Here is a 57,303-nt window from a genome sequence, read left to right as displayed (position 1 = left end):
GCGGAGAGGGTCGCGCCGGCCGGTCGTGGTGGGCGACGACCGGGCCCTGGTCCGGGCGGTGTCCCTTTTGCACCGGCAGCGGGAACTGGCCGGATGCGGGCTGTCGGTGGTGCCGGTCGGGGGCGCCCTGTCCCTGGCACGTGCCCTGGGAGTGCCGACCGGGGCGGTGGCGGCGGCCCGGGCGGTCCTGGAGGGCGCGGAACGACGGCTCGACCTGCTGGTCGACGAGAGCGACGGGGTCGTGCTCGGCACCTTGGGGATACCGTCGCCGGCCGCTTGGCCAACGGCACCGGAGACCGCCGAGCCCGGGCGTCCCTGGCTGCGGACCTGCCAGTCGCTCGTACGGACCCTGGTGCATGCGCGGCCGCCCCGGGCGCTGCCCACCGCCCCCGGGCCCCGGCCCTCCCGGCTGCGCGTGGAGGTCGACGGGGTGACGCTGGTCGACCTGGACCAGCCGGTGCGGGCGGTGTCGGTGTCGGCGGGCGACTCGGGCGTGGCCGACGTCGAGGTGCGGCCGGTCTCGGTGGGCGCGGAGGCGGCGCCCCTCATGGCCCGCGGCCGGACCGTGACCGTGTCCGGCGGCTCGTTCCGCTACCGCGCGGACTCCATCGTCTCGGGACCGGTACGCAGGCGGACATGGACGGTGTGGGAGGGGGCGTTCGGGCTGACGCTGCCGGTGGCTTGAGGGGCGCGCGCCAGGCGCCGGGTCACCCCGTGCCGAACGTCTCCTCCCGGTGCACCCGCCAGCGCTCCATCATGGCCGCGATCTCGCCCTCGACGAACTCGAAGAACGCGAGCGTCTCGGCCATCCGGCGTCCCGCGGGCGTACCCGCGCCGAGGCTGGTGACGCCGTCCCGCAGTGCCCCTTCCCAGCGCTTGATGACCGCTTCCCGGTTGGTCAGGGCCTCGTACCACTGGTTGCTGTGCACCCGGTAGCGCTCGCGCCGCGAACCGGGCTCGCGCTCGCGGGACACCATGTGCTGCTGCGCCAGATAGCGCACCGCGCCGGACACCGCGGCGGGGCTGATCCGGAGCTGTTCGCCCAGTTCCGCGGAGGTCATCGCGCCCTCGTCGGAGGACAGGAGCGCGGCGAAGATCCGGGCGGGCATGCGCTGCATCCCGGCCTCGACGAGCTGCGCGGCGAAGGACTCGACGAACCTCGTCACCGCCTCCTGGTCCCGCTCGGCCTGCGCTGATTCCGTCATGCGCCCCATCCTATCGGCAATTCACACTCTTCCTTAACTTCACAAATTTCTGAAAGAAGCGTAGGTTCTGGAGCATGACGAAGGCCATCACCGTCTCCGCACTGCACAAGTCGTTCGGCAGGACACACGCCCTCGACGGCCTGGACCTGGAGGTCGAGACCGGCGAGGTCCACGGCTTCCTCGGCCCCAACGGGTCCGGCAAGTCCACCACCATCCGGGTCCTGCTGGGCCTGCTGCGCGCCGACTCCGGCGCGGCGCAGGTGCTGGGCCGCGACCCTTGGGCGGACGCCGTCGAGGTGCACCGCAGGATCGCGTACGTGCCGGGCGATGTGACCTTGTGGCGCAATCTCTCCGGCGGCGAGGTCATCGATCTGTACGGGCGGCTGCGCGGAGGACTCGACAAGGCCCGCCGAGCCGCGCTGATCGAACGCTTCGAGCTGGACCCGACGAAGAAGGGCCGGACGTACTCGAAGGGAAACCGGCAGAAGGTCGCCCTGGTCGCAGCCTTGGCCTCGGACGTCGATCTGCTGATCCTGGACGAGCCGACCTCGGGCCTCGACCCGCTCATGGAGGAGGTCTTCCAGCGCTGTGTGGAGGAGGAACGGCAGCGCGGCCGGACCATCCTGCTCTCCTCGCACATCCTCAGCGAGGTCGAGGAGCTCTGCGACCGGGTGAGCATCATCCGCAAGGGCCGGACGGTCGAGAGCGGCTCGCTCGCCGATCTGCGCCATCTGACGCGGACGAGCGTCACGGCCGAACTGGCCGGTCCGCCCAACGGGCTGGCGCAGCTGCCGGGGGTCCACGACCTCGACATCCAGGGACGGCGCGTCCGGCTCCAGGTCGACACCGACAAACTCGACGCCGTCCTGCGGTCGCTCAGCGAGTCGGGCGTACGGTCGCTGAGGTCGACGCCGCCGACGCTGGAGGAGCTGTTCCTGCGCCACTACCAGGACGAGGCGGCGGCCCGATGACCGCCGTCTTCGCCGTACGGGGCAAAACGGCCCGTCAACTCGCGGGCACCGGAACGCTGGTGCGCTTCGCGCTGCGCCGCGACCGGGTGATGATCCCCGTCTGGGTCGCCGTGAACGCCCTGATGGTGCTCTCCATGCCGAACGCCCTCAAGGGCCTGTACGGCACCCCCGCCGAACGCGCCGACCTGATGCGGCAGATGGCCACCAACTCCTCGCTGCGCGCGATGGTCGGCCCGGTCTTCGACGACTCGCTCGGCGCGCTCACGGCCTGGCGCGTCGGGGTGTACGCGGGTGCGCTCGCGGCCGTGATGAGCCTGCTCGTCGTCGTACGGCACACCAGGGCGGAGGAGGAGAGCGGCCGTCAGGAACTGGTGGCCTCGGGGATGGTGGGCCGCAGGGCGTCCCTGACGGCGGCCCTGCTGACGGCGGCCACCGCCAATGCCGTACTCGCCCTGCTGGTGACGGCCGGGCTGGCGGGACAGGGGACGTCCGGCGCGCTGGCCTTCGGTCTCGGGATCGCGGGCGTCGGCATGGTCTTCGCGACGATGGCGGCGATCGTCGCGCAGCTGACGGAGAGCGCGCGCCTGGCGCGCGGGCTCACGGCGGCGGTCCTGGGCGCCGCCTTCGTGCTGCGCGCGGCGGGCGACTCCGCGACGGACGACGGCTCGTCGCCGCTGACCTGGCTGTCGCCGATCGGCTGGCTGGAGAACCTGCGGGCGTACGCGGACGAGCGGTGGTGGGTGCTGCTGCTGTTCACGACGGCCGTGCTGGTCCAGGGCGCGGTGGCGTACGAGCTCGCGGGGCGGCGGGACGTCGGCATGAGCTTCCTGCCGACCCGGCCCGGACCGGCGACCGGCCGCCTGGGCACGGCGGGGGCGCTGGCCTGGCGGCTGCAGCGCGGCAGCGTGCTGGGCTGGAGCATCGGCTTCTTCCTCGCCGGAGTCGTCTACGGCGGGATGACGGAGGGCGCGGCCGATCTGGTCGGCGACAACGCCAAGGCCCGGGAGATCTTCGAGCGGATGGGCGGGCAGAGCGGCCTCACGGACGCGTTCCTCGCCTCGATGGTGGGGATGCTGGGCCTGATCGCGGCCCTGTACGTGGTGGGGTCCGTGCTGCGGCTGCACGGCGAGGAGACCTCGGGGCGGGCGGAGCCGGTACTGGCGAACGCGGTGGGCCGGCTGCGCTGGGCCGCGGGCCACCTGGTGATCGCCTTCGGCGGAGCCGCACTGATCATGCTCCTCGCGGGCCTGGGCCTCGCGGCCGGCTACGGCAAGGAGGCAGGCCCGATCCTCGGTGCGTGCCTGGTGCAGCTCCCGGCCGTGTGGGTGGTGGGCGGTCTGGCGGTGCTGCTGCACGGGGTGTCCCCGAGGCTGGCGATGGCCGCGTGGGGCGTGGCCGGGGCGGTCCTGCTGATCGGCTGGGTCGGCCCGGCACTGGATGCTCCACAGGCGGTGCTGGACCTCTCCCCGTTCGGCCATCTGCCGAAGCTGCCGGGCGGGGGGATGGAGTGGGGGCCGGTGGCGATCCTCACCTTGCTGGCGGCGGCGCTCGTGGGCACGGGGCTGGCGGGGCTGCGGCGACGGGATCTGACGAGCTGACGGGGGCGTGTCAGTCGACGTACTGCTTGAGTTTCTCGGTGTCGAGTTCGATACCGAGGGGCTCGGGGAGCAGAAGCCTGTCGCCGAAGGGCGCCATGCGGGTCTCGCGGTACCCGACCTCCGGTTCCGGATCGCCGTAGAGCTTGACCATGCAGGCGTCGCGGTCGATCAGCAGGTAGAAGGGGATGCCCGCAGCGCCGTACGCAACGGGCTTCTCCTGCCGGTCGCGCTGATCGGTGTCGGAGTCGTACGACGTGACTTCGAGGACCAGGAGTACACCACTCGGGTCGGCCCACTCCCCGTGCCCGGCAAAGTGCTCCTCGGGCACGATCACAGCGTCAGGACGAGCCCGGCCCTCGCGGTACTTCTCCACGCGCAGCCCCCGACCCTGGTACACGTCCAGGTCAGGCCGGACCTGCATGCACCGTTTGGTCAGCCACACCACGATGGTGTCGTGGTCCCCGTCCGCCACCTTCTTGACCCCGATCCGTCCGTTGATGAACTCGAACCTGACGGCGTCGTCGGTCTCCTTGGCCGCGAATTCGGCGATCCTCTCGAAGTCCTCAACCGACATCTGGGACGTCTGCGACGTGCGCTCTGCCATAACCGTCATGGTGCCTCCCTTCGCAGGCAGGCACCAGCTTGACGAGCCATGGGCGGCCACCGGCCGGAATCGCCCGGGATCAGCCAACGGGTGATCACCCCACCTCGACGCTCAACCCCTCCAACCCCCGGATCACAAAGTTCGGCTTCCGCTCCGGCTCCGCCGCCAGGCTCAGGGTCGGGGCCTTTTCCAGGAGGGCCGTCATCGAGGCCGCCAGCTCGATACGGGCCAGGGGGGCGCCGATGCAGTAGTGGATGCCCGCGCTGAACGAGATGTGCGGGTTGTCCTTGCGGGTCAGGTCCAGTGTGCCGGGGTTCGCGAAGATCTCGGTGTCGTGGTTGGCGGAGCCGAACAGCATCGCGATCTCCGCGCCGCGCGGGACCACCGTGCCGTCGATCTCGATCTCGTCCAGGACCCAGCGCTCGAAGAGCTGGAGCGGGGTGTCGTAACGCATCAGCTCCTCGATGGCGGAGGGGACCAGGGAGTGGTCCGCGCGCAGGGCCGCCAGCTGCTCCGGGTTGCGGAACAACGCCCACCAGCCGTTGACCGTGGCGTTCACCGTGGCCTCGTGACCCGCGTTCAGCAGCAGGACACAGGTCGAGATCATCTCCTGCTCGGTCAGACGGTCGCCCTCGTCGTGCGCCGCGATCAGGCCCGAGATCAGATCGTCGCCGGGTTCCTTGCGTCGCTCGGCGATCAGCTCCCGCAGATACTCCGAGAACTCGACCGACGCCCGCACCGCCCTGCTCGCCGCGTCCTCGGACGGGTTCAGCTCGTACATCCCGCAGATGTCCGCCGACCAGGGCCGCAGCGGGGCCCGGTCCGCCTCCGGGATCCCGAGCATCTCCGCGATGACGGCCACCGGGAGCGGCTCGGCGACATCCCTGAGCAGATCCCCGCCGCCCGCCCCGACGAGCCGGTCCACCAGTTCCCCGGCGAGGCCGGACACATACGGCTTGAGCTGCTCGACCGTGCGCGGGGTGAACGCCTTCGACACCAGCCGCCTGATCCGGGTGTGGTCCGGCGGCTCCAGATCGAGCATCCCGTGGTCGTTGAGGACGTGGAACGGCTCGTGCTCCGGCGGGGGCGCGGTGCGGCCGAAGTCCTCGTGCGTGAAACGGTGCTGGTAGGTACGTCCGAGCCGGCGGTCGCGCAGCAGCGCCGAGACGTCCGCGTGGTGCGGGACCAGCCACTGGTTCGTGGGCTCGAAGTAGTGCACGCGCCCCCGCTCCCGCAGTTCGGCGTAGACGGGGTACGGGTCGGCGAGGAAGGCCGGGTCCCATGGATCAAAGGCTGCCATGAACGGACGCTAGCCCGGCATCCCCGGGTCTGACCAGGGGGTCTCAGCCGACGGGGCCCGGCTCAGCCCGGCGTGACCAGCCGTGCCTCGTAGGCGAACACCGCCGCCTGGGTGCGGTCCCGCAGGCCCAGTTTCACCAGAATCCGGCTCACATGTGTCTTGATCGTCGACTCGGCGACCACCAGCCGCTCGGCTATCTCCGCGTTCGACAGGCCCTGCGCGATCAGCACCAGCACCTCCGTCTCCCGGTCGGTCAGATCGCCGTACGCCTGGGCGGAGGGCATCAGGTGCGGGGTGTCGGAGAGTTTCGAGAACTCCGTGATCAGCCGCTTGGTCACGGACGGGGCGAGCAGCGCCTCACCGGCCGCCACCACCCTTACACCGTCCGCGAGTTGGCGTGCCGAGGCGTCCTTGAGGAGGAAGCCGGAGGCTCCCGCGCGCAGCGCCTGGTACACGTACTCGTCGAGGTCGAAGGTGGTGAGCACCAGCACCTTCGCCGCGCCGTCCGCGGCGACGATCTCCCGGGTCGCCTCGATGCCGTTCAGCTCCGGCATACGGATGTCCATCAGCACCACGTCCGGGGCCAGCTCGCGGACCCGCTCGACCGCCTCCCGCCCGTTGACGGCCTCGCCGACGACCTCGATGTCCGGCATCGCGTTCAGCAGGACCGAGAAGCCCTCGCGCACCATCATCTGATCGTCCGCGATCAGTACGCGGATGGTCATGCGTCACCCTCGCTCACACTGGCGACCGGCAGGAACACCGCCACCTCGTAGCCTCCGTCGGCCGCCGGGCCCGCCGTCATCTCGCCGTTCAGCATGGAGACCCGCTCCCGCATACCGGTGATGCCGTGCCCGGCTCCGGGCGAGGGCTTCACCAAGGACGGCTCGGGCGGCGGACCGTTGACTATGCGCAGGCCCAGGCCCCCGAGGACGTACCCGATCTCGACTCTGGCCCTCGCGCCCGGTGCGTGCCGCAGCGAGTTGCTCAGCGCCTCCTGCACGATGCGGTACGCCGACAGCTCGACGCCCTGCGGCAGTTCGCGCACCGCTCCGATCACCGCCTTCTCGACGTCCAGCCCCGTGTCCCGCACATTGGCCAGCAGCCCGTCCAGGTCCGCGAGCGTGGGCTGCGGGGCGTCCGGGGCCTCGTAGTCCTCGGCGCGCACCACGCCCAGGACCCGGCGCAGCTCGGTCAGTGCCGCCACCGCGTTCTCCCGGATCGTGGCGAAGGCCCGCTCCAGTTCCTCCGGCGGGTTCTCCACCCGGTAGGGGGCGGCCTCCGCCTGGATGGCGACGACCGACATGTGGTGGGCGACCACGTCGTGCAGCTCGCGGGCGATCGTGGTGCGCTCCTCCAGGAGCGTGCGGCGGGAGCGCTCGTGCTCCGTCACCGTCTGCTGGGCCGTCACCTCCTGCTCTGCCTCGCGGCGGATGTGCCGGACGGTGACGGCGAGCAGCAGGAACGCGGAGACGACCAGCATGGGACCGGTGTTGGAGGAGTAGTACCCCGAGCCGAAGGTCTCGGCGGCCGTGCCGTACACCGCGGTCAGGATCCACATCCACACCGCCACCCGGGGCCTTGTGCGCAGGGCGACGACCGTCAGCACGACCAAGTGGGCCGCGAAGCTGCCGGCCCGCCACGGGAAGTCCTCCCAGCTGTATCCGAACACCGCGGTCACCGGGGCCGCGGCGAGGGAGAACCAGAAGGCGCCGACCGGCCGAAGCAGCGTCAGCAGCACCGGGCCCAGCGCAAGGAGGACGCTCAGCATCGAGCCGAGGTCTCCGCCGGCGGACGTCGAGCCGGCGGTGATCGCCGCCATCAGTCCGGCGCCGGCCACCACGGCGTGCGGGGTCCAGACCGCGTACTGCCGGATCCGCGAGGGCAGCCGCCTGGTCAGCGGGCCGTCGACGCGCATCCGCGGAAGCGGGTCGTAGGCGAAGGCTCCGTGGAACAGGTCCTGTCGCAGCCCGCGCAGGGCGTCTGCGGCCAGCCGGAACTCCGGGCTGCGCGGTCTGCTCCCGTCGCCCTTCGGCGCGGTGGGCATCTGCTGGGTCGTCTCGGTCACATACAGAACGGTAGGCGGAGGCAGGCCTCGCGGTCGTCACCAGGGAGAGGGGTACTTCGGGATCCGTCTCAGGTACTACGGGTCCTGACCGGGGCAGCAGCCGGCCGCGCGCTCAGTAGCCCGACGGCCGTACCAGGCCCGACTCGTACGCGAACACCGCCGCCTGGGTCCGGTCCCTGAGACCCAGTTTCACCAGGATGCGGCCCACATGGGTCTTCACGGTCTGCTCGGCCACGACGAGACGCCCGGCGATCTCCGCGTTCGACAGGCCCTGCGCGATCAGCACCAGCACCTCCGTCTCCCGTTCGGTGAGATCGCCCACGCGTTCCTTCAGCGGGGTGCGGGGTCTGCCGTCCATCCGGGAGAACTCGGCGATCAGACGGCGGGTGATGCCCGGCGCGAGCAGTGCGTCGCCGGCCGCCACCACCCGTACCGCCTCGGCCAGTTGGTCCGCCGACGCGTCCTTCAGCAGAAACCCGGAGGCGCCCGCGCGCAGCGCCTCGTACACATACTCGTCGAGGTCGAAGGTGGTCAGGACCAGCACCCTGATGTCGGGCCGCTCACCGGTGATGCGGCGGGTTGCCTCGATTCCGCCGAGCTCCGGCATACGGATGTCCATGAGGACGACGTCCGGGGTGAGTTCGGCGACCTTCGCGACGGCGTCCAGGCCGTCGACCGCCTGGCCGATCACCTCGATGTCGGGCTTGGTGTTGAGCAGCACGGTGAAGCCCTGCCGGACCATCTGCTGGTAGCCGCCAGCGTGGGCGGGTTGAGGTTGGAGACCGCGGTCCCCGGGACGCCGACCATCGACGCCGGGTAGTCCGCCCAGGCGACGAGCACGGCCGTCGTCGCGGCACCGCCGGTGAGCAGGACCCAGCCCGCGCGGCGGCCCTCCAGTTCGCCCCGCGTCCACGCCGCACCCACAGTGAACGGCACCAGCCAGCCGGCCACCACGTTCACCCAGCCGAGCCAGGAAGGCCCGCCGAGGCCGAACCGCACCAGATCCACATGCAGAACGACGGCCAGCGGCCACAACGGGTTGAGCCGGGCCACCAGCGGGGCCGCCGCCGTCAGCGCGGCGAAGACCACGAGGAACCACAGCGGGGACAGGGCCAGCTTGAGGAGGGTGTGCACCGTGATGAACTGCGCGCCCGAGAGAACAAGGGCCACCGAGGCCGCCGTCCACAGCGCCAGCACGGCGGCCACCGGCTTGAACAGACGGGCCAGCCGGGTGCCCAGCCACTGACGGTACGTCATGCCGCGTGCCCGCGCCGACGCGTGGCTCTTCGTCGCCACGTGCCCGCCGACCAGGAAGAACACGGCGAGTGTCTGGAACGCCCAGGAGACGGGGGCCAGCCACGGCATGTGCTGGAGGGGGCTCGCGGCGCGCAGGGCGCCGCCGTCCGCGACCAGGGCGGTCACCAGCCAGTGGCCGAGGACGACGCCGAGGATCGCGAGGGCGCGCAGGGCGTCGACGGCCCGGTCACGCTGCACGGGGGTGGCGGCGTCGATGACGCCCGCCGTCCGTCGTATGCCGGCCCACGCGGTGCGCAGGCTGCTCTCACCCATGGGTGACCTCCGAGGTGTCGCCGAGAACGATCCGGGTCAGGTTGGCCAGGGAGGCCGAGCCCGGTGTGAAGTAGTCGCTGTGGCCGCCGTCGCCCGCCGCGAAGACCTGTGCGCCGAAGGCCGGTGACACCGGATCCGTGCCGAAGCCGACGGTGGTGCCGAAGAGGTCGGTCCTGACATGCGGCACACACGCCACCCAGTCGCCGGCGCCACGGGCCGCCCAGATCCGGGCGGGCGAGTGCAGGGCCGCGGCGGAGTCGGCGCCGGTGCCGGGGCTGCCGATGAAGGCGATGTCGTCGACGTCCAGACCGGGTGCGGCACGGCCGCAGACGACCGAGCCGTACGAGTGGCACAGCAGCGCGACCCGGGCATCCCGGCTGGCGATGCCGTGCAACTGGCGTATGAGAGCGCGCAGGTGCGGGGCGGCCTGTTCGGCGCGGTCCGGAGTGAGGACGGTCGCGCTGACCGTGCCGGGCGTGCGGTAGCCGAGCCAGGCCACGACCGCGGTGCTGGTGCCCGCGGGGGCCATGGGGGTCCCCTCGCTCGAGCGAAGCCGGGAGTGGGGGAGGGTGAGCCTCCGCTGCAGGGCGAGGGCTCCGGCGCGGAAGCGGTCGTAGGTGTCGAGGCTCGTGTCGGAACCCGGGACCAGGACGGCTATGCGTTCGGCGTGGGCGAGGTCGCCGAAGACCTCTGTCGCCCGGCCGGGACCGCGGCCGTCGAAGGCCAGGAACCGGCGGGACGGGTCGGCCATGGAGCGGTCCGCCGCCGCACGATGCGAGTCGCCGTGGGCGGCAGCCATACGGGACGCCTGCGCGGCGTTGGCACGGTTGGCGGCGTACGCCTCGTCCAGCGTGACCGCCGTGACCGGTGCGAGGGACGCCGGGGCCGGGGCGGGGATCTCCGGCCGGGCGGCGGCGGAGAGAGGGGCCACGACGGCGGCGGTGATGAGGACCGCGAGCAGGGCGCGGCGCCATCTGCCGGCCCCGCCCACCCGGGACGCCCGGGACGCTCGGGACGCCCGGCCCGGTCGGCCCGGTCCGCCCGGTCGGCCTGCCCCCATCCGCCTTGTCCGGCCCGCCCCCGCGGCGGTACCCGTGTCGAGCCCCATGGTTGTCTTCCCCCCGGTCCGCCCGGCCATCGGGCTTGCCTGGATGGGAAATTACGGATCCGACGTCGTGGTCCGCGTCACGCCATGGAGCTCACCTGCGCGGTAGCTCTCAGGTATTAGGGGTATGACAGAGGCGGGTAAGGCAGGGGGGACAAGGCAGGCGGGTAGGACAGGGGCGGGTGGGACAGGGGCGGGTGGGACAGCGCCCGCTCACCAGGCCAGTTGAGCGATCTCCTCCGCCACCACCGCGCATGCGTCCGCCGCCGGGTCGATCAGCGGGAAGTGCCCCACGTCCTCCAGGAGCGTCAGGCCGACCACCTCACCCGCCTTCGCCGCCGCCTCGGCATACGCCTCGGCGACCGCATGCGGGACGTCCAGGTCCCTGCGGCCCTGGACGAGGGTGGTCGCGATGCCCGTGGGGAGCAGCAGGGCGGGGTCCGCACAGGGCAAGCGTTCCGCGAACTTCTCGCCGCCGCCCAGGAGTTGGCGTACCGCATCGCCGCAGACGTCCAGCTTGTCGGCGATCTCGAAGTCGGCGATCGGAGCCAGGGCGACCACGCCGCGCAGCGGGGCCGGGCGGTCGGTGCGCCACGGGGCGTCCGGCGGGAGGCAGTGCCGGGCCGCACCCCACAGGGCCAGATGGCCGCCCGCCGAGTGACCGGTGATCACCGTGCGGCGCGGGTCGGCCTGCGGGAGGGCCTCCCGTACGAGGGTGGGGAGCGCGTCCAGCGCGGCGGCGATGTCGTCGAAGGTGTCGGGCCAGCGCCCTGCCTGCGCCGGGCCGGCGCCACCCCTGCGGTACTCGACGTTGGCCACGGCGAAGCCCCGGCGGGCCAGGTAGTCGGCGAACGGAGTGATGTGGCGGCGGTCGTACGGCGCGCGCCAGGCGCCGCCGTGCAGCACGACGACCAGCGGAGCGGACGCGGCGCCCGGGCCGTCCCCACCGCGCGGTGCGTAGAAGTCGATCACCTGGTCCGGGTCGTCGCCGTACGCGGCGCTCGCGTCGGGGTCGACGGCGGGGTGCGAGAAGGCCGACTCCTCTTCAGCGGCGGCTGCTGCTGCGGCGCGGGCGTCGTCGTCCGGCATGCTCCAACCTCTCAGCGACGAAACGTACTTGGCGGACCAGGAGAGAAATTCGGCCGTTGGCGGGGACGGTATCAGGAGGGTGACGGGGGGCGGCACTGGGATGTCACGCTCGGTGAGGGATAAACGGTTCTCTCCGGTTCGTCCGTCGTCGAGTGAGCCCGGGGTCGGTGCGGGGCGGGGGCGGCCCGGCGCTGCGGGGCTGCCGCCGCGCCCCGTCGTGCCGCCCCGGCACGACTGCCCGCTCGCAGCAGCTACAGCTGAGCGGCCACCACCTCCCCCAGCACCCGCGCCGCCCGCTCCACATCCGCGAATCCCACATACAGCGGTGTGAAGCCGAAGCGGAGGACGTCGGGGTGGCGGAAGTCGCCGACCACGCCCCGTTCGATGAGCCGCTTCATCACCTCGCCCGCGTCCTCGCAGCGCAGCGCGACCTGGCTGCCGCGCTCCTCGTGGGCGGCCGGGGTCAGGGACTCCACGCGTCCCGCCGGCACGTACTGCGCGACGCATTCCAGGAAGAAGTCCGTCAGCGCCAGCGACTTGGCGCGTACGGCCTCGACGGTGACGCCGTCCCACACCTGAAGGGCCGCCTCCAGGGCGAGCATGGACAGGATGTCCGGCGTGCCCACCCGGCCCCGCGGCGCGCCCGTCGCCGGTTCGTAGTCGGGGCGCATGCCGAAGGGCTCGACGTGGGAGTTCCAGCCGGGGAGCGGGGAGTCGAAGCGGTCCTGGAGATCACGTCGTACGTACAGGTACGCCGGTGAACCGGGGCCGCCGTTGAGGTACTTGTAGGTGCAGCCGACCGCCAGGTCGACCCCGTGCTCGTCGAGCCCCACCGGCAGGGCGCCCGCGCTGTGGCACAGGTCCCAGACGGCCACCGCGCCCGCCGCGTGCACGGCCGCGGTGAGCGACGGCAGGTCGTGCAGCCGGCCGGTGCGGTAGTCGACGTGGTTGACGAGGACCGCGGCCGTACGGTCGCCGAGGACGCCCGGCACCTCCTCCGGCGTCACCGGGCGCAGCGTGCGGCCCGTCATCCTGGCGGCCGACTCGGCGATGTACCCGTCCGTCGGGAACGTCGTCGCGTCGACGACGATCTCGTCCCGGCCCTCGCCGGCCATGCGCACGGCCGCCACAAGTGCCTTGAAAACGTTGACACTTGTGGAGTCGCCCACCACGATCTGCCCGGGCGCGGCCCCGACCAGCGGGCCGATCCGGTCGCCGATCCGCTCGGGCGCCGTCCACCAGCCGCTCTCGTCCCAGGAGCGGATACGGAGCGAACCCCACTGCCGACGCACGACGTCGTCGACGCGCCCGGGAACGGCCGCGGGCAGCGCACCCAGCGAGTTGCCGTCGAGGTACACGTGTGCGTCTGCGTCGTCGAGGACGAACTCCGCGCGCTTCCCGGCCAGTTCGTCGGCGGCGTCCAGCTTCTTCGCCGTGGCCGCGAGCTCAGACATGGGACCTCGCCGTCCACAGCTCGGGGAACACGTTCTTCTGCGCGCGCTTCTCCAGCCAGGCCACCCCGGCGGAGCCGCCCGTGCCGGCCTTCGCGCCCATCGCGCGGCGGGTGGCGACCAGATGGTCGTTGCGCCAGCGCCACACCAGTTCGGCGACGTCGGTCAGCGCCTCGCCGAGCCGGGCGACCTCGTCGGTGGCGTCGCCGGAATAGACCGCCGTCCACGCGGCCTCGACCTCGTCCGACGGCTCGTGGCGCCGTACGACGTCGCGCTCCAGTACGGCCTCGGGGATCGCGTGTCCGCGCCGGGCGAGCAGCCGCAGCACCTCGTCGTAGAGGCTCGGCTCGTGCAGCGCCTTCTCCAGCTCCGCGTGGACGCGGGGCGCACCGCGGTGCGGGACCAGCATGGACGCGGACTTCTCGCCGAGCAGGAACTCCATACGGCGGTACATCGCGGACTGGAAGCCGGAGCCCTCGCCGAGGGCGGAGCGGTACGCGTTGAACTGGGCCGGGGTGAGCCGGCCGAGCGGCTTCCAGGAGGCGTTCAGTGCCTCCAGTTCCTGTACGGAACGTTTCAGCGCGTCGATCGCGACCGGCACCCGGTCCTCGCGCAGGGCCCGCGCGGCGGTCTCCCACTCGTGGACGATCACGGTGAACCACAGCTCCATCACCTGGGTCGTGACCAGGAAGACCATTTCTCCGGGATCGTCGGAGAGGGTGTGCTGGAGGTGGGTGAGCACGTCCGCCTTGACGTAGTCCTCGTACGGCGTCGTGCCTGCGAAGTCGAGATGCGGGGTCTCGGGCTCGTGAGCCTCGTGGGACATCGCTGTCTCCTGTACATGTACTCCGGGTAGCGGTCCGCCCCTGCCGTTCTCGACACGGGGGCCCCGGTCCCCACGGGCATCCTGCGCATCGTCCGCCCAAAGCGCAAGGCCCGCCTGTCACACCAGGCGGGCCCGGGAACACGAGCGTTCGCTCAGCTCAGCGTCTGGGCGGCCGTCGGCGAGGAGTCCTTCAGGAACTGCGTGCAGCGCTCGTACTCCTCCCGGGGGATGGTTTGGCTTGTGCTATCAGGAGAATGGTGGAAGATGTACCCGAGAGCGTGAGGGGGCACGGTATGACCGAGCAGGAGTGGCTGGACAGCCTCGCGGCCCAGCTGCCGGAGCGGGACCTGCCATGGGTGGTGGAGCTTGCCAGCATCTGCTCCACGGGGTGGGCGGGGGGCAAGCCGCCAACGGGGGAGGCTTGCGAACCCGCCGCGCCAAGCGCCGCTGTCCATGACGGCAGCGATTCGAGGGCGCCAGCGAGTCGAGGAACTTCGTTCTTCATCTAAGCACCGGCTCGATGTCCTCCGGATCGAAGATCGGCCCGTTCGACGCGGGCTTGACGATGACCGCGCGGAAGACCTTGAGGACTGCGGCGCGCTGCTGCTCGATCGTCAGCTTCTCCCACCGCTCCCGTATGTCGATAGGGCCGGCCGAGAAGGTCGCGGCCTCGGCACGTTGCAGGGCTCGCTCCCGGTGCAGCTCCGCGATCTGCTTCTCCAGGTCCTCGGTGAGTGCGATGTAGCGAGCGGCAGACATACGCTTCTCCTGCCACGCCTGCTTGAACTCGGCCATATCCCGTTCAAGGGAGGCCAGTTGCTCGTCCTTGGTCCACTCCGGCGCGCGCTCGCGGACGTTCGCGAGCGCCTTGTCCGAGCTGAGGAACACGGCGTTCCTGATGAGGCGGTCGACCGGTTCGCCTGCTCTGGCCACTCCCCCACATCCCCCATCGTTCTTACCGGGGCAGGCGTACCTGTACTGCGATGACGTTTTCGACTTCCGGTACGACGGGAAGGCCCGCATCTTCGTACCGCACCGCCCGCACCGGGCGATGCCGGAGAGCAGGTACTTCGTGGCGTTGTCCCGTACGGCCCGTCCCTCCGACTCCCGCCGGACCTTCTCCGTCAGCAGGTACCAGTCGTCGGGGGTGATGATCGGCTCCCAGTCGCCGACGACGGGCTCACCGCGTTCGTCCAGGAACAACTCCCCCTGGTGCATCCGGTAGCCGCAGATCCGCGGGTTCATCAGCATCCGCTTGATCTTGGAGTCGTCGAAGAATCCGCCGCTGTGCGACCTGACTCCCTTGTCCCGCCACTCACGCGCGATCGACGCCCAGCGGACGCCGCCCAGGAAGTCCTTCACCGCCTTGCGGAGGTTCTCGGCCTCTTCCGGCACCCGTGTCCGGCGGTCCTCGCGATTCCATCCGTACGGTGCCCGACCACCGGGGAGCTTGCCCTTCGCCGCCAGTTCCAGGTGCTTGCGCTTCGTCCGCTTCGACGTGTCCGCCGAGGACTTGTTGGCGATGGTGACCTTGATCCGCGCGATGAACCGGCCGTTCTCCGTGGACAGGTCGATGTCCGACGCCGAGACAGAATCGAAGACGAGGTGGCGCTTCCGGCGCTCTTCATCCTCGTACTCGTCGATCCACGCCTCCAGTTCGCGCGGCTGGCGCGTGAAGCGGTCGATGTCCCAGGCGACGACCCCGTCGATGCGTCCAGCCTTCAGATCTTCCAGCATCTGTCGGAACTCCGGACGCACCGTCTTGCGCTTGTACGCGGAGAGATCGTTGTCCTCGTAGACCTTGGCGACCTCCCATCCCCGGGCAGCGCAGTGCAGTCGGCAGTCCTCTTCCTGTCGTGCGACGCCCAGCCCTTCGGCCTCATCGTCCTTGCTGATCCGGGTGTAGATGCCCACCTGAATGGCCCCGGAGGACCCCCGTCGTGCCGCCATGTGCCGGATCGTCGCATATCGCAATCAGGTACATCAAGCGCCATTCTCATATCCACCCGGTCCACGGCCAATATTCCGCGGAGGCTTCCCGGATGCCCAGCCTCAAGTGGCAGACTGCTTCCATGACGACGCACAAGAACCTGCTCGGCGGCCCGGACCCGACGTACCTGCCGGAGAATGAAGAGGCGTACCGCCTACTGGGTGAGCAATCCCAGCCCCCGGTCGAGGTCGCGGCGAAGCACCCCACGTTCTCGCTCGCCTGGGCGATGCTCGCCGACGACGCCTTCGAGGCGGGGCGAGTTGTCGAGTCATACGCCTACGCGCGCACCGGCTATCACCGCGGTCTGGACTCGCTGCGCCGCGCCGGCTGGAAGGGGCATGGCCCCATCCCTTGGGACCACCGGGCCAATCGCGGGTTCCTGCGCTGCCTCGCCGCCCTCGCTCGTGCCGCCAGCGAGATCAACGAGAAGGACGAGACGGAGCGTTGCTGGCAGTTCCTCAAGGACAGCAGCGCCGAGGCGTACACCGAGCTGAAGCGGTAACAGGCACCGCAGCGCAAGAATGTGCCGCCGCTCCTCAAGAAGCGGCGGCCCGAAGTGCACGACGATGGCGGCAGCGGTCCCCAGCCCGCTACCCGATCCGCCCCCGGGGCCGCTCCCCCTCCAGCGGTGGTGCCGAAATCGACCCGAAGGTGCGGCACTCCGGGCGGCGGCAGTCCGGGGGCAGTCGTCGTACCGTCGCGAAGGCGAGGACCGAGGCCGCCACCAGGAGTACCGCGCACAGGACCATCGCGCGGCCGAACGCCTCGTCGAAGGCGCTCGGCGAGCGGTACGCCTCCGGGCCCATCCCCGCGAGCAGCGGCAGCGCGGCCACCGCGATCAGGCCCGCCGCGCGGGCCGCCGCGTTGTTGATGCCGCTGGCCAGGCCCGCCCGGGAGGTGTCCACGGAGCCGAGGACGGTGGCGGTCAGCGGCGCGACCAGGATGACCATGCCGAGGCCGAGGATCAGCAGCGCGGGCAGCACATCGCTCACGTAGGAGGCGCCCGGTCCGACCCGCAGCATCAGCAGCATCCCGGCGGCGCACAGCAGGGGGCCGACGGTGAGCGGGATGCGCGGGCCGATGCGCTCGCCGATCTCGCCGGAGCGGGCGGAGAACAGCAGCATCAGGACCGTCGTCGGCAGCAGGGCCGTACCGGCGGCGAGAGCCGACCAGCCGACGGCGACCTGGAGCTGGAGCGCGGCGAGGAAGAAGAAGCCGCCGAAGGCCGCGTACACACCCAGCGTGACCAGGTTGACCGCGGTGAACTGGCGCGACGCGAAGATGTCGAGCGGCATCATCGGGTCGGGCGTGTGCCGCTCCACGTGGACGAAGGCAACGGCGGCGACCAGACCGGCCACCGCGGTGACCGCGACCACCAGCGAACCCTCACGGGCCTCGATCAGCGCGTAGGTCACCAGCGCGAGGGACAGTGCGCCCAGGGTCGCGCCGAGCACGTCGAAGCGGCCGTGGCGGGTGTCGTCCGCCGACTCGGGGACATGGCGTACGGCGATCGGCGCGCACACCAGCGCCAGCGGGACGTTCAGCAGGAAGACCCAGCGCCAGCCCGGCCCGTCCACCAGCCAGCCGCCCAGGAACGGGCCGACCGCCGCGCCGACGCCGCCGAACCCGGACCACAGTCCCACGGCCCGGCCCCGGTCGTCGGGGTGGAAGGACGCCTGGATCAGGGCGAGGGAGCCGGGGGTGAGCAGGGCTCCGCCGACGCCCTGAAGGGCACGGGCGGCGATGAGGACGCCGGCGTTCGGGGCGAGACCGCACAGCAGGGACGCGGCGGCGAACCAGATCACGCCCACGACGAAGACCTTGCGCCGGCCGTAGCGGTCGCCGAGCGACCCGCCGAGGAGGATCAGCCCGGCCAGCGTGACCATGTACGCGTTGACCGTCCACTGCAGAGCGGCGAGGCTCGCGTCGAGGTCACGGCCGATGCGGGGCAGTGCGACGTTGACGACGGTCGAGTCCAGCATGGCCATGCTGGAGCCGAGCACGGTGGTCAGCAGGATCCACTTGCCTTGCGGCGAGGCCAGCCGGACATCGGGCATGCCCCCAGGTATACAGCGAGCCCGGCGCGGTCGCGCCGGGCTCGCTGTCAGCCGGTTACTTGATCTTCGTGCCGGCCGAGCGCAGGTTCTGGGTGGCCTCGAGGACACGCGCGGCCATGGACGCCTCGGCGAGCTTGCCCCAGGTGCGCGGGTCGTAGGTCTTCTTGGAGCCGACCTCGCCGTCGACCTTCAGGACGCCGTCGTAGTTCTTGAACATGTGGTCGGCGACGGGACGCGTGAAGGCGTACTGCGTGTCCGTGTCGATGTTCATCTTCACGACGCCGTTCTCCAGCGCGGTGCGGATCTCGTCCTCCGTGGAGCCGGAGCCGCCGTGGAAGACGAAGTCGAAGGGCTGCGAGCCGGTCGGCTTGCCGTACTTCGCGGCGACGCCCTCGTTCAGCTCCTTGAGCAGGTCGGGGCGCAGGACGACGTTGCCCGGCTTGTACACGCCGTGGACGTTGCCGAAGGAGGCGGCCAGCAGGTAGCGGCCCTTCTCGCCGAGACCGAGCGCCTCGGCCGTGCGCACGGCGTCGTCGACCGTCGTGTACAGGGAGTCGTTGATCTCGTGGGAGACGCCGTCCTCCTCGCCGCCGGTCGGGGTGATCTCCACCTCGAGGATGATCTTGGCGGCGCGGGCGCGCTCCAGGAGCTCCTGGGCGATGGCGAGATTGTCGGCGAGGGTCTCGGCGGAGCCGTCCCACATGTGTGACTGGAAGAGCGGGTTGCGGCCGGCCCTGACGCGCTCCTCGGAGACCGCGAGCAGCGGACGTACATACCCGTCGAGCTTGTCCTTCGGGCAGTGGTCCGTGTGCAGCGCGACGGTGACCGGGTACTTCTCCGCGACGATGTGCGCGAACTCGGCCAGGGCCACGGCACCGGTGACCATGTCCTTGCTGTACTGGCCGCCGAGGAACTCCGCACCACCCGTGGAGATCTGGATGATGCCGTCGCTCTCCGCCTCCGCGAAGCCACGCAGCGCAGCGTGCAGGGTCTGGCTCGAGGTGACGTTGATGGCCGGGTAGGCGAACTTGCCTGCCTTCGCCCGGTCGAGCATCTCGTTGTAGACCTCGGGGGTTGCGATGGGCATCTGTCCGCTCCTTGGGATGTGCGGGTTGACGTTGTGCGTCCTACGGCCCTGACCTAGACCTTGGGGATGACGTCATTGTCGACCCCATCTTTCCAGACTTGGCCGGATGGTCCCCCCATGGTGTCCAACCTGTGGATGACCCGGTCAAGGGTCGACTCGGCGGGACGGCTCAATCGAGCCCCAACTCGTCCTTGGAGTACGCGAAGCGGTACGGCACGCCCGCGCCCGCCTCGATCTTCTCGGCGGCGCCGGTCGCCCGGTCGACGATGGTCGCCACGGCGACCACCTCGGCGCCCGCCTCCCGCACGGCCTCGACGGCGGTGAGCGGCGAGCCACCGGTGGTGGAGGTGTCCTCGACGACCAGGACCCGGCGGCCGCTGATCTCCGGGCCCTCGACCCGCCGCTGCAGTCCGTGGGCCTTGGCGGCCTTCCGTACGACGAAGGCGTCCAGCTTCCGCCCGCGGGCGGCGGCCGCGTGCAGCATCGCGGCGGCCACGGGGTCGGCGCCCATGGTCAGCCCGCCGACCGCGTCGAAGTCGAGATCGGCGGTCAGGTCGAGCAGCACCTGCCCGACCAGCGGGGCGGCCTCTCCGTCGAGGGTGATGCGGCGCAGGTCGACGTAGTAGTCCGCCTCCAGACCCGACGACAGGGTCACCTTGCCGTGCACCACGGCCTTGTCCTTGATCTGCTGCAGCAGCTCGCCACGTACGTCACTCATGCGGCCAGCTTAGATGCGGCGCCAGGTCCAGGTCGTCGTGGCCTCCAGGGGGTCGATCGGGGTGACCAGGCGGGGGTGGGAGTTCAGGCCGTCGGGCGGGCCCGTCTGCGGCTCCACGCAGACCGCGGCCTCCTGCTCGTCGTACACGACCATCCACTGCTCACGGCTGGCCACCTTCAGCTCCAGTTGTCCGGGCCAGGTCAGGGTGACGTCGATGCCGCCGGGCATGCCGAAGCAGTCGTCCCAGGGGCCGGGCTTCGGGTCGACGCGGTGGCCGGTCGGGAGGTGGTCCTCGCCGCGCTCCTCCTGCCAGGCGGCGTCAAACTCCACTCGCACGTCCTCGCCTCCCAGGTTCCGGTTGTACCACGGGTGCCAGCCGATCTGCGCCGGGAAGGAGGTCTCGTACGTCTCCACGGACATCGTGAGCGTCAGGCTGTCCCCGGTCAGGCCGACGACCTGGGTGACCCGGCCCGACCAGGGCCAGGGGTCCACGAGGTCGTACGTGATGACCGCCTCGTCGGCGGTGGCGCGGGCCGTGCGCCAGACGCCGTCGCGGACGGTGCCGTGGATGGCGTGCGGCGGGGAGTTGAGCGGCATCTGGTAGGCGGTCGCGCCGTCGCGGAACCGTCCGTCGCGGATCCGTCCGCACCAGGGGACCATCGGGAAGCAGCCGAACCGCTCCCCCTGCCGCAGGAGTTCGGTGCCGCCGACCCGGAGTCCTCCGATGCGGCCGCCGTTGCCCGGCTGCACGGTCACTTCCGCGTCGCCCGCGGTCAGCGTGATGTCTTCGTTACTCACGGGACGACCCTACTGGGCTGATCGAGAGGGCGTGCGGCGCTCAGCGTCGTCTGCGCAGCATCCGCGCCGCGACGATCGCCGAGACCACGACGGCCGCGGCGGCCGGTGCGGCCCAGCGCAGCGTGGACACGGGGGTGACCGTCTGTGGCGCGGGCACGGGGGCGTAGCGGCCGCGCGGCGGGGCGTGGTCCACCTCCTCCGCGCTGCGACCGATCATCGTCCGCCGCGCGTGCGCCGCCTCGGCGGGGGGTTCGGGGGACTCGGGGAAGTCGTCGGCCGGGAGGGGGGCGGCGGGCTCCGGGGGGTGGTGCGGTTCGGGTTCGGGTGCCGCTTCGGGCTCCGGTGCCGGTTCGGGCTCCGGTGCCGGTTCGGGCTCCGGTGCCGGTTCGGGCTCCGGTGCCGGTTCGGGCTCCGGTGCCGGTTCGGGCTCCGGTGCCGGTTCGGGCTCCGGTGCCGGTTCGGGTTCCGGTGCGGACATCTCCGGCTCCGGCCGCGGCTCCGACTCCGGTCCCGGTTCCTCCGCCGTCGCTCCCAGGTTCTCCGCGAAACGGTTCAGCAGCCTGGCCGCGGCCGAGGCGACCGCGTCGGCCGGCAGTTCCGTGACGCGTCCGTCCGCGGAGGCCGTTCCCTCAAAGGTGAGGGTCGTTCCGCCGTCCGTGTCCCTCAGGCGGAGAGTCAGCGCGAGCCTGGCCGAGCCGGTGCCGCGGGCCTCGGTGGCGTCGCCCTCGACGGCGTACGAACCGTCCTCCTGCCCGGTCACGCGCACGGTGCCTCGATAGGTGACGGAGTGGCTGCCGACGCGGACCTTCAGCCGGCCGCTGAGGGGCTCCGCACGCTCCGCACCGGCGTCCTGCAGGAGCCCGGGGATCGCCCGGGCGACCCGCGCGGGATCTTCGAGCGCCGCGCGCAGCAGGTCGGCCGGAACCGGAACGAACACCTCATGCTCCATGTCCCCGGAGCCTACCCAGTACGGCGTTGGCTGCACCTCCGTCGGTTGAAAGTGACCGTGCGTTCGTGTGGGCGTTGCCGGGGGGCTGCCTCCCCCGGACAAAAAGGCTCAGTACCTCGGATGCACCAACGTCGACACACGCACCCCCTCGATCCTCATCCCCTCCGCCGCCCTCCCGTCCGCCTCCAGTCCTCGCTGGGTCAGAGTTGCCGGGCGGGGGCCGCGGGCGGCGAGTCGCAGGGGTGGACGGGCTCCCGGCGCCGCGAGGACGAAACCCCAGTCGTGGGGCGCGTGGGTCGCACCCGAGGAGCGGTCGGGGCCCGCGGCGAAGCCGGAGGCACGGCCGTCCACGCAGTAGGGGGACGTGCCGAGGCCGGCCGCGCGGACGGTCGTCTCCACCGTCCAGAAGACGCGGGGGCGCAGGGAGACCGGACCCGCCTGCACCACCAGCCGGCCGTCGGGCGCCAGCACCCTCCGCACCAGGCCGTAGAACTCCTGCGAGTACAGCCTGGTGCTCGCGGTGATGCCCGGGTCGGGGAGGTCCGCGATCACCACGTCGTAGGCGGCCCGCGCGGCGTCGCGGAGCCGGCGGAAGGCGTCGGCCGTCCGTACGTGGACGCGCGGGTCGCCGTAGACGTTGCCGTTGAGCCGGGACAGCGCGGGGTCGTGGCGGGCCAGCCGGACCACCGCCGCGTCGAGTTCCACGATGTCGACCCGGTGCACGCCGGGGTACCGCAGCACCTCGCGGGCGGCCAGGCCGTCACCGCCGCCCAGGACGAGCACGCGCGCGTGGGGGCCGTTCATCGCGGGGTGGACCAGGGCCTCGTGGTAGCGGCGCTCGTCGCGGCCGCTGACGCGCAGCCGTCCGTCGAGGAACAGGTTGAGGGGGCGGCCGTGGGTGCCGCCGGTGATGACGACCTCCTGGACGCCGGTCTGGAGTGCCACGCGCACGTCTTTGCCGTAGACGGCGTGCCGTGCGGCGCGTTCGAAGTCGCCGACCAGGGCGGCGGCCGTGGCCAGCAGCGCGAGCACGGCGGCGATGACGGTGAGCAGCGACCAGCGGGCGCGGCGGGTCAGGTCGCCGTGGAAGAGGCCGAGGACGAGCGCCCCGCCCGCCGTGACGTTGACCGCGCCGGTGAGCAGCGCGCCGGTCAGCTGGCCGAGCTGGGGCAGCAGAAGGAAGGGGAAGGCGAGGCCGCCGACCAGGGCGCCGACGTAGTCCGCGGCGAACAGGTCGGCCACCGCGCCGCCCGGGTCCTGCCGGCGGATGCGCTGGATGAGTTCCATCAGCAGCGGGACCTCGGCGCCGATCAGCAGGCCGATGGCGAGGGAGAAGGCGACCAGCAGACAGCGGGGTCCGCTGGCCCACAGGCCGCCCCAGTCGCCGGTCCAGGCGAAGACGGCGTACAGCGCCATCGCGCTGCACCCGCCGACGAGCGCGAGGACCGCCTCGATGGCGCCGAAGCCGGCCGCCGCGCGGGGGCGCAGCCGCTTCGCGGCGAGTGAGCCGACGCCCATCGCGAAGACCATGACGGACAGCACGACGGAGGCCTGGGTGACCGAGTCGCCGATCAAGTACGAGGCGAGGGCGACGAGTTCGAGTTCGTACACGAGCCCGCAGGCCGCGCAGAGGAACACGCAGGCGAGGACGAGGAACCGGGCCGTCTCCGGCCTCACCGGCAGCCGCGCGGGTCCGGCCCAGGGCGGCGGGGTGCCGGGCTGGGCTGGCGCGTGCGGATCGATCACGCTGCGACGGTACGTCACACATACGGCACGCTTCGTCACCCACACGTGTGGAACTGCCGTACGGCCGGGGCACCTTGTTCGATGTGCTCCGGCCTCACACGCCGGACGGGCTGAGACTGCTCACCGGCACCCGCACGCCCACGCGCGTCCGGGTGGCCACCAACTGCCCGTCCTGCGGGTACGCGTGCCAGGTACGCCAGTGCACCTGCCCCTCGTGGTGCTGGGCGAGCAGGGCCGTGAAGGCGTGCGGGCTGCCCGGGAAGACTCCGGCGAGGCCGTTGGGGTGGTCGGAGACCAGGGCCAGCAACTCCTGGGCGCGGTCCGCGAACGAGCCCGGGGAGAGAACCTCCACCCGGGCCGCGAACTCGTACTCCCAGTCGCCGACGCGTTTGGTGACGCCCAGCGGAAGGGGGGCGCTGCTGCCGGAGATGCACGCCACGGTCTCCGAGCGGACGCCCCCTTCCTCCTGCAGAAGTACCTGGTGGGACGCACCGAGGAGTCTCAACTGGAGCTTTGTTCCGGCCAGTTCGAGGTCGAGCGTGGCCAGCGCGGGCAGCGGCTCGCGTCCCAGGGCCCAGGCGAGATCGGCCGCGCGCGTGTCGGTGTAGGAGGTGTTCAGGGTCGTGAGCATGGGTCGGCTCCGAAAGCACGCAAAGAAAAGGGGAGGTGTGGGTCCGGCGCACCCCGGTCGGCTCCGGGGGATCGGCCCGGTCAGCCCGGTCGGGAGGTCAGGAGAAGGGTCCGCTGCACGTCCGCGGGCTGGCTTGGTGTTTTAGAGGGAATCATGAACTGTGGCGCCGCCACAGCGTTTTTACCCAAGTTCGTGGGGTTTCCATCCCTCAGAGGGCCCCACAGCTCAACTGTTCAACTACGGCGTACGCCGGGGCGGTCGGGGCGTGCGCGGAAACAGGCGAGCGCCCCCGGGCCGTGGTCCCCGGCGGGCGCGTGACATGGTGCGGCGGGGCCCGCTCGTCGAGCGGCCCCGCCGGCGCGGATGCGATTCCCCCTGCGGGAGCTCAGCTGCCCCGTGTCAGCTGCCTCCACCGCATCCGCCCCCACCACCGCAGGACGACCCGCCTCCGCAGGACGAGCCGCCACCGCAGGAGTGCCCTCCGGAGTGCCCGCCCGACGAGCCGCACGACGAGCCGCCGTCGCCCCCGCCGGCCCACCAGCTGTCACCGCTCCCCGAGCGGTACGAACGGGCGCCCCGCCCCGCGTGGCTCCCCCTGCGGGCGACGGACACCAGCGCCCCCACGAACAGGACCGCGATCACCGCCAGGATGATGCCGAAGACCATGGCGTCACCCTCCTTCCGATTCACCCGAAGCGGCCCCCCGTGGGCGCCTCGCTTGGTGCGTGCGGGGGAGATGCCCTCCCGGCTCACGGCCCAAAGCAGAGTTGAGGAACTCCAGAGCTTGGGCGCAGGATGGCCCGCATGACCTCCAGCGCCCGCCCCCTGCTCAACCGCCGGCTCGCCGAGTTCGGGACGACGATCTTCGCCGAGATGTCCGCCCTGGCCGTGCGGACCGGGTCGATCAACCTGGGCCAGGGCTTTCCCGACACGGACGGCCCCGAGGAGATCCGGGAGGCGGCGGTCCGGGCGCTGCGCGAGGGGCGCGGCAACCAGTACCCGCCGGGTCCGGGCATCCCCGAGCTGCGCACCGCGATCACCGCGCACCAGCTGCGGCGGTACGGGCTGTCGTACGACCCCGACACCGAGGTGCTGGTCACCGCGGGCGCCACGGAGGCCATCGCCGCCGCCCTGCTGGCCCTGTTGGAGCCCGGGGACGAGGTCATCGCCTTCGAGCCGTACTACGACTCGTACGCGGCCTGCATCGCGATGGCGGGCGGCACGCGCGTACCGGTGACGCTGCGCGCGCACGAGGGCGGTTTCCGCCTCGACCTGGACGAGCTGCGGGACGCCGTCACGGACCGCACCCGCCTCCTGCTCATCAACACTCCCCACAACCCCACCGGCACCGTTCTGACCCGCGAGGAGCTCACGGCGATCGCCGAGCTGGCCGTCGAGCGCGATCTGCTCGTGGTCACGGACGAGGTGTACGAGCACCTGGTCTTCGACGAGGCCGGGCATCTGCCGCTGGCCACGTTCCCGGGGATGCGGGAGCGGACGGTCTCGATCGGCTCGGCCGGGAAGACGTTCTCCTTCACCGGCTGGAAGGTCGGCTGGGTCACGGCCGCCGAGGGCCTGGTCGCGGCGGTGCGCTCGGCGAAGCAGTTCCTGACCTATGTCGCGTCGGGGCCGTTCCAGTACGCGGTCGCCGAGGCGCTGGCCCTGCCCGACTCCTACTTCAGCGCCTTCCGCGAGGACATGCTGGCCAAGCGGGACCTGCTGGCGGCGGGTCTGACGGAGGCGGGCTTCCAAGTGTTCCGGCCCGCTGGCACCTACTTCATCACGACCGACATCCGGCCCCTGGGCGAGAGCGACGGTTTCGCCTTCTGCCGCGCGCTGCCGGACCGGGCCGGCGTCGTGGCCATCCCGAACGCGGTCTTCTACGACCACCGGGAGGCCGGCGCCCCCTACGTGCGGTTCGCGTTCTGCAAGCAGACGGCCGTCCTGGAGGAGGCGGTGCGGCGCCTCAAGGCGCTCGCGGGCTGACCCGGACGGCAAGAGCCCGGTCCTGGCGTTCGACCCGCTGGTCGGCCGCCCGGCCGGGCTCTGGTTCGGTTACGGGGCGTATCCGGTCGCACTCGACCGGGCCCCCTGTCGGCAGGACCGGAGGGAGGACTTACTCCTCGTCGCCCTCGGACTTCTCCGCGTCGTTGACCTCCTGTTCGAGGCCCAGCTGCTCCACGAGCCACTTGTCGAACTCGATCGCGGCCCGCACCCAGCTGACCGTCGACGAAACAAAGTGCTCCAGGCTCACACCCGTGCCGATCAGCATCTGGGCCTCACCGATCAGGCGGACCGTGCCGTCGTCATGGGTGTGGCTGTAGACCTTGGGCCACAGAGTCCGCCGGTTCCAGTCGTCGATGGACTCCAGCAGCTGTGTCTTCTCGTCGATCTGGTGCGGTCGGTCGTAGAACGTCCGCACGGAGAAGACCTGCTGGTCGCCCTCGCCGCGGAACATGAAGTACGTACGGAACTCCTCCCAGGGCGCCGCGAGGTCGCCCTCGTCGTCGACGACGTACTTCAGCTCCATCTGGTCGAGAAGCTGCTTCACGAGGTCCTGATCCGGGATGACGGGGCCCGCCGGTCCTTGGGGCTGCGGCTCGGGCTGGCCCCCGAAGTTCGGAATCGAGGACGGGTCGATGGTCATACTTGGAAACTCCTGCGGTCGTCTGGCTCGTCCGGTCATCACAGAGACCAGACGTACACTCCCACCCTCTCTCTCTTGACCCACGACCGGCAACCTCCTACGCCGTCGCGCTGCGACGGCGTGAAGGATCACCGGCGCGGGTGCGGCGGAGTCACAGCGTCTTGCCGGTCGCCGGGCCCACGAGCAGGCCGTCTGCGAACGCGTCCACGCGGACCGTGTCGCCGTCCTTGACCTCGCCCGCAAGGATCTCCTTGGCGAGGCGGTCGCCGATCGCGGTCTGGACGAGTCGGCGCAGCGGGCGGGCTCCGTAGGCCGGGTCGTTGCCCTCGTCGGCGAGCCAGGCCAGGGCGGCGGGCGTGACCTCCAGGGTCAGCCGCCGCTCGGCGAGCCGCTTGGCGAGCCGGTCGATCTGCAGCCGGGCGATCCGGCTCAGCTCGTCCTTCGACAGGGCCGAGAAGACCACCAGGTCGTCGAGGCGGTTGAGGAACTCCGGCTTGAAGGAGGCGCGGACCACCTCCAGGACCTGTTCCCTCTTCTCCTCCTCGCTGGTGATCGGGTCCACCAGGAACTGGCTGCCCAGGTTGGAGGTCAGCACGAGGATCGTGTTGCGGAAGTCGACGGTGCGGCCCTGACCGTCCGTCAGACGCCCGTCGTCCAGCACCTGGAGGAGGATGTCGAACACCTCGGGGTGGGCCTTCTCCACCTCGTCGAGGAGCACCACGCTGTACGGCCTGCGCCGCACCGCCTCCGTGAGCTGGCCGCCCTCCTCGTAGCCGACATAACCGGGCGGGGCGCCGACCAGACGGGCCACGCTGTGCTTCTCGCCGTACTCCGACATGTCGATGCGGACCATCGCCCGCTCGTCGTCGAAGAGGAAGTCGGCGAGCGCCTTGGCCAGTTCGGTCTTGCCGACGCCGGTGGGGCCGAGAAAGAGGAACGAGCCGGTCGGGCGGTCCGGGTCGGCGATGCCGGCACGGGTGCGCCGTACGGCGTCGGACACGGCCTGGACCGCTTCCTGCTGGCCGATGAGGCGGCGGCCCAGCTCCTCCTCCATGCGCAGCAGCTTCTGCGTCTCGCCCTCCAGCAGCCGGCCGGCGGGGATGCCGGTCCAGGCGGCGACGACGTCCGCGATGTCGTCGGAGCCGACCTCGTCCTTGACCATCGTGTCCTTGGCGGCCTCCTCCTCGGCCTCGGAGGCGGCCTCCAGGTCGCGCTCCAGGGTGGGGATCTCGCCGTAGAGCAGCTTGGAGGCAGTGTCGAAGTCGCCGTCGCGCTGGGCGCGTTCGGCCTGTCCGCGCAGATCGTCGAGCTTCTCCTTCAGCTCGCCGACGCGGTTGAGGGACTGCTTCTCCTTCTCCCAGCGGGCGGTCAGGCCCCGCAACTCCTCCTCCTTGTCGGCGAGATCGCGGCGCAGCTTCTCCAGGCGCTCGCGGGAGGCCGGGTCGGTCTCCTTCTCCAGCGCCAGCTCCTCCATCTTCAACCGGTCGACGACGCGCTGGAGTTCGTCGATCTCGACGGGCGAGGAGTCGATCTCCATACGGAGCCGGGAGGCGGCCTCGTCGACCAGGTCGATGGCCTTGTCGGGCAGGAAGCGGGAGGTGATGTACCGGTCGGAGAGGGTGGCGGCCGCGACCAGCGCGCTGTCCGCGATCTGCACCTTGTGGTGGGCCTCGTAGCGGCCCTTGAGTCCGCGCAGGATCGCGATCGTGTCCTCGACGGTGGGCTCGGCGACCAGCACCTGCTGGAAGCGCCGCTCCAGGGCCGGGTCCTTCTCGATCCGCTCGCGGTACTCGTCGAGGGTGGTCGCGCCGACCATGCGCAGCTCACCGCGGGCCAGCATCGGCTTGAGCATGTTGCCGGCGTCCATGGCGGAGTCGCCGCCGGCGCCCGCGCCCACGACCGTGTGCAGCTCGTCGATGAACGTGATGATCTGCCCGTCGGAGTCCTTGATCTCCGCGAGGACGGTCTTCAGCCGCTCCTCGAACTCACCGCGGTACTTGGCGCCCGCGACCATCGCGCCCAGGTCGAGCGCGACCAGCCGCTTGTCCCTGAGGGACTCGGGCACGTCGCCCTTCACGATCCGCTGGGCGAGCCCCTCGACGACGGCGGTCTTGCCGACGCCGGGCTCGCCGATGAGGACGGGGTTGTTCTTGGTGCGGCGGGACAGCACCTGCACCACCCGCCGGATCTCCTGGTCCCGCCCGATGACCGGGTCGAGCTTGCCGTCCCGCGCGGCGGCGGTGAAGTCCGTGCCGAACTTCTCGAGCGCCTTGTACTGGCCCTCGGGGTCGGGGGTGGTCACCCGGCGCCCTCCCCTGCTCTTCCGGAACGCGTCCAGCAGCTTCTTCGCACTGGCTCCCTGCCCGGAGAGTACGTCGCCGGCCGCGCCGCCCTTCGCGGCGATGCCGATGAGCAGATGCTCGGTGGAGAGGTAGTCGTCGCCCAGGTCCTTGGCGCGCTCGCCGGCGTCCGCGATCACGGCGAGCAGCTCGCGGTTGGGCTGCGGGGGCGCGACCGTGGAGCCGGTCACGCTGGGCAGCCCGGCGAGGGCCTTCTCCGCGCCCGCGCGCACGGCCGCCTGGTCGGCTTCGACCGCGGCCAGCAGGTCGACGATGTTCTCGTTGTCCTGGCCCTGGAGTAGAGCAAGAAGCAGGTGGGCGGGGGTGAGGTCGGGGTGTCCCTCGGACACGGCGCGGTTACCGGCCGCGTTGATCGCGTCCCGGCTCCGGTTGGTCAGCTCGGCGTCCACGTTCGCTTTCTCCTCCTGCCGTCAGCTGTCGGCCATGGCTCCAGCACGTCTCCCAGTGCTGACTCGGTCAACGTACACAAAGTTGAGTCTATTCCACTCAAGGCTGTCGCGCGTATAAGTTCCGTCCATGGCCAAGTACCCGCAGGACCCCGCCGCGCCCGACGCCTCGTACCTCGCTTTCTGGCGGGAGCGGCACCTGTGCACGCTGACGACACCGCGCCCGGACGGCAGCCCGCACGTCGTGCCCGTCGGAGTGACATACGACCCCGGGGCACGGCTTGCTCGGGTGATCGCGGACAAGTCCAGCGCGAAGGTGGGAAACGTACTGGCCGCCGGACCCGACGGCGCGGCGGTCGCCGTGTGCCAGGTGGACGGCCGGCGCTGGGCCACGCTGGAGGGCCGCGCCACCGTCCGGACCGAGCCGGAGCGGATCGCCGAGGCAGAACGCCACTACGCCGAGCGCTACGGCCGGACCCCTACACCCAACCCGTCCCGGGTGGCGATCGAAATCCGGCTGACGCGGGCCATGGGACGCGGGTGACGCGAGTGGGGGACACACCGGTGACCGACTGATTCCAGCCATGCGCCGATCTCCCCGAAACCCGGAGATATCGCAGGAAACTGCAGCGGCGTCACCGTGTTCAGGTCACGGTGACGCCGCTGCGGGGGGAAGTACCTGAGGCGATGTGTTACGACGGGGGAAACGCGTCTGGCCCTGGGGGGGGTGGCAGAGATGGTCGGGAGGACCGGCGCATCCGGCTCCACCAGCTGGTGGTCCCGCTGGTCCAGGTTCACAAAGATCATTCCGTATCGGATGGCGCACCGTACAGGCTGCGGCGCCCCCCGAGGCCGCCGCAGACAGCGGTACGCCCGCACGTCATCTTCCTCGTCCCGTGTGACCACGACCGGCTCACCGAAGACCGTCACCATCAACGAGTCACCGGCGTGGGGGATCGCCGTGACCAGGTCGATGAAGTGCCAGCCCGAGCGGTAGGCCGTGGCCATCTCACGCCGGAAGGAGCGGTCGTCGGGTGGAGTGGTCATGCCGTCGTGTCCTTCGGGGCCGCGATGCTCCAGGACAGATCCCCGGCCTGAACGCTGCTCCAAGAAAGGTCCGGAGGTGCGACGGCCTCACTGCCGGAGTCCTGCACTTGGGCCGGCCCACTGCTCCAGGAGAGGTCCAGGGCACCGTACGCACCGAACACCAACCCAGCGGAGAAGGCGACAGCGAGCACCGAGCGAACCATTCTCTTGCACATAGTCGGCTTCGTCCTCACTTCCGTGGCTACTCTCCCCCGCCGTCACCAAGACGATGGCTCATTCAGCCAGGCGAACACCACAGGGTCGATGCATCATGTTCCTGCACGTTCAGGACCCTGGGGGGTGGAGCTTTGCCATCAAAGAACTCATACCGGACACATCCTCATGCTGAGACTGAGCTGTGCGAAGACGGCAAGCGGCTTTACGCCAGCGCGCTGCGTTTCGGCCGCATCGCGCGGACCGAAGTCGAGCCCGCTCCCTGCCTGATGGAGTTCGCGCTCCTCCACCCCGACCCCGACGACGCGGGCTGGCTGCGTCCGGTTCCCCCGGCGGCGGCACTGGCACAGCGTCTGCACCCCCTGGAGCGGGAGATCCAGGACCGCAGGACCCTCGCGGTCCGACTGACCGACTCCTTCGAGCCGTTCATGGCCATCACTGCCCAGGATCTGCCGACCACGCACGCGATCACCGTGCTGGAGGGGATCAACCGGATCAACTCGGCGATCGAACTCGCCATCGCCGACTGCAAGTCGGAGATCCTCACGGTGCAGCCCGGCGGCGGCCGCAGCGAGCACTCGCTGACCGAGGCGCTGGAGCGGGGCCGCGCCGTCATCGCACGCGGCATCACCATGCGGACCCTGTACCAGCACACCGCCCGGCACAGCCAGGGCACGCTGGCGTACGCCGAGCTCATGGCCGAGGGCAATGTCGAGATACGGACCCTCGAGGAACTCATAGAACGGCTGATGATCTTCGATCGCACCGTCGCCTTCATCCCCGCGCGCGACGACAGCGACGTCGCCCTCGAACTGCGGCACCCGGGCCTCGTCGAGTATCTGGCCAAGGTCTTCGAGCAGTTGTGGGCCCGCGCGGTTCCCCTTCTGGAGGAGGCCCCGTACGCTCCCCCCACGGACGGCATCAGCGGTGTGCAGCGGTCGATAGCCAAGCTCCTGGTCGAGGGGCATGTCGACGAGGCCATCGCCCGGCGCCTCGGCATGAACGTACGCACCTGCCGGGCCCACATCGCCAAGCTCGCGGCCGCCCTGGGCAGCGGCAGCCGGGCCCAACTCGGCTTCCTCATAGCGCAGTCGGGCATCCTGGACCGCGATCACTGACCGGTGAGAGGTGCCTGACGGAAGGAGACACGCGAGTGACCGCGGCGCCGCATGCGGAGCACGGCCCGGAAGCCCTGTGCGCCGCGGGGACGGAGCTGTACGAACGAGCCCTGCGCGAGGGGCGGGTGAGCGGCGCCGACGCCGAAGCGGCGCCCTGCCTGGTCGACTTCGGCCTGCTGCACCCCGCCGTCGCGGACCTCGACAGGCTGGAGCCCGCGTCCCCGGCCCTGGCGCTGCACCGGCTGCTGCGCGCCTTCGAGGAACGCATCGCGGACGAACGTAGGCGCGAACAGCGGCTGGCCGAGACCTTCGAACCCCTTCTGCGGATCGGCCTCGGTCAGACGGCGGGCGCCGGCAGCGACACCCCCGCCATCAGCGTCCTGAGCGGCTTCGACCGGATCAACCTCGCCATCGCCGAGGCCCTGGCCGACGCCTCCGCCGAACTCCTCGCGATCCACCCGTACACCAGCCACACCCGCGCACGGGCCGAGCGGCACGCCGAGGCCCTGGTCCGCGACCAGGACCTGCTCGACCGCGGTGGCCGGATCCGCACGCTGTACCAGCACACGCTGCGCCATGCGCCCTCGGTCCTCGCCCGCTACGAACTGCTGCGCGGCGATGTCGAGGCCCGCACCCTCGACGAGGTCACCGAGCGCCTCCTCGTCGTCGACCGCGCCGTCGCCTTCGTTCCCGGCAGCAAGGACCGCTCCCTCGCCCTGGAGGTCCGCCACCCGGCCCTCGTGGACTACTTCGCCACCACCTTCGACCGGCTGTGGCAGCTGGCCACGCCCATGTACCCGCAGGCGGCGCAGCAGCCCTCCCTGGACGGTGTCACGCACCGCCAGCGCGCCATCGCCGCCCTCCTCGTCGAGGGTCTCACCGACGCCGTCATCGCCGACCGCCTCGGGATGAACATCCGTACCGCCCGCGTCCACATCGCCAAGCTCGCGGCGACGCTGGGCAGTGAGAGCCGGGCCCAGCTCGGCTATCTCATCGCACGGTCCGGGATTCTTGACCGGGAACCCTGAGGGGGTCGACCTCGGCGGCGCGGGGCGGGCCGTCCAGGCCGACCTGTGCGATACGGACGCCCAGCTGGGTGCGGCTGGCGGCGCCCAGGGTCTCCGACAGCCGGGCGATATGGGCGCGGCAGGTGCGCACGCTGATGCCGAGCCGTTCCGCGATCACCGCGTCCTGGTGGCCCTCCGCGAGCAGCGCGGCGATGGACTGTTCGCGGTGCGAGATGCCCTCGATGCCGGTGTCGGGCAGGGGGGCGGTCAGCGGGATCGCCAGCCGCCACAGCCGTTCGAAGACGGTGACCAGATACTCGACGAGCGCCGGGTGACGCAGCTCCAGCGCCAGGGTGCGGTCGGCGTTCGCGGGAATGAAGGCCACCGTGCGGTCGAAGAGGATCAGCCGGTCGATCACCTCGTCGAGGGTGCGCGCCTGGACCGCGCCGCCCATCAGCTCCAGGTAGTTCAGCAGGCCCTGGCCGTGCCGGGCCACATGCGTGTACAGGTCGCGCATCCGCACGCCCCGGGCGCGCAGCGCGAGGGCCCGGTGCAGGCCCTCCGTCAGCTCGTGCTCGGGGCGGATGCCGCCCGGCTGGACGGTGAGGACCTCCGTCGTGCAGGCCTCCGTCGCCTCGTCCATCGCGGCCTGGATCCGGGAGAGGCCGTCGAGGACGCGGATCGCGGAGCCCTCCGCGGGGGCGGTCCGCGGCCTCGGGCCGAGGCCGGCGTACCACTCGAAGGCCGCCACCGCCGAGCCCACCCGCCGCTGGCTCGCGCTGACCTCGTCGTAGACGCCGCGCAGCAGCCGGGTCATGACCTCCTGCGGCGAGGTGGGCACCAGCCAGTCCATGTCGTCCGGGTCCGGGTGCAGCAGGGCCAGCTCCAGCAGGCAGGGCACCGGCTCCGCGTCCCGGCGCGGCACGCGGCCCCGCCGTACGGCCCGGGAATACACGCGATCCCCGGCGTCGCACAGTCGGTCAGCACCATGTGGATGCTCGTCCGTCCCGTGCCCGGCCATGGCCCATTCCACCCCCGCTTCCCGTCTCTCCCCGTCGCCGGTCGTGTCCCTTCGGCTTCGCAACTATGCGCGGCCGTGACCCGCTCCGCAACACGGCTCCCCGGGGTGTGACCGACGGAAACCACCCATACGAACCGTTTCCTCCAGGCCTCCTTCAGCCCGGTTGCAACAAGGTGACGGTGGTGCGCCCGCGTCACTTCGCGGGCGTCTGCAAACGCCGGCGGGAGCCGGTGACCGGCGGTCCGGTCACCGGCTCCCGCCGGCACGTCCTCAACTCGGACCGATCATTTCAGGCCGATCGCCGCGCAGGCGGCCTTGTACTTGTCGGTGCAGATGTCGGACACCTTGTAGATGCCGTCCGCGACGACGGTGCTCTTGATGTTGGCCTTCGTCAGGGCGACCACGGTCACGAGCTGTGCCGGGATGTCCTTGTCGGTGGGGCTGTCGACGCGGTCGCGGGTGAGGGAGTCGAACTTGATGTCCTTGCCCTGGACCTTGGCCACCGCCATCTCGGCGGCCGCCTCGGCCTCCGCGGGGTAGGACTTGTAGACGCTCATGTACTGCTCGCCGCCGACGATGCGCTGCACGGCCAGGAGTTCCGCGTCCTGGCCGGTGATCGGGGGCAGGTCGCTCACGCCCGCGCCTTCGAGGGCCTTGATGATGCCGACGACCATCGCGTCGTTGGCGGAGTAGACCCCGGCGATGTTGTCCTTGCCGATCTTGTCGATCGCCTCGGCCATCTCGGACTGGGCGACGTCCGGGCTCCAGTCCTTGGTGTCGAAGGACGAGGCGATGGTCACCTTGCCCTCCAGCTCGGAGAGCGCACCGGCCTTGAACTGCTTGGCGTTCGGGTCGGTGGGCGAGCCGTTGATCATGACGACCTTGTCGGAGGTGTCGACACCCTCGCCCAGCGACTCGACCAGGGTGCGGCCCTGCACCTGGCCGACGAGTTCGTTGTCGAACGACACGTACGCGTCGATCGGGCCCTCGGCCAGGCGGTCGTAGGCGATGACCGGGACGCCCGCCTCCTTGGCCTTCTTCACGGTGCCCGCGATGGCGTGCGAGTCGACGGCGTCGATCAGGATGACGTCGACCTTGTCGTCGATCATCTTCTGCATCTGGCCGGCCTGCTCGCCCGCGTCGTTGTCGGCGTTGGCGTAGGCGATCTTGCCCTGCTTGTTGGTGAGGGACTCGACCTTCGCCTTGATGATCGGGTAGTCGAAGTCCTCGTACCGCGTGTTCGTCCTCTCCGGCAGCAGCACACCCACGGTGATGTCGTTGCCCTTCGTCGGGCTGGCGTCCGCACTGCCCCCCGATGCACCGAGCGCGCCACAGGCGGCCAGCGACAGGGACAGCGTGGACGCGGCCACGGATATGGCGATACGACGCATGGGGGTGCTGCTCACTTCAGGTGCCTTCCGAAACGTGGACGCAACATTGCGGGCCCGGATGACTGGAAAGCCAACGCGGCCGCGCCCCCCGCGGTCAAGCAATACTACTTAACGAGATGACAACGCCACCCTCCGCTTCAGCTGTAAAGACTTGAAGGAATCGCCCACAAGCGCCCTTTACGGACTCTCCACCACGTGTCGATCATGTAAGGCACAAATTCCGTACACCAACGCGAAAGGCCCGGAGGTTCACCCTCCGGGCCCTTTCCCGCGCTGCGCGTTAGTCCGTCGACTGCTGCCTCTTCGGCCGCCACACGACCAACGCGCTGGTCTGCTGGACCTCCTGGTACGGGACCAGGTCGCGGCGGTAGGACGCGTGCACCGCGGCCTCGCGCTGCTGCATCGCCGCCGCCGCTCCGTCGACGGCCGCCTGGAGTTCGGCGACACGCTGCTGGAGCGCGGCGACCTGGTTCTCCAGTTCGATGATCCGCTTGATGCCGGCCAGGTTGATGCCCTCGTCCTGCGACAACGCCTGCACCTGGCGGAGCAGTTCGATGTCGCGGGCCGAGTAGCGGCGGCCCCGGCCGGCGGTGCGGTCGGGGGAGACCAGGCCCAGCCGGTCGTACTGGCGCAGCGTCTGCGGGTGCAGTCCGGAGAGCTGGGCCGCCACCGAGATGACGTAGACCGGGGTCTCCTCGGTCAGTTCATACGGGTTGCGTCGACGCCCGTCCATCTCGATCAAGCTCCCTTCGCGGCCTGGAACAGCTCCGCCCGCGGGTCCTCACCCGCGGTCGCCTCGCGATACGCCTCCAGTGCGTCACGAGCCTTCCCCGACAGATCCGCCGGAACACTCACCTCCACGGTGACCAGCAGGTCCCCGCGGGTGCCGTCCTTGCGGACCGCGCCCTTGCCCCGGGCGCGCATGGTACGGCCGTTGGGCGTGCCCGGCGGCAGCTTCAGGGTGACCGGCGGTCCGCCCAGGGTCGGCACCCTGACCTCGCCCCCGAGGGCCGCCTCCGTGAACGTCACCGGGACGGTGACGGTCAGGTTGTCGCCCTTGCGGCCGAAGACCGGGTGCGCGTCCACGTGCACGACGACATAGAGGTCGCCCGACGGGCCGCCCCGCTCGCCGGGTGCGCCCTTGCCCCGGAGCCGGATGCGCTGGCCGTCGTTCACCCCGGCCGGGATGCGGACCTGCATGGTCCTCGACGACTTGGCGCGGCCGCTGCCGTTGCAGACCTCGCAGGGGGTCTCGGCCATCAGGCCGCGGCCCTTGCAGTCCGGGCAGGGGTCCGTCAGCGAGAAACCGCCGCCGGAGCCCCGGGCCACCTGGCCGGTGCCGACGCAGGTAGGGCACACCCGCGGGTTGCCGTTCTTGTCCCCGGTGCCCGAACAGGCCTTGCAGGGCTGCTGCGAGGTCATCCGCAGCGGGACCGTCGCTCCCTCGATCGCCTCGGTGAAGCTGAGGGTGACTTCGGTGTCGATGTCCTGGCCGCGCCTGGGCTGCACCCGCTGGGTGCCGGAGCTGCCACGGTTGAACAGGCCCCCGAAGACGTCACCGAGCCCGCCGCCGCCGAAGCCGCCGGCTCCCCCGCCGCCCTGGGCGCCTCCGAAGAGGTCGCCCAGGTCGAAGTTGAACGAGCCGCCGCCCGCGCCCGGCCCCGGGCGGAAGCCGCCGTTGCCGAACAGGGCACGCGCCTCGTCGTACTCCTTGCGCTTCTTGGGGTCACCGAGGACGTCGTTCGCCTCGGAGATCTCCTTGAAGCGCTCCTCGGCCTTGACGTTCCCCTTGTTGGCGTCCGGGTGGTTCTCGCGGGCGAGCTTCCGGTACGCCTTCTTGATCTCGGCCTCGGTGGCGTCCTTGGGGACGCCGAGGACCTTGTAGTAGTCCTTCTCGATGAAGTCCTTGGTGCTCATCCTCGACGTCCCTCCTTTCTCCTCATGTCAAGCTCAGCCCTCGTCCGGGCCACCGCTCTCCTTGTCGTCGCCCGCCTCCGCGGAGTCCGTGGAGTCCGCCTTCACGGTCTGCGCCCCCGGCTGGGGTTCGGCCACGGCCACCCGCGCGGGGCGGATGGTGCGCTCGCCGATCCGGTACCCGGGCTGCAGAATCGCCACGCAGGTCGTCTCCGTGACGTCCGGCGCGTAGCTGTGCATCAGGGCTTCGTGGATCGTCGGGTCGAAGGGCTCGCCCTCCTTGCCGAACTGCTGCAGACCCATCTTCGCCGCGACGGTCTCCAGCGACTCCGCCACGGACTTGAATCCGCCGACGAGTTCGCCGTGGTCCCGTGCGCGGCCGATGTCGTCGAGCACAGGCAGGAGCTCGGTCAGGAGGTTCGCGATGGCGATCTCCCGGACCGTGATCCGGTCGCGTTCGACGCGGCGGCGGTAGTTCTGGTACTCGGCCTGGAGCCGCTGGAGGTCGGCCGTGCGCTCGCCGAGCGCCGTACGGACCTGGTCCAGCTGGGCCGTCAGGCCTGCGGTCTGTGCTGATGCGTCCCCGGCCGGGGCCGCCCCCTCCCCCGCGGAGGGGGAGGCGGCCTGCGGCTCGGCGTCGTCGGGGGTGGCGCCGGAGGGGACGTCGGGCTTCTCCTCGAAGCCCGGGGTCTCCTCCGTCACGCGGCACCGTCCTTGCGCTCGTCGTCCACGATCTCGGCGTCCACGACGTCGTCGTCGGCCCGCGGGGCCTCGGCACCGGCGTCGGCGCCGCCCGCGGCACCCTGTGCGGCCTGGGCGTCGGCGTACATGGCCTGGCCCACCTTCTGGGAGACCGCGGCGACCTTCTCGGTGGCCGTGCGGATCTCGGTGGTGTCCTCGCCCTTGAGCGCGGTCTTCAGCTCCTCGACGGCGGCCTCGACCTCGGTCCTGACCTCGCCGGGGACCTTGTCCTCGTTGTCCTTGAGGAACTTCTCCGTCTGGTAGACGAGTTGCTCGCCCTGGTTGCGGGTCTCGGCGGCCTCGCGGCGGCGGTGGTCCTCCTCCGCGTACTGCTCGGCCTCCTGGCGCATCCGGTCGACCTCGTCCTTCGGCAGCGAGGAGCCGCCGGTGACGGTCATCTTCTGCTCCTTGCCCGTGCCGAGGTCCTTGGCCGTGACGTGCATGATGCCGTTGGCGTCGATGTCGAAGGAGACCTCGATCTGCGGGACACCGCGCGGGGCCGGCGGCAGACCGGTCAGCTCGAACATGCCGAGCTTCTTGTTGTACGCCGCGATCTCGCGCTCGCCCTGGTAGACCTGGATCTGCACGGACGGCTGGTTGTCCTCGGCCGTGGTGAAGATCTCCGAACGCTTCGTCGGGATCGTCGTGTTGCGCTCGATCAGCTTGGTCATGATGCCGCCCTTGGTCTCGATACCGAGGGACAGCGGGGTGACGTCGAGGAGCAGGACGTCCTTGACCTCGCCCTTGAGGACACCGGCCTGGAGCGAGGCGCCGATGGCGACGACCTCATCCGGGTTCACGCCCTTGTTGGCCTCCTTGCCGCCGGTCAGCTCCTTGACGAGCTCGGCGACGGCGGGCATCCGGGTGGAGCCGCCGACGAGGACGACGTGGTCGATCTCGTTGATGGAGACGCCGGCGTCCTTCATGACGTTGAAGAACGGCGTCTTGCAGCGCTCCAGGAGGTCGGCCGTCAGCTGCTGGAACTGAGCCCGGGTCAGCTTCTCGTCCAGGTGCAGCGGGCCCTCGGCGGACGCGGTGATGTAGGGCAGGTTGATCGAGGTCTCGGTGGACGAGGACAGCTCGATCTTGGCCTTCTCGGCGGCCTCGCGGAGGCGCTGGAGGGCCATCTTGTCCTTGCCGAGGTCCACACCGTGACCGCCGGCGAACTGCTTGACCAGGTAGTCGACGACGCGCTGGTCCCAGTCGTCACCACCGAGGTGGTTGTCGCCGTTGGTGGCCTTCACCTCGACGACGCCGTCGCCGATCTCCAGCAGGGACACGTCGAAGGTGCCGCCGCCGAGGTCGAAGACGAGGATGGTCTGGTCGTCCTTGTCGAGGCCGTAGGCCAGGGCGGCCGCCGTCGGCTCGTTGACGATGCGCAGGACGTTGAGGCCCGCGATCTCGCCGGCCTCCTTGGTGGCCTGGCGCTCGGAGTCGTTGAAGTAGGCCGGGACGGTGATCACCGCGTCGGTGACCTTCTCGCCCAGGTAGGACTCGGCGTCCCGCTTCAGCTTCTGCAGGATGAAGGCGGAGATCTGCTGCGGGTTGAAGGGCTTCCCGTCGAGCTCGATCTTCCAGTCGGTGCCCATGTGACGCTTCACGGACCGGATGGTCCGGTCCACGTTGGTCACGGCCTGGCGCTTGGCCACCTCGCCGACGAGCACCTCACCGTTCTTCGCGAAGGCGACGACGGACGGCGTGGTCCTGGCACCCTCGGCGTTGGTGATGACGGTGGGCTCGCCGCCCTCCAGAACGCTGACGACGGAGTTAGTCGTGCCCAGGTCGATGCCGACCGCACGTGCCATGGTTGATTCCTCCAGCAATGACTTGAGTGGAACGGACTCAAGTGTGCATGACGGCCACCGCGCGGTCAACAGAGCTGAGTCCAGGGGACTCAACTCTTATCCTTTCCTTACACGCAACTACCCTCTGACCTGCACAGATGCGGTGTGAGACGCGGTAGGAGCAGGTGCCCGCAGGGGGTGAACCGGCGGTCTGCGCGGCCCGTACACCCTGACCCGCAGCAGTCCCAGTACGACGGCCAGGGCGACCCCCGCCACCCACAGCGGGCCGGTCCCGCCCGTCCAGCCGACATGGCCGAGGACCCCGACGAGTACCCCGCAGAACGCGCCGGCACCGAGCAGGACCGTCGCGCCCCGCGGGGTGAGGCCGATCCGCCGCAGCCGGTGGGCGAGATGGTCGGGACCGCCGCGCAGCAGGGGCCGTCCGGCCAGCCGCCGTGACAGCGCGACGAGGACGAGGTCGGCGCAGGCCGCCGCGGTCAGCGCGAACAGCACGCCCGCGCTGGACGCCACCTCGTGTCCGGCGCGGGTGAGCACGGCGGCCGAGGCGAGCACGAAGCCCACGAACAGGGACCCGCAGGCCCCGAGGGCGATCCGCGCGGGATGCCAGTTGTGCATGAGGAACCCGGTCAGCGCGGCGGCCAGCACACTCAGCATGGCCGCGAGCCCGTCCATCACCTCGGCCGCCGCGCAGGCCCCGACCCCGAAGGCGGTCACGACTCCGACCGCGCCCGCCAGCCCGTCGGCGTGGTCGAGCGACTTGAAGCCGACGGCCACGAGGACGATCCAGGCCACCGCGAGCAGCCCGGCGGGCACCCCGGTCTCGTCGTACGGCACCACACAGGCCGCCGCGACGGCCGTACCGCCGAGCAGGAACCGGGCCTTCACCCGCCGCAGGTCCGCGACCAGCCCGAGCGCGGCGACGGCGGCCCCGGCGGCGAGCAGCGGGCCCATCCCGTCACCGAGCGGCGCGACCCCCAACCAGCTGCCGGCCGCCACCACCAGACAGGTGGCGAGGACGACGGCCGCTCCCCCGAGCAGCGGAACGGGCCGCTGCCGTCGTCGGTCGACCACACCGAGGCGCAGGGCGGGGGCCCTGAGCAGCGCGGTGAGCAGGGCGGCGAAGAGGAGGGCGGTGGTGGCGGCGGCGATCCCGTAGAGCACGGGACCACGCTAAACCGAATGTGATGATATGTGGTGAATTGCACATGAGTCCGCGCGCCGTCGCGATGAGATCACTGAGGGCCGCCTCAGTAGCACAGATCACCGCACGTCTGACTACAGTGCGGCGCAGGATGCGGGTAGTCTCAGAGGACTACATAAGTTACCGCTTAGTAATTTCGCTCGAAGAAAGCCTCGCAGGCCCGAGGAGCCCCCAAATGCAACTCGCCGCGATCATCGTGTCGCTGGTTCTGACCGTGGTCGGCGTTGCGCTGCTCGCACGCGCCATCGGCCAGTTCGTCCGGTACTTCAAGCTCGGCCAGCCGGTGCCCGCAGGCACCCGGACCGACAACCCCTACCAGCGCAGCGTGACGCTGGTGAGGGAGTTCCTCGGCCACACCCGGATGAACCGGTGGGGCATCGTCGGGTTCGCCCACTGGTTCGTGGCGATCGGCTTCCTGACGCTGCCGCCGACGATCATCACCGCTTACGGCCAGCTGTTCGAGGCCGACTGGACGCTGCCGGTCATCGGCGGGTTCCTGCCGTACGAGCTGTACATCGAGTTCATCGCGGCGATGACCACCGTCGGGATCGTCACGCTGATGGCGATCCGCCTGCTGAACCTGCCGTCGCGGCCCGGCCGCAAGTCACGGTTCGCGGGCTCCAAGATGGGCCAGGCGTACTTCGTCGAGTACGTCATCCTCACCATCGGTCTGGCGATCTACGTGCTGCGCGGTCTCGAGGGCACGCTGCACCACGTGGACCACTACGAGGCCGCGTACTTCGCCTCGTACCCGATGATCCTGGCGTTCAAGGGCCTGAGCCTCACCGCGCTCCAGAACCTCGTCTACTTCACCGCGATGATCAAGCTGGGCACCACCATGGTCTGGATGATCACGGTGAGCCTGAACACCAACATGGGTGTGGCCTGGCACCGCTTCCTCGCCTTCCCCAACATCTGGTTCAAGCGCAACGCGACCGGTGAGACGGCCCTGGGCGGCCTCCAACCGATGACGTCGGGCGGCAAGCCGATCGACTTCACCGACCCGGGCGACGACGACGTCTTCGGCGTCTCCCAGGTCGAGCAGTTCTCGTGGAAGGGCCTGCTCGACTTCTCCACCTGCACCGAGTGCGGCCGCTGCCAGTCGCAGTGCCCCGCCTGGAACACCGGCAAGCCGCTCTCCCCGAAGCTGCTGATCATGTCGCTGCGCGACCACGCGCACGCCAAGGCGCCCTACCTGCTCGCCGGCGGCGGCAAGACGATGGAGGGCGACGAGAAGGCCTCCGAGGAGCAGCTGGCTTCGGTGCCCGCTGCGGCCCTGGCCGAGGCCGAGCGCCCGCTGATCGGCACCGCCGAGCCGGTATCTGACAGTGGCTTCGCCACGGGCGGCGTCATCGACCCGGACGTCCTGTGGTCCTGCACCACCTGCGGCGCCTGTGTCGAGCAGTGCCCGGTGGACATCGAGCACATCGACCACATCGTCGACATGCGCCGCTACCAGGTGATGATCGAGTCCGCGTTCCCGTCCGAGGCGGGCACGATGCTCAAGAACCTGGAGAAGAAGGGCAACCCCTGGGGCCTGGCCAAGAAGCAGCGCCTGGAGTGGCTGAAGGAAGTCGACTTCGAGGTGCCGGTCGTCGGCAAGGACATCGAGGACCTCTCCGAGGTCGAGTACCTGTACTGGGTCGGCTGCGCCGGCTCCCTGGAGGACCGCGCCAAGAAGACCACCAAGGCCTTCGCCGAGCTGCTGCACATCGCGGGCGTCAAGTTCGCGATCATGGGCGGCGACGAGAAGTGCACCGGTGACTCCGCCCGCCGCCTCGGCAACGAGCCCCTGTTCCAGGAGCTCGGCATGGAGAACGTGGCCGCGCTGAACATGGCGTTCGGCGAGGAGATGGACGACGAGGGCAACATCACGGCGGAGTCGAGGAAGCCGAAGTCCGCGAAGAAGATCGTCGCGACCTGCCCGCACTGCCTCAACACGCTCGGCAACGAGTACCCGCAGCTCGGCGGCGACTACGAGGTCATCCACCACACCCAGCTGCTCCAGCACCTGGTGGACGAGGGCAAGCTGATCCCGGTCACCCCGGTCGAGGGCATCATCACCTACCACGACCCCTGCTACCTGGGCCGCCACAACAAGATCTACACGCCTCCGCGGGAGATCATCGCCAGCGTCCCGGGCATCCGCAACGAGGAGATGCACCGCCACAAGGAGCGCGGCTTCTGCTGCGGCGCCGGCGGTGCGCGGATGTGGATGGAGGAGCGGATCGGCAAGCGCATCAACAACGAGCGCGTCGACGAAGCCCTCTCCCTCAACCCGGACATCGTCTCCACCGCCTGCCCGTTCTGCCTCGTCATGCTGACCGACTCGGTCAACGGCAAGAAGAACGAGGGCAAGGCCAAGGAGTCGATCCAGGTCGTGGACGTCGCCCAGCTGCTGCTGGAGTCGGTCAAGACCCCGGTCGACGACGAGCCCCCGGCGGGCGCGTCGGAGGCGGAGAGCGAGCCGGAGCCCGAGCCGGTGAAGTAACGCGCCTGCGCGCACCCGAAGGGCAAGAACGCCGCCTCCCCGCATGATGCGGGGAGGCGGCGTTCTTGCCCTTCGGGTGGTCCTCACGGTCTGAACCGGCATGCGCGGCCGCGCCGTTCAGTCGTCCCCGGCCGGTCGGTCCGCGTCGGCGAGCGGCAGCCTCGCGGTGATCGTGGTGCCCCGGCCCTCCTCGGAGTGCACCTGCGTCTCACCGCCGTGGTTCGCCACGATCGTGCGCACGATCGTCAGCCCCAGACCGGTGCCCGGGATGGCCGCGTCGGTGGCGTTGGAGGCACGGAAGAACCGTGTGAACAGCTTCTCCTGTTCCTTCGCCGGGATCCCGATGCCCGTGTCGCTGACGCTCAGCAGCACCTCGCCGTCGTGCCGGTGGGCCCGGACGCTCACCTTCCCGCCCTCCGGGGTGAACTTGACCGCGTTGGACAGCAGGTTCATCAGCACCCGGTCGAGCTGTTCGCCGTCCGCCTCCATGATCAGCGGCCGGTCCGGGCACTCCGTCACCAGGGAGACGGACGCGGCCTTGGCGGCCGGCCTGATCGCATCGGTCGCCGACGACACCAGCTGACGCAGGTCGACCGGAGCCTTGCGGGAGGTGAACGCCCCCGACTCGATCCGGGAGAGGGTGAGCAGGTCCTCGATCAGCGCCCGCAGCCGGTTCGCGTTGCGGTCCACGATGTCCAGCATGTGCACCTGGGGCGGGGTCAGTGACCCGGTGTCCTCGTCCTTCAGCAGCTCGATATAGCCCACGATGCTGGTCAGCGGGGTGCGCAGCTCATGGGAGACGGTGGACAGGAAGTCGCTCTTGGCCTTGTCCAGGGCGCGCAGCTTGTCCACCAGATCCGTCTCCTGCTTGAAGAGCCGGGCGCTGTGCAGGGCCCGTCCGACGCCGCTGGTCATGGACTCCGCGGTCTCGATCTCCACCGGGCGCCAGGGGCGGTCGGCGCTGGTACGGGCCAGGCACACGGTGCCGATCGGTTCCTCTCCCACCCCCATGGGGGCGATCAGCGCGGAGACCAGGCCCAGCGCCGACGCGGCGACGCGGTTCTCCGCCGGAATGCCCGTCTCGCCCCAGGTACCCGGGCCACCCGGCACGGGTGTGGTCTCGGACAGGTACCGGGGCAGGTCGGCGATCTCCCAGGTCGTCCCCCGCCGATAGTGGTCGCGGACCATCTCGGCGGGGGCCCCGGGCAGCGACTGCTGCTCCGCGGCGCTGAGCAGGCCCTCCTTGGCACCCCAGGCCCGGGCCACGGGGAATACGGAGCGGTCTTCACCGGCGAGCGTGATGAAGACGTAGTCGGCGTCCAGGCCCGCCCCGATCCCCACGACCGCGTGGTCGAGCACCTGGTCGACGTCGAGGTTCTCCCGGATCCGGATGCCGGTGTTCCGGGCGATCCCCGACAGCCGGGCGCGCTCCTCCTCGATCGCCCGCAGCCGGTCACGCTCGTCGGCGAGCGCGTTCACCGAGATCGCCACCGCCTTGATCTCCGCCGGTCCCTCCGGCGTGGCGCGCGCGGTGCGGTCACCCGCGGCGAGCCGGTCGAGCGTCGCCTCGACGTTGCGGAGCGGACGCTTCAGGGCACGCGTGGTGCGCACCGAGGTGAAGACGGCCGCGGCCAGGCCCACGACCAGCAGGGCGCCGAGCCCGCCCACGCCGTACCGGATCACCGTGTCGGCGTGGTCCTGCATCCGCTCCTCCGCGGCGGCCAGCTGGACACCCAGCTGGTCGTTGGTCCGCTCGAACGCCCGGAACCGACGCGTGGCCTCGCGGGTGAGGACGGCCGCCCGCTCGCTTCTCGGGACCGCGCGCGTCTGCCGCTCCACGAAGCGGAAGTACGCCGTGAGCTCCCGTTGCTGCGCCGTGAGAAGGCCCTCGTCCGCGACGCCGTACCCACGAAGATCGTCGATGATCGACGGGACGCGGTCCCTGGCCTGGCGGAAGGCGGCGAGCTCCCTCGGGTCGCCGGTGATCAGATAGCCGCGCACCGCACGCTGCGCGCCGACGGCCGTGGAGCGCAGGAGCAGCCCGTCGTCCCCGGCGGGGTCCACATGGTCGATGATCTCGTCGTACTCGTTGTCCAGTCGCTCCGCACCGATCAGCGCGCCGGCACCGCACAGCGCGATCAGGAAGATCAACAGGCCGAACGCGAACCCGAGCCGACGACCGACCGTCCCGCCGCCCCGGCCGAGGATTCCGCTCACGCACGATCACCTCCGCCTTCCTTGACCGGGTCGTCCGTGCCGAATCCGGTACGGGCCATCGCGCCCCACTCCTGGGGCGTGCGGCGCAGCCCGTCCCACATGCCGCGCAGCCGCCACCAGGCGGTCAGCTGCCGGTAGCCGATGTTCTCCGCGACCACCCCGACGAGGGCGCCCCACACGTCCCGCCAGCGCGTGAACCGGTGGAAGGCGTACTCCTCCACCGCCACCGACAGCAGACTCACCACCAGGGCGTAGGCATAGGCGGCGAGCATGAAGCGCCACAGAAAGTCCACGTTCACCGCGCCGATGAGCACGCCCAGGGGCATCAGAACCAGGCCCGCGAGCTCCACCAGCGGGGCCAGCAGTTCGAAGACGACGTAGAAGGGCAGTGCCACAAGTCCGATGCGGCCGTAACGCGGGTTGGCGATCATACGGCGGTGCTTGAGCAGGATCTCCGTCAGTCCGCGGTGCCAGCGCCGTCGCTGGCGGGCCAGGACCTTCAGCTGCGAGGGCGCCTCGCTCCAGGAGATCGGCTCGGTGACGAACGCGATGCGGTAGGTACGGCCCTGGTCGCGCAGATGGGCGTGGAGCCGGATGACCAGTTCGGCGTCCTCTCCGATGCAGTCCGGGTCCATGCCGCCGACCGCCACGAGGGCGTCCCGGCGGAACAGGCCGAAGGCCCCGGCGATGATCAGCAGGCCGCCGACCTTGGACCAGCCGGTGCGGCCGAGGAAGAACGCGCGCAGGTACTCGACGACCTGGATCCGTCCGAGCGTGTCCCTCGGCACGTGCGGCTCGACGACCCGGCCGGCCACGACGGTGCAACCGTTGGCGAGGCCGACCACACCGCCGGTGGCGACCACCCGCAGCGGGTCGTCGGCGAAGGGCTTGGCCACCGCGAGCAGGGCCTGGGAGTCGAGGATCGAGTCGGCATCCACCATGCACACCAGGGGATAGCGCGCCAGGTTGATCCCGACGTTGAGCGCGTCGGCCTTGCCGCCGTTGACCTTGCGGGCCACCACCAGGGGCACCGGACCGCCCCGGGGCATGTGGACCGAGGTGACCGCGCCACGTACCGGAACGTCGTCGGGGATCACGTACTCCACCTCGGCGAGGTCGAAGGCCTCGCCGAGGGCCTCCACGGTGCCGTCGGTGGAGCCGTCGTCGACGACGATGATCTCGAACATCGGATAGCGCAGCAGCAGCATCGCCCGCACCGCCTCGGCGATCCCGGCCGCCTCGTTGTGCGCGGGCATGATCACCGACACCGGCGGGGTGAAGGGACTGGTGGCGGCGTCGTCGTAGCCCGCGAAGGGTGCCCGGCGTCTCCGTCTGACGAACTCTCCGAGCGCGATGAAGATCAGGATCAGATGGCCGGTGTTGATGAAGAGGAAGTAGCTGATGATCACGGTGTCGCAGACCGAGATCAGCGTGTGCGCCGCGCCCAGCAGCGAGTCCCACGGTCCGTCGGCCATCGTGCTCACAGCGCCACCTCCACGCGGACGTCGTGGCGGCCCTGGACCGCGGCCTCGGAAAGGGCCGCCCCGGCCTGGGCGGCCGCCGAACCGCCGCGGACGCCGGCCGCCGCCTCGTGCAGCGCGGCGTGCCCCGCCGGGCCGAGCCGCAGCAGCGAGCGGGCCGCGGCCCCGGCCACATGCCGGTCGGGATCGCCGAGCAGTTCCGCCAGCCGGTCCGTCGCGGAGACGGCTCCCAGATTGCCCAGCGCTCCGGTGCCCACGATGCGCAGGGCGAGCGGCTGACCTGGTGCGACGGCGTCCAGCAGCGGTTGCAGGCCTTCGGGCATGCCCAGTCGGCCCAGCGCGCGGGCCGCTTTGATCCGTACCTCGTTGGAGGGGTCCTCGCGCAGTGCGCGGGCGATCTCGGACGTACGGGAGACCACCCCGGTCACGCCGAGCACCTCGATGGCCACGGCCCTGGCGAGGGGCTCGGGATGTTCCAGCCCGGCCGCGACACTGCGCTGGACCTCGGGCCCCATCGAGACCAGCGCCATGGTGACCGAAGGGGGCGGCACCGTCCGCGATCCGTGCAGGGACTCCAGCAGGTGCGCCACGGACTCCGCACCCCCGCTGCGGCCCAGCGCCCGGGTGGCGACCAGCCGGACCTCGGGGTCGCGGTCGGTCAGCAGACGGCACAGCGCCGGCTCCGCGGCGCGGTGCGAGAGCTGGCCGAGCACCTGTGCGGCACGCCCCCGCCGGGCCGCGCTGTGACTCCTCAGGTCGGCGACGGCGCCCTCGGGGGCCCCGCGCAGCTCGTACAGGCGGATCAATGCCGTGCGGGCGGCACCGGAGACCTTTTCCAGCAGCGCCGTCAGGGACGGTTCCAGGGCGGTCCAGGTCCGCTTGTCGACCGCCGCGAGCCGGTTCAGCAGCTCGCTCTGCTCGTCCTCCTCCGCGCACAGCAGCTCCAGCAGCAGGCCGCGCACCGGTTCCGCGCGCCGTTCGCGTCTGCGCTGCTGGACCCTGCGGACGAAACGGTTGGAGACGATCAGCAGGCTCAGCGCCAGGACGAGGGCCGGCAGGCACAGCAGCGCGCCTCGCACAAACCCTGGCGGTATCACCGCTCCGCCCGGCTGAGCACCGCGGTGACCCGGCTGGACAGCTCCCGTGGGCTGAACGGCTTGATGATGTAGTCGTCGGCGCCCGCCGCGAAGCCCACCTCGACGTCCCCTTCCTGGGACCGGGCGGTGATCATGATGACGGGCAGGGTGGCGGTCTCGGCTGCCGCGCGCAGCTCCCGGCAGACGTCCAGTCCGGACATCCCCGGCATCCGGATGTCGAGCAGCGCCAGGTCCACCGGCTGCTCGCGCGCGGCCTTCAGCGCCGCCATGCCGTCCTCCACGGCGGTGACCTCATGACCGCTCTGGGTCAGTTTGAAGGCCACCAGATCCCGGATGTCCGCGTCGTCGTCGGCCACTAGGACACGCGCCATTTACTCCTCCTCCGGCACGGAACTCCCGGACACGGAGCTCCGGTAGGAGCTCACGAGCCGCGCCACCGACGACTGCCGGAACGGTTTGGCCAGCAGATCGTCCGCCAGGTCCCTCACCTCGTCCTTGTCCAGGACCGTGGACACGACCACGTGGCAGCCGGTCGTGCGCTCGTCCGCCCGCATACGGCGGATGACCTCCCGGCCGTCGATGCCGGGCAGCATCATGTCGACGACCGCGATGTCCGGCGGGTCCGCGAAGGCGAGATCGAGTCCCTCCTCGCCGGTGTGCGCGGCGGCCACGGGGCAGCCCAGCTCACGGAAGTGCCGCGCCAGCAGGGCGCTCACGTCCGGGTCGTCCTCGATGACGAGTACGCGAGGTGGTGACATGACCGTCCTGTCCATGGGGTCGGACCGATAGTCACCAAAATAGGATCACAGGCCCACTTTCACCACATATGCACCATCAGCCCCAGAGGGGACGGCAGAACCGTTCGCCCCGGCCCGGACGGCAGGCGCGACACGGCGGTGACGGCGGGCGCGACACCACGGCGACAGCGGGCGCGGCAGCGCGGCGGCCCTCAAGGTTCATCGAACTCCCGTGCAACCCTGCCCACTTGCCGAAGGTCACATGATCGCGACAACTCGCGGACCGACACCGCCCACCGATCTGGAGACACGGAAGTGAAGCACCCCCTCCGCACCGCCCCGGCCCTCGCCGCGCTGGTCGTCGCGGGCCTGACGCCGCTGGCCCTGCCGGCCGGCCCCGCCTCGGCCGCACCCTCCGGCCTCCAGGGCGACTTCAACGGCGACGGCTACCGCGATGTGGCGATCGGCGCCCCGGCCGCCACGGTCGGCGGCAAGGCATGGGCCGGACAGGTGGCGGTCGTGTACGGCGGCGCCACCGGCCTCGACCCCGCCCGGCACAAGGTCATCAGCCAGAACACCGCCGGCATCCCGGGAGAGGCCGAGAAGGACGACCGGTTCGGCGACCAGGTCGCCGTCGCCGACCTCAACCGGGACGGCTACAGCGACCTCGTCGTCGGCGCACAGCACGAGAAGGCCGGATCCGCCGAGGACGCCGGCACGGTGGTCGTCGTCTGGGGCTCGGCCGCCGGCCTGTCCGGCGGTACGACGGTGAAGAACCCCCAGCCGCTGTACGGGAGTTACTTCGGCCTGAGCATCGCCGCGGCGGACTTCACCGGCGACGGCAAGCCGGACCTGGCGATCTCCGCGCAGAGCAGCGCCGCCGATCCCGCCTACCGGATCCGGCTGGTCCGCGGTCCCTTCACCAGGTCCGGCGCCACGGGGAGCGTCTCCTCCTACTCCCCCGGCATCGACAGGCCGGTCCTGACAGCGGGCCGGGTCAGCGGCGACACCAAGGCCGACCTGGTGGTGACCGGCCAGAAGCCCAACGGCGACCACCTGGCCACGGCCGTCTACTACAAGGGCACGGCGAGCGGCCTGAGCAGGGCGGCGACCCTGCGCCCCGCCGCGACCGCGGCCATCGGGGACCTCGACAAGGACGGCTACGGCGACATCGCCCTCGGCGTCCCCCAGGACCCGGACAGCGAGCCGTCCGCCGCCAAGGGCGGCAGGATCCACGTCATCCACGGCACCGGGTCGGGCCCGAGCGCCACCCGCCGTGTCTCGTACACCCAGAACACCGCGGGCGTCCCGGACTCCTCCGAGTACGGCGACGGGTTCGGCGGAGCGCTGGCGATCGGCGACTTCGACAAGAACGGCTACGGGGACCTCGCGGTCGGCGCCTCCGGCGAGTCCTTCGGCGACGACGCCGACTACATCTCCTCCGCGGGCGCGGTCACCCTCCTGCGCGGCTCGGCGTCGGGCCTCACGACGACCGGGGCGGTGTTCCTGACCCAGGACAGCCCCGGTGTCCCGGGCACCAACGAGTCCGTCGACAACTTCGGGGCCACGCTGCTCGCGTCCGACGTCAACCGCGACGGCCGCGCGGACCTCACGGCGATCGCCGCCCAGGAGAACGACCCCGCGGGCGCCGCATGGTTCCTGCCGGGCGCGGCGCCGACGCTGTACTCGACGACGGCGTCCATCACCTTCGGCCCGACGAAGCTCGGACTGTCGACCGCCCAGGGCGGCGCGTTCGGCACGGACCTGGCGGGCTGACCGGACTCACCGGCCTCACCGGTCTCACCGATCTCTCTGGCCTCACGCGGCCTCATTCACTGGCTTCTTCGGCCCCTCTGGTCTCACCGGTCCCAAAAAATAACCGAACTCACGTACAACCCTTACTCCTCGGCAAAGGTCTCATGATCGCGAGCGCCCCCGTGGACGCCGGGACGACTCCAGGCCTCCACGGGCGGCCCGCATCCCATCGACTGCGGATGCCCCGCCAGGCATCCCCGCATGCCGCAGGAGAACCCGCATGCACGCGCATTTGCGACTCGCCCTCGCGTCGGCCGCCGCCGCCGCGCTGACGGGCGGTCTCCTCACCTTCTCCGCCGCCACGGCGACGGCCGCCGACTCCACGTCGGTCCCGCAGGCCGACTTCAACGGCGACGGCAAGGGCGATGTCGCCTTCTCCGCCGCCGGTGCCTATGTGAACGGCAAGAAGACCGCCGGACAGATCGTCGCCCTCTACGGCACCGCCGCCGGCGTGTCGGACGACACCCCCAGCTCCGCCATCAGCCAGAACTCCGCCGGCGTCCCCGGCACCTCGGAGACCGGCGACGCCTTCGGCTCGGACTCCGCCTACGCCGACTTCAACGGCGACGGCTACGACGACCTCGCGGTCAGCGCCCCGCGCGAGGACTCCGGCAGCGACACCGACGCCGGCCTCGTCACCATCCTGTGGGGTTCGGCATCCGGCCTCCACGGCGGCTCGACCGTCACCGACCCGGCCCCGTCCGCGCACGACCTCTGGGGCAAGAACCTGGCCGCCGGCGACTTCGACGGCGACGGCAAGGCCGACCTCGCCGTCGGCAGCAACGCGGCGACCATCTACGTCCTCAAGGGCGGCTTCAGCTCCTCGGGCACACCGGGCGGCAAGTACACGATCAAGCCCCCGATCCAGGGCACCGACGCGGGCGGCCCGCTGAACCTGACCGCCGGCAACATCAACGGCGGCCAGGAGACCGACCTCGTGGTCGACGGCTACGAGACCGACAGCGTCTACGGCTGGAACCGCAACTACTACATCCCCGGTACCGCGAGCGGCCTGAACATCTCCTCCGCCCAGACCCTCAAGCCCGGCGTGATCACCGCGATCGGCGACATCGACGCCGACGGCTACGGCGACATCGTCAGCGGTGCCTCCTGGAACACCACCACCGAGGACGGCACCCCGATCCCCGACTCGGGCAAGGGCGGCAAGGTCTGGGTCACCCGCGGGTCCGACGGCGGCCCGCTCACCGGCGCCGCCACCGGCATCACCCAGGACACCGCGGGCGTCCCCGGCACCGCCGAGACCAACGACTGGTTCGGCTACGAGCTCGACCTCGGCGACGTCAACGACGACGGGTTCCTCGACCTCGCGATCGGCGTCGCCGGCGAGAACATCGGCCCCGACACCGACACCGGCACGATCACCGTCCTCTACGGCTCGGCGAGCGGCCTCGACACCACGGCCGCCCCCCAGTCCTTCTCCCAGGACACCGCGGGCGTGCCCGGCACCGCCGAGGACAACGACATGTTCGGCCTCGACGTCAAGCTCGACGACGTCACCGGCGACGGCAGGGCCGACCTCGTCGTGGGCTCCGCCGAGAACGCGGGCGACGGCATGGTCACCTATCTGCCCTCCAACGGCACGAAGATCACCACGACCGGCTCGCACTCGGTCGCCCCGCAGCGGACGGGCGTCTCGACGACGGGCACGCCGTACTTCGGCGCGAACTTCGCCGACTGAGCCGTCGTAAAGCGGCCGTCGACGCGCCGTACAAGCGGCCGCCGAGCCGCCGTAGGACCTCGCTCGACCGACAGGCCGGGCCCGCACCGACGGGCCCGGCCGCACCCCTTCACGGAGCACCGACTTGCGCAAGCGCACCCTTCTGCTGGCCGCAACCCTCACCACCGGCCTGCTCACGGTCCTGCCCGCCACCACGGCCACCGCCGCCCCCTCGGGGCTGTCCGGCGATTTCAACGGCGACGGCTACCGGGACGTGGCGATCGGCGCGTCGGGCACGACCGTCGGCACCGCCATGAACGCCGGTGCCGTCGTCGTGCTGTACGGCTCGTCCTCCGGCGTCTCCGCCGCCCGGAGGACGGTGATCACCCAGAACTCCACCGGAGTCCCGGGTACGGCCGAGGAGTTCGACTCCTTCGGCGGCAGCCTCGCCGCCGGCGACCTGGACGGCGACGGCTACTCGGACCTGGTCGTGGGCGCGCCGGGCGAGAGCATCGGCGACCGCGACGGCGTCGGTGCCGCCACGATCATCTGGGGCGGCAAGTCCGGCCTGTCCGGCGGCGCGACCCTGCCCGCACCGTCCGGCCGGCTCGCCGAGTGGGGCGGCTTCTCCTCCGCCATGGCGACCGGCGACTTCAACGGCGACGGCAAGACGGACCTCACCGTCACCGGCCAGACCTACACCGGCCTGTACCGGGGCCCGTTCGCCCGCACCGGTGCCCCGCTGAACCAGACCGACGTCTACGAGGTCGGCACGACGTACGAGGTGTTCGCGGGCGACCTCAACGGCGACAAGCGGGCCGAGCGCGTGTACCCGTACACCCTCGAGAGCGACCACGGCGGCGTCATCGGCTACCTCAGTTACGACCCCGGGAACGAGGACCACCCCGAGTCGGACTACATCGAGACCAAGCTGCCGGGGGCCGACGGCCACCAGGGTGTGGTCGGCGACATCAACGGCGACGGCTACGGCGACCTCGTCCTCGGCGACCACGAGGACCCCCGCTCCGACAAGCCCGTCGGCCACAAGGGCGGCCAGATCAGCGTCTGGTACGGCGGCCCGGACGGCCCCGACCCGGAGCAGACCCCGACCGTCATCCACCAGGACACCGCGGGCGTGCCCGGCGCGGGCGAGGCCGAAGACCGGTTCGGCGTGGCGCTCGCCACCGGGGACATCAACGGCGACGGCTTTGCCGATGTCGCGGTCGGCGCCTACGGCGAGGACAACGGCTCGGCCAGGGACTCGGGTGCGGTGACGATCCTGTTCGGCTCGGCCACCGGGCTGAAAACCTCGGGCGCCAAGCTGTACACGCAGAACACCACGGGCGTGCCGGGCAGCAGCGAGAACGACGACGCCTTCGGCGCGTCGGTCCGTCTCGTCGACATCAACAAGAACGGCCGCGCCGACCTGGTCACGGGCTCCGGCTACGAGAACGGCTCCGGCGCCGTCACGATCCTGCGCGGCACCTCCTCCGGACTGACGACCACGAACGCCGTGTCCGTGATGGCCAAGGACGTCGGTCTCAAGTCCGGTGCCTACCTCGGCTGGGAGATCGCCCAGTGACGTACCGTCGACTGGCCGTCCTGCTCGCGGCCTCCCTCGCCCCGCTCACACTGTCCGGCCCCGCCGCCCATGCCGTCACGGCAGCCGCCCCGTACGACTTCAACGGGGACGGCCGGGCCGACGTGGCGATCGGCGCCCCGGCCGCCACCGTCGCCGGAAAGTCCCAGGCCGGCGCGGTCTCCGTGGTCTACGGCAGCGCGAGCGGCCTCAGGAGCTCCACCCACACCCTGATCACCCAGAACACGGCGGGCATCCCCGGCAGCGCGGAGACCGGCGACGCCTTCGGCACGTCCGTCGCCTCCGCCGACCTGAACACCGACGGCTACGCCGACCTGCTGATCGGCGCGCCCGGCGAGGACGGCAACGACACCAACGACGGCACCGTGGTGATCGTCTGGGGCTCGAAGTCCGGCCTCTCCGGCGCCCGTACGCTGCCGAACTGGTTCTACCGCGACCAGGACCGCTTCGGTCAGTCACTGGCCGCGGGCGACCTCGACGACGACGGCGACACCGACGTCGCCGTCGGCACCACCGGTCCCAACAACCTCACCTTCGTCCAAGGGCCCATCACCAAGTCCGGTGCCCTCAACAGCGGTTCGGGAGCGTCCTTCGAATGGGGCGCGTCCCACTCCTGGTCCGACGCGTACGGCATCACCCACCTCTCCGCCGGCGACGTCACCGGCCAGGGCTTCGACAGCCTGGTCGTGCACGGCCGGGTGGCCGGAACCGACGACACGATCACCGCCCTGGCGGACGGCCGTATCAGCAACTACACCGACTGGCTCCAGCGCCTGCCCGACGGTCATGTCTCCGCCATCGGCGACATCGACGGCGACGGCCACGCGGACATCGCGGTCGGCAACCCCCGGGAGACCTCCGCCGATCCGTCCGGAGCCAAGGGCGGCAAGGTCACCGTCGTCTACGGCGGCCCGGACGGCGTCGACATCACCCGCGCCCGCCTGGTCCTCACGCAGGACACCGCGGGCGTCCCCGGCGCGGCGGAGACGGGCGACGGCTTCGGCGGCGGCCTCTCACTCGGCGACATCAACGGCGACGGCCACGCCGACCTGGCGATCGGCTCCTCCGGCGAGACCTCCGGCAGCGCCACGGCCGCCGGCGCGGTCACCGTCCTGTACGGCTCGGCCTCCGGCCTGAACACCCAGGGCGCCAGGACCTACACGCAGAACACCACGGGCGTGCCCGGCACCGCCGAGAAGAACGACCACTTCGGCGCCCGGGTCGTCCTCGCCGACCAGAGCGGCGACCACCGCGCGGACCTCACCGTCGGCGGTCCCGGCGAGAACGCCGGTGACGGCGCCGTCTGGTCCCTGCGCGGCACCGCGACCGGTGTGACGACCACGGGCTCGACGACGTTCGGCCCGCCGACGACGGGCGTCGCCACGACGGGCAGCCCCAAGTACGGCGCGACACTGGGCGGTTGACCATGACCGCCGCCGCCCTTCCCCGACCTTGACGGGCGCGAAGGCTTTCTCCCAGAACACGACCGGCGTCCCCGGGTACCGCCGAGTCGCTCGACTTCTTCGGCTCGGCGCCGTCCAGCTCACGGACGCGGACGGCAACGGCCGCGCCGAGCTGGTCGCCTCCGCCGTGAACGAGAACACCGGCGACGGCGCCATGTGGCTCTTCGAGTCCACGACGTCCGGCATTACGACCCGCGGCTCGAAGAGCTTCACCGGCACGGCGCTGGGCGGCCCCGCGGGCGACGCGCTGTTCGGCGACGTACTCGCGGGCTGACCGCCGAAGGACCGACCGGCTCATGGGCATGGCAACGGCCCTCGCCGCACTCCTGGCGGCGGGCCTCAGCCCGCTCCCCCTCACCGCCCCGCCTCAGGGCTGCGTCCATGTCCTGCGCGGCGGCTCCGGCGGCCTGACCGGCGCCCGCTCCTCCTGGAGCCCGCAGACGGTCACCGGGATCGGAACGGGCTTCCTCAACCGAGCGGGCGTACGGTCCGTACTCCCCGTACGCCTCGTACGCCCCGTAGGGCAATACCCCGATGGCCCACGGACAGTTGACCACCGTCCCCCTAGGGGATGTCACAGCTCGGACCCAATGCCGGGCCCGGATGCCCGGGCCCGGCACACCACTCTCCGGGACCAGGTACGTTCGAGAGCGTGGCTGGATTCAGGATCGGACGCGGCGGCCGGAACAACGGCGCTCCGCAAGCGCGCCCCCAACAACCTCCGTACGGACAGCAGACGCCCCGGAGACCGTCGCACGGCTACCCGTCGGCGCCGCAGCCGTACCCGCCGCAAGGCGGTGGCCAGTGGCCCCAGGGCGGCGGCCACGGCGGCTACGGCGACGAGCCGGAGTACTTCGGCGACGGCGGCCACCAGCAGCACGGCGGCCCGGACCCGTACGCCGCCAACAACCCGGGCCACACCCAGGCGTTCTCGGTCGGCGAGGACCCGTACCACCAGGGCGGGACCTACCGCGCGGGCTCGGCCCCGGCGGGCCCGGTCGGCCCCCGCCTGCACTGGAAGGACCTGCTGAGGGGCATCATCCTGTCCCCCGCCCGGACCTTCCTCCAGATGCGTGACTACACGATGTGGGGCCCCGCCCTCACCGTCACCTTCCTCTACGGCCTGCTCGCCGTCTTCGGCTTCGACACCGCCCGCAAGGACGCGATCAACGCCACCCTGTCGAACGCGGTCCCGATCGTCCTGACGACGGCCGTGGCGATGGTGCTGAGCGCCTTCGTCCTGGGCGTGGTCACCCACACCCTGGCCCGCCAGCTCGGCGGCGACGGCGCGTGGCAGCCCACGGTCGGCCTCTCCATGCTGATCATGTCCCTCACGGACGCCCCCCGCCTCGTCTTCGCGATGTTCTTCGGCGGCGAGGCAACCTTCGTCCAGGCCCTCGGCTGGGCCACCTGGGTCGCGGCGGGCGCCCTGCTGACCCTCATGGTCAGCCGCTCCCACGACCTGCCGTGGCAGAAGGCGCTGGGCGCGTCGGCGATCCAGCTGATCGCCCTGCTGTCGATCGTGAAGCTGGGCACGTTCTGAGGAACCTGCACCCGGAAAAGGGGCTCCCGGCTGCCACAGCCGGGAGCCCCTTTCTGCTGGTCACGGGTCAGCTGGTCATGGCGCTTCAGGCATCGAGAACCTGACCGGCCCGGCTGATCGCGGGGGGTTCGACGCTCCAGGGATCGTTGACCTTATGAGGGACGTCGCTCATGGTTAATCCTCGCAGGTCAGAGAGGACGGGTTCGCGCGCTGATAGAAGACTGGCATGACCTACAGGTTCGTTGCCCGTGCCGCCGGAGCGCAGATAGACCTTGAAGACGACTGCTTCATCGAGGCAGGCATCGCCGAGGAAGAAGACGGCGACGGCTTCATCATGCTGTTTCAGTGCAGGGCCGGTGAGCCGGACGAGCAGGATGTCTCGCTGGGACTGGACACACCCTGTGTCGGGCAGTCCACAGCTGCCCGACGCGACGGAGGCTTAGAACTCCTAACAAAGTGAGAGGTTCTTCAGTCGTCGCCAGCAGATGATTGCGCAGGCCAGGCTGAGGAAGGCTTCGTGGATGTCGTCGCGGATCTCCCAGCGGGTGCGTAACCGGCGGAACCAGTG

Annotated in this window: 49 protein-coding genes and 3 pseudogenes (1 of these 52 only partly in view); 16 read left to right on the top strand and 36 right to left on the bottom strand. The window is 70.9% G+C overall.

Annotation, left to right across the window (positions count from 1 at the left end):
* Positions 1–685, top strand: the 3' portion of a protein-coding gene (locus tag F7R91_RS26050; RefSeq protein ID WP_150951712.1) for a diacylglycerol kinase catalytic domain-containing protein. The gene continues 164 nt to the left of window position 1, outside the view; the window shows 685 of its 849 coding nt (coding positions 165–849); its start codon lies beyond the left edge, outside the window; the stop codon is at positions 683–685.
* Positions 686–707: 22 nt separating this feature from the next.
* Here F7R91_RS26050 and F7R91_RS26045 read toward each other — a convergent pair whose 3' ends face one another.
* Complete coding sequence (locus F7R91_RS26045; protein WP_191971644.1) at positions 708–1,205, bottom strand: GbsR/MarR family transcriptional regulator; 498 nt, start codon at positions 1,203–1,205, stop codon at positions 708–710.
* A gap of 74 nt (positions 1,206–1,279) precedes the next feature.
* On the opposite strand from F7R91_RS26045, the gene F7R91_RS26040 reads away from it, so the two are divergent.
* Both F7R91_RS26040 and F7R91_RS26035 read left to right on the top strand, forming a co-directional pair.
* The gene (locus F7R91_RS26040; protein ID WP_150951709.1) at positions 1,280–2,176 is read left to right on the top strand and encodes an ABC transporter ATP-binding protein; all 897 of its coding nucleotides are present in this window, start codon (positions 1,280–1,282) and stop codon (positions 2,174–2,176) included.
* A complete protein-coding gene (locus tag F7R91_RS26035; protein WP_150951706.1) occupies positions 2,173–3,774 on the top strand; it encodes an ABC transporter permease in 1,602 nt (533 codons plus the stop codon). Before F7R91_RS26040 ends, F7R91_RS26035 begins: the two co-directional genes overlap by 4 nt.
* A 10-nt stretch (positions 3,775–3,784) precedes the next feature.
* On the opposite strand, the gene F7R91_RS26030 is transcribed toward F7R91_RS26035, so the two are convergent.
* From F7R91_RS26030 to F7R91_RS25975, 12 genes and pseudogenes are all read right to left on the bottom strand, one after another.
* Positions 3,785–4,387: a Uma2 family endonuclease gene (locus tag F7R91_RS26030; protein WP_150951704.1), complete on the bottom strand. Its 603-nt coding sequence runs from the start codon at positions 4,385–4,387 to the stop codon at positions 3,785–3,787.
* Between the two features lie 85 nt (positions 4,388–4,472).
* Positions 4,473–5,678, bottom strand: a complete 1,206-nt coding sequence (locus F7R91_RS26025; protein ID WP_150951702.1) for a cytochrome P450 — start codon at positions 5,676–5,678, stop codon at positions 4,473–4,475.
* A gap of 62 nt (positions 5,679–5,740) precedes the next feature.
* Complete coding sequence (locus F7R91_RS26020; protein WP_150951700.1) at positions 5,741–6,403, bottom strand: response regulator; 663 nt, start codon at positions 6,401–6,403, stop codon at positions 5,741–5,743.
* The gene (locus F7R91_RS26015; RefSeq protein ID WP_225320792.1) at positions 6,400–7,746 is read right to left on the bottom strand and encodes a sensor histidine kinase; all 1,347 of its coding nucleotides are present in this window, start codon (positions 7,744–7,746) and stop codon (positions 6,400–6,402) included. Before F7R91_RS26015 ends, F7R91_RS26020 begins: the two co-directional genes overlap by 4 nt.
* A 112-nt stretch (positions 7,747–7,858) precedes the next feature.
* Positions 7,859–8,488, bottom strand: a complete 630-nt coding sequence (locus tag F7R91_RS26010) for a response regulator (RefSeq protein WP_150951698.1) — start codon at positions 8,486–8,488, stop codon at positions 7,859–7,861.
* A 2-nt stretch (positions 8,489–8,490) separates the two neighbouring features.
* Positions 8,491–9,315, bottom strand: a pseudogene (locus F7R91_RS26005) (acyltransferase family protein); the annotation flags it as partial.
* On the bottom strand, positions 9,308–10,375 hold the full coding sequence (locus F7R91_RS26000) for an alpha/beta hydrolase (RefSeq protein WP_150951932.1): 1,068 nt from the start codon (positions 10,373–10,375) through the stop codon (positions 9,308–9,310). The gene F7R91_RS26000 and the pseudogene F7R91_RS26005, both read right to left, overlap by 8 nt.
* A 258-nt stretch (positions 10,376–10,633) precedes the next feature.
* Positions 10,634–11,509, bottom strand: coding sequence for an alpha/beta hydrolase (locus F7R91_RS25990; protein ID WP_150951696.1), 876 nt, complete (start codon positions 11,507–11,509; stop codon positions 10,634–10,636).
* Between the two features lie 251 nt (positions 11,510–11,760).
* Positions 11,761–12,963: a kynureninase gene (gene kynU / locus F7R91_RS25985; RefSeq protein ID WP_150951694.1), complete on the bottom strand. Its 1,203-nt coding sequence runs from the start codon at positions 12,961–12,963 to the stop codon at positions 11,761–11,763.
* Positions 12,956–13,786, bottom strand: coding sequence for a tryptophan 2,3-dioxygenase family protein (locus F7R91_RS25980; protein ID WP_150951692.1), 831 nt, complete (start codon positions 13,784–13,786; stop codon positions 12,956–12,958). The genes kynU and F7R91_RS25980 overlap by 8 nt, the downstream gene beginning before the upstream one ends.
* 152 nt (positions 13,787–13,938) lie before the next feature.
* Positions 13,939–14,010: pseudogene (locus F7R91_RS44350) on the bottom strand (DUF3151 domain-containing protein); the annotation flags it as partial.
* Positions 14,011–14,287: 277 nt separating this feature from the next.
* The gene (locus F7R91_RS25975) at positions 14,288–15,736 is read right to left on the bottom strand and encodes a recombinase family protein (RefSeq protein ID WP_150951690.1); all 1,449 of its coding nucleotides are present in this window, start codon (positions 15,734–15,736) and stop codon (positions 14,288–14,290) included.
* 122 nt (positions 15,737–15,858) lie between these two features.
* Between F7R91_RS25975 and F7R91_RS25970 the strand changes: the two genes are divergently transcribed.
* Positions 15,859–16,278 (top strand): DUF3151 domain-containing protein, encoded by a 420-nt coding sequence (locus F7R91_RS25970; protein WP_150951688.1) that lies wholly within the window; start codon positions 15,859–15,861, stop codon positions 16,276–16,278.
* Between the two features lie 88 nt (positions 16,279–16,366).
* On the opposite strand, the gene F7R91_RS25965 is transcribed toward F7R91_RS25970, so the two are convergent.
* The 8 genes from F7R91_RS25965 to F7R91_RS25930 form a co-directional block, all read right to left on the bottom strand.
* Positions 16,367–17,833 (bottom strand): MFS transporter, encoded by a 1,467-nt coding sequence (locus tag F7R91_RS25965; protein WP_150951686.1) that lies wholly within the window; start codon positions 17,831–17,833, stop codon positions 16,367–16,369.
* Between the two features lie 55 nt (positions 17,834–17,888).
* Complete coding sequence (gene fbaA, locus F7R91_RS25960; protein ID WP_150951684.1) at positions 17,889–18,920, bottom strand: class II fructose-bisphosphate aldolase; 1,032 nt, start codon at positions 18,918–18,920, stop codon at positions 17,889–17,891.
* Positions 18,921–19,089: 169 nt separating this feature from the next.
* Positions 19,090–19,638, bottom strand: a complete 549-nt coding sequence (gene pyrE, locus F7R91_RS25955; RefSeq protein WP_150951682.1) for an orotate phosphoribosyltransferase — start codon at positions 19,636–19,638, stop codon at positions 19,090–19,092.
* Between the two features lie 9 nt (positions 19,639–19,647).
* The gene (locus F7R91_RS25950; protein ID WP_150951680.1) at positions 19,648–20,436 is read right to left on the bottom strand and encodes an aldose epimerase family protein; all 789 of its coding nucleotides are present in this window, start codon (positions 20,434–20,436) and stop codon (positions 19,648–19,650) included.
* 40 nt (positions 20,437–20,476) lie between these two features.
* Positions 20,477–21,385 (bottom strand): SRPBCC domain-containing protein, encoded by a 909-nt coding sequence (locus F7R91_RS25945; RefSeq protein WP_150951678.1) that lies wholly within the window; start codon positions 21,383–21,385, stop codon positions 20,477–20,479.
* 108 nt (positions 21,386–21,493) lie between these two features.
* Positions 21,494–23,131, bottom strand: a complete 1,638-nt coding sequence (locus tag F7R91_RS25940) for a polyamine aminopropyltransferase (RefSeq protein WP_150951676.1) — start codon at positions 23,129–23,131, stop codon at positions 21,494–21,496.
* Positions 23,132–23,225: 94 nt separating this feature from the next.
* Positions 23,226–23,762 (bottom strand): DUF2617 family protein, encoded by a 537-nt coding sequence (locus F7R91_RS25935; RefSeq protein WP_150951674.1) that lies wholly within the window; start codon positions 23,760–23,762, stop codon positions 23,226–23,228.
* A 399-nt stretch (positions 23,763–24,161) separates the two neighbouring features.
* Positions 24,162–24,428, bottom strand: a complete 267-nt coding sequence (locus F7R91_RS25930) for a hypothetical protein (RefSeq protein ID WP_150951673.1) — start codon at positions 24,426–24,428, stop codon at positions 24,162–24,164.
* A 129-nt stretch (positions 24,429–24,557) separates the two neighbouring features.
* Here F7R91_RS25930 and F7R91_RS25925 point away from each other — a divergent pair, with 129 nt between their 5' ends.
* Positions 24,558–25,748, top strand: a complete 1,191-nt coding sequence (locus F7R91_RS25925) for a pyridoxal phosphate-dependent aminotransferase (RefSeq protein ID WP_150951670.1) — start codon at positions 24,558–24,560, stop codon at positions 25,746–25,748.
* Positions 25,749–25,878: 130 nt separating this feature from the next.
* Here F7R91_RS25925 and F7R91_RS25920 read toward each other — a convergent pair whose 3' ends face one another.
* Both F7R91_RS25920 and clpB read right to left on the bottom strand, forming a co-directional pair.
* Positions 25,879–26,409 carry a YbjN domain-containing protein gene (locus F7R91_RS25920; protein WP_150951668.1) on the bottom strand — a complete coding sequence of 177 codons (531 nt, stop codon included), beginning with the start codon at positions 26,407–26,409 and terminating at the stop codon, positions 25,879–25,881.
* 151 nt (positions 26,410–26,560) lie between these two features.
* Positions 26,561–29,158: an ATP-dependent chaperone ClpB gene (gene clpB, locus F7R91_RS25915; RefSeq protein ID WP_150951666.1), complete on the bottom strand. Its 2,598-nt coding sequence runs from the start codon at positions 29,156–29,158 to the stop codon at positions 26,561–26,563.
* Positions 29,159–29,285: 127 nt separating this feature from the next.
* On the opposite strand from clpB, the gene F7R91_RS25910 reads away from it, so the two are divergent.
* Positions 29,286–29,699 carry a pyridoxamine 5'-phosphate oxidase family protein gene (locus F7R91_RS25910; protein WP_150951664.1) on the top strand — a complete coding sequence of 138 codons (414 nt, stop codon included), beginning with the start codon at positions 29,286–29,288 and terminating at the stop codon, positions 29,697–29,699.
* A gap of 170 nt (positions 29,700–29,869) precedes the next feature.
* Here F7R91_RS25910 and F7R91_RS25905 read toward each other — a convergent pair.
* Positions 29,870–30,202 (bottom strand): annotated as a pseudogene (locus tag F7R91_RS25905) (hypothetical protein); the annotation flags it as partial.
* A gap of 482 nt (positions 30,203–30,684) precedes the next feature.
* Between F7R91_RS25905 and F7R91_RS25895 the strand changes: the two are divergent.
* The gene (locus F7R91_RS25895; RefSeq protein ID WP_408056062.1) at positions 30,685–31,533 is read left to right on the top strand and encodes a helix-turn-helix transcriptional regulator; all 849 of its coding nucleotides are present in this window, start codon (positions 30,685–30,687) and stop codon (positions 31,531–31,533) included.
* A 35-nt stretch (positions 31,534–31,568) separates the two neighbouring features.
* Positions 31,569–32,561, top strand: a complete 993-nt coding sequence (locus tag F7R91_RS25890; RefSeq protein WP_150951658.1) for a helix-turn-helix transcriptional regulator — start codon at positions 31,569–31,571, stop codon at positions 32,559–32,561.
* Here the strand turns inward: F7R91_RS25890 and F7R91_RS25885 are convergent.
* From F7R91_RS25885 to F7R91_RS25855, 7 genes are all read right to left on the bottom strand, one after another.
* Positions 32,524–33,561, bottom strand: a complete 1,038-nt coding sequence (locus tag F7R91_RS25885; RefSeq protein WP_150951656.1) for a helix-turn-helix transcriptional regulator — start codon at positions 33,559–33,561, stop codon at positions 32,524–32,526. The genes F7R91_RS25890 and F7R91_RS25885 overlap by 38 nt on opposite strands.
* A gap of 284 nt (positions 33,562–33,845) precedes the next feature.
* The gene (locus F7R91_RS25880; RefSeq protein ID WP_150951929.1) at positions 33,846–34,952 is read right to left on the bottom strand and encodes a sugar ABC transporter substrate-binding protein; all 1,107 of its coding nucleotides are present in this window, start codon (positions 34,950–34,952) and stop codon (positions 33,846–33,848) included.
* 280 nt (positions 34,953–35,232) lie between these two features.
* The gene (locus F7R91_RS25875) at positions 35,233–35,685 is read right to left on the bottom strand and encodes a heat shock protein transcriptional repressor HspR (RefSeq protein WP_150951654.1); all 453 of its coding nucleotides are present in this window, start codon (positions 35,683–35,685) and stop codon (positions 35,233–35,235) included.
* A 5-nt stretch (positions 35,686–35,690) separates the two neighbouring features.
* On the bottom strand, positions 35,691–36,869 hold the full coding sequence (gene dnaJ / locus F7R91_RS25870) for a molecular chaperone DnaJ (RefSeq protein WP_150951652.1): 1,179 nt from the start codon (positions 36,867–36,869) through the stop codon (positions 35,691–35,693).
* Between the two features lie 33 nt (positions 36,870–36,902).
* On the bottom strand, positions 36,903–37,568 hold the full coding sequence (grpE, locus tag F7R91_RS25865; RefSeq protein ID WP_150951650.1) for a nucleotide exchange factor GrpE: 666 nt from the start codon (positions 37,566–37,568) through the stop codon (positions 36,903–36,905).
* Positions 37,565–39,412 (bottom strand): molecular chaperone DnaK, encoded by a 1,848-nt coding sequence (gene dnaK / locus F7R91_RS25860; protein WP_150951648.1) that lies wholly within the window; start codon positions 39,410–39,412, stop codon positions 37,565–37,567. Before dnaK ends, grpE begins: the two co-directional genes overlap by 4 nt.
* Before the next feature lie 117 nt (positions 39,413–39,529).
* Positions 39,530–40,573, bottom strand: coding sequence for an MraY family glycosyltransferase (locus F7R91_RS25855; protein WP_150951646.1), 1,044 nt, complete (start codon positions 40,571–40,573; stop codon positions 39,530–39,532).
* Between the two features lie 215 nt (positions 40,574–40,788).
* Here F7R91_RS25855 and F7R91_RS25850 point away from each other — a divergent pair, with 215 nt between their 5' ends.
* Positions 40,789–43,104: a (Fe-S)-binding protein gene (locus tag F7R91_RS25850; protein ID WP_150951645.1), complete on the top strand. Its 2,316-nt coding sequence runs from the start codon at positions 40,789–40,791 to the stop codon at positions 43,102–43,104.
* A gap of 117 nt (positions 43,105–43,221) precedes the next feature.
* On the opposite strand, the gene F7R91_RS25845 is transcribed toward F7R91_RS25850, so the two are convergent.
* The 5 genes from F7R91_RS25845 to F7R91_RS25825 are packed head-to-tail and all read right to left on the bottom strand — an operon-like array spanning position 43,222 to position 48,657.
* Positions 43,222–45,321, bottom strand: a complete 2,100-nt coding sequence (locus F7R91_RS25845) for an ATP-binding protein (RefSeq protein WP_150951643.1) — start codon at positions 45,319–45,321, stop codon at positions 43,222–43,224.
* Positions 45,318–46,796 carry a glycosyltransferase family 2 protein gene (locus tag F7R91_RS25840; protein WP_150951926.1) on the bottom strand — a complete coding sequence of 493 codons (1,479 nt, stop codon included), beginning with the start codon at positions 46,794–46,796 and terminating at the stop codon, positions 45,318–45,320. Before F7R91_RS25840 ends, F7R91_RS25845 begins: the two co-directional genes overlap by 4 nt.
* A gap of 5 nt (positions 46,797–46,801) precedes the next feature.
* Entirely contained in the window at positions 46,802–47,881 is a 1,080-nt protein-coding gene (locus F7R91_RS25835) for a HEAT repeat domain-containing protein (protein WP_191971643.1), read from the bottom strand.
* Positions 47,882–47,895: 14 nt separating this feature from the next.
* The gene (locus F7R91_RS25830) at positions 47,896–48,270 is read right to left on the bottom strand and encodes a response regulator transcription factor (protein WP_150951639.1); all 375 of its coding nucleotides are present in this window, start codon (positions 48,268–48,270) and stop codon (positions 47,896–47,898) included.
* Entirely contained in the window at positions 48,271–48,657 is a 387-nt protein-coding gene (locus F7R91_RS25825; RefSeq protein WP_191971642.1) for a response regulator transcription factor, read from the bottom strand.
* 294 nt (positions 48,658–48,951) lie between these two features.
* Between F7R91_RS25825 and F7R91_RS25820 the strand changes: the two genes are divergently transcribed.
* The 7 genes from F7R91_RS25820 (at position 48,952) to F7R91_RS25790 (ending at position 57,195) form a co-directional block, all read left to right on the top strand.
* Complete coding sequence (locus tag F7R91_RS25820) at positions 48,952–50,412, top strand: FG-GAP-like repeat-containing protein (RefSeq protein ID WP_150951635.1); 1,461 nt, start codon at positions 48,952–48,954, stop codon at positions 50,410–50,412.
* Positions 50,413–50,671: 259 nt separating this feature from the next.
* Positions 50,672–52,150, top strand: a complete 1,479-nt coding sequence (locus tag F7R91_RS25815) for an FG-GAP repeat domain-containing protein (RefSeq protein WP_150951633.1) — start codon at positions 50,672–50,674, stop codon at positions 52,148–52,150.
* A 124-nt stretch (positions 52,151–52,274) separates the two neighbouring features.
* Positions 52,275–53,711 (top strand): FG-GAP-like repeat-containing protein, encoded by a 1,437-nt coding sequence (locus F7R91_RS25810; protein ID WP_150951631.1) that lies wholly within the window; start codon positions 52,275–52,277, stop codon positions 53,709–53,711.
* Positions 53,708–55,153: an FG-GAP-like repeat-containing protein gene (locus tag F7R91_RS25805; RefSeq protein WP_191971641.1), complete on the top strand. Its 1,446-nt coding sequence runs from the start codon at positions 53,708–53,710 to the stop codon at positions 55,151–55,153. The genes F7R91_RS25810 and F7R91_RS25805 overlap by 4 nt, the downstream gene beginning before the upstream one ends.
* Before the next feature lie 28 nt (positions 55,154–55,181).
* Positions 55,182–55,466, top strand: coding sequence for a hypothetical protein (locus tag F7R91_RS25800; RefSeq protein ID WP_150951629.1), 285 nt, complete (start codon positions 55,182–55,184; stop codon positions 55,464–55,466).
* A gap of 297 nt (positions 55,467–55,763) precedes the next feature.
* Positions 55,764–56,735, top strand: coding sequence for a Yip1 family protein (locus F7R91_RS25795; RefSeq protein ID WP_150951627.1), 972 nt, complete (start codon positions 55,764–55,766; stop codon positions 56,733–56,735).
* 226 nt (positions 56,736–56,961) lie between these two features.
* Complete coding sequence (locus F7R91_RS25790; RefSeq protein ID WP_150951625.1) at positions 56,962–57,195, top strand: hypothetical protein; 234 nt, start codon at positions 56,962–56,964, stop codon at positions 57,193–57,195.
* Positions 57,196–57,303: the final 108 nt, after the last annotated feature.

The sequence above is a fragment of the Streptomyces luteolifulvus genome (assembly GCF_008806595.1).
Classification (GTDB): Bacteria; Actinomycetota; Actinomycetes; order Streptomycetales; family Streptomycetaceae; genus Streptomyces; species Streptomyces luteolifulvus.
The sequence above is the reverse complement of the archived record's forward strand: the minus strand, read 5'-3'. Positions and strand labels throughout refer to the sequence as shown.

Bases quoted from the DNA above. Each gene is read 5' to 3' on its own strand.
- F7R91_RS26045 (WP_191971644.1), bottom strand. From the start codon at position 1,205: ATGACGGAATCAGCGCAGGCCGAGCGGGACCAGGAGGCGGTGACGAGG.
- F7R91_RS26040 (WP_150951709.1), top strand. From the start codon at position 1,280: ATGACGAAGGCCATCACCGTCTCCGCACTGCACAAGTCGTTCGGCAGG.
- F7R91_RS26035 (WP_150951706.1), top strand. From the start codon at position 2,173: ATGACCGCCGTCTTCGCCGTACGGGGCAAAACGGCCCGTCAACTCGCG.
- F7R91_RS26030 (WP_150951704.1), bottom strand. From the start codon at position 4,387: ATGACGGTTATGGCAGAGCGCACGTCGCAGACGTCCCAGATGTCGGTT.
- F7R91_RS26025 (WP_150951702.1), bottom strand. From the start codon at position 5,678: ATGGCAGCCTTTGATCCATGGGACCCGGCCTTCCTCGCCGACCCGTAC.
- F7R91_RS26020 (WP_150951700.1), bottom strand. From the start codon at position 6,403: ATGACCATCCGCGTACTGATCGCGGACGATCAGATGATGGTGCGCGAG.
- F7R91_RS26010 (WP_150951698.1), bottom strand. From the start codon at position 8,488: ATGGTCCGGCAGGGCTTCACCGTGCTGCTCAACACCAAGCCCGACATC.
- F7R91_RS26000 (WP_150951932.1), bottom strand. From the start codon at position 10,375: ATGGGGGCAGGCCGACCGGGCGGACCGGGCCGACCGGGCCGGGCGTCC.
- F7R91_RS25990 (WP_150951696.1), bottom strand. From the start codon at position 11,509: ATGCCGGACGACGACGCCCGCGCCGCAGCAGCAGCCGCCGCTGAAGAG.
- kynU (WP_150951694.1), bottom strand. From the start codon at position 12,963: ATGTCTGAGCTCGCGGCCACGGCGAAGAAGCTGGACGCCGCCGACGAA.
- F7R91_RS25980 (WP_150951692.1), bottom strand. From the start codon at position 13,786: ATGTCCCACGAGGCTCACGAGCCCGAGACCCCGCATCTCGACTTCGCA.
- F7R91_RS25975 (WP_150951690.1), bottom strand. From the start codon at position 15,736: ATGGCGGCACGACGGGGGTCCTCCGGGGCCATTCAGGTGGGCATCTAC.
- F7R91_RS25970 (WP_150951688.1), top strand. From the start codon at position 15,859: ATGACGACGCACAAGAACCTGCTCGGCGGCCCGGACCCGACGTACCTG.
- F7R91_RS25965 (WP_150951686.1), bottom strand. From the start codon at position 17,833: ATGCCCGATGTCCGGCTGGCCTCGCCGCAAGGCAAGTGGATCCTGCTG.
- fbaA (WP_150951684.1), bottom strand. From the start codon at position 18,920: ATGCCCATCGCAACCCCCGAGGTCTACAACGAGATGCTCGACCGGGCG.
- pyrE (WP_150951682.1), bottom strand. From the start codon at position 19,638: ATGAGTGACGTACGTGGCGAGCTGCTGCAGCAGATCAAGGACAAGGCC.
- F7R91_RS25945 (WP_150951678.1), bottom strand. From the start codon at position 21,385: ATGGAGCATGAGGTGTTCGTTCCGGTTCCGGCCGACCTGCTGCGCGCG.
- F7R91_RS25935 (WP_150951674.1), bottom strand. From the start codon at position 23,762: ATGCTCACGACCCTGAACACCTCCTACACCGACACGCGCGCGGCCGAT.
- F7R91_RS25930 (WP_150951673.1), bottom strand. From the start codon at position 24,428: ATGGTCTTCGGCATCATCCTGGCGGTGATCGCGGTCCTGTTCGTGGGG.
- F7R91_RS25925 (WP_150951670.1), top strand. From the start codon at position 24,558: ATGGCCCGCATGACCTCCAGCGCCCGCCCCCTGCTCAACCGCCGGCTC.
- F7R91_RS25920 (WP_150951668.1), bottom strand. From the start codon at position 26,409: ATGACCATCGACCCGTCCTCGATTCCGAACTTCGGGGGCCAGCCCGAG.
- F7R91_RS25910 (WP_150951664.1), top strand. From the start codon at position 29,286: ATGGCCAAGTACCCGCAGGACCCCGCCGCGCCCGACGCCTCGTACCTC.
- F7R91_RS25895 (WP_408056062.1), top strand. From the start codon at position 30,685: ATGGAGTTCGCGCTCCTCCACCCCGACCCCGACGACGCGGGCTGGCTG.
- F7R91_RS25885 (WP_150951656.1), bottom strand. From the start codon at position 33,561: ATGGCCGGGCACGGGACGGACGAGCATCCACATGGTGCTGACCGACTG.
- F7R91_RS25880 (WP_150951929.1), bottom strand. From the start codon at position 34,952: ATGCGTCGTATCGCCATATCCGTGGCCGCGTCCACGCTGTCCCTGTCG.
- F7R91_RS25875 (WP_150951654.1), bottom strand. From the start codon at position 35,685: ATGGACGGGCGTCGACGCAACCCGTATGAACTGACCGAGGAGACCCCG.
- dnaJ (WP_150951652.1), bottom strand. From the start codon at position 36,869: ATGAGCACCAAGGACTTCATCGAGAAGGACTACTACAAGGTCCTCGGC.
- dnaK (WP_150951648.1), bottom strand. From the start codon at position 39,412: ATGGCACGTGCGGTCGGCATCGACCTGGGCACGACTAACTCCGTCGTC.
- F7R91_RS25850 (WP_150951645.1), top strand. From the start codon at position 40,789: ATGCAACTCGCCGCGATCATCGTGTCGCTGGTTCTGACCGTGGTCGGC.
- F7R91_RS25840 (WP_150951926.1), bottom strand. From the start codon at position 46,796: ATGGCCGACGGACCGTGGGACTCGCTGCTGGGCGCGGCGCACACGCTG.
- F7R91_RS25830 (WP_150951639.1), bottom strand. From the start codon at position 48,270: ATGGCGCGTGTCCTAGTGGCCGACGACGACGCGGACATCCGGGATCTG.
- F7R91_RS25825 (WP_191971642.1), bottom strand. From the start codon at position 48,657: ATGTCACCACCTCGCGTACTCGTCATCGAGGACGACCCGGACGTGAGC.
- F7R91_RS25815 (WP_150951633.1), top strand. From the start codon at position 50,672: ATGCACGCGCATTTGCGACTCGCCCTCGCGTCGGCCGCCGCCGCCGCG.
- F7R91_RS25795 (WP_150951627.1), top strand. From the start codon at position 55,764: ATGTCACAGCTCGGACCCAATGCCGGGCCCGGATGCCCGGGCCCGGCA.
- F7R91_RS25790 (WP_150951625.1), top strand. From the start codon at position 56,962: ATGACCTACAGGTTCGTTGCCCGTGCCGCCGGAGCGCAGATAGACCTT.